Below are 56,474 nucleotides of genomic sequence, written 5' to 3' on the forward strand. Positions count from 1 at the left end.
CGGAAACGATGTTCACGAGCAACCATCAGGTGGGGCCAGATCAAACCGTCGCAACACCACCGGCGAGTCGCAAACGGGGCCAGGTCTAGCCGTCGAGCCGGGGCCTCTTCAAGCTGTCATAGCCAGGTGTGCGTGTCCTGGCAGGCTGGTCCGTATGGCCGATGAGGTGAGTGAGGATGACCTGGCGGGGATCCGCGCGCGGTTCCTTCCCGGGTGGTGCGGGTCCCTGGATGTCGGGCCGGGCTGGTACCGGCTGATCGTCGATCTCGACCGGGAGCTGGGCGCGATCGACCCCGATTACCAGCTGGTGCAGGTCAAGGAGAAGTTCGGTGGGCTGCGGTACTACGTGGAGCTCGAACCGGACCGGCCCCGGCCGGGCTTCGACGAGTTGATCCGGGCGGCTGAACGACGGTCGGAGCGGACCTGCGAGCAGTGCGGCCGCGGTGGCGGCCTCACGCGCCGCGGAAGCTGGGTCCGGACCCTATGTGCCGCGGACGCCGCGGCGAGCGGATTCGTCCCCGACGAGGCCGCAGCCGACTAGAAGATCGGTGCGGGTCTGGTGCACGGTGGTCAGTCGCGGGTGTCGCGCAGCGGATGGTCGGCGATCCGGGTCCACGGCACCGTCGCGTCGTGATCGTCGAATGTGAGCGTGATGCCGACCTCGCGGACGCCGGCGGCGGTGAGGTGACGCTGGAGTGCGGTGAGGACCTCGGCGGTCGTGCCGGCGCCGACTTCTGCGGCTGTCGTGGCCACTGCTTCGTCGAGTAGGTGTGCGGCCGTGCGGTACCGCTGATCGATCAGGTCTATCTCGGCGGTGATGGCGTCCACCCGGGCCCGCCGGTCCGGGTCGGCGAGAATCCGCGCCAGCCGCTCATTGCCGGACACGAACCGCACCTCGTCGCTACTTTCCGTCATGGTCGTCAGCATCCACGCTGGGCGCGACGTTTATCCGGGTGGACAAGTGCACCGGGCCGCGCGGATCATCGCCTTGCGTGGACGAGACGACTACCGGCACCGATGTGGGAGCGATACTCGATGAGCTGGTCGGGCCCTTCTACGACGCCGAAGGTGTCACCGGGTACCTCGGTCTGGACGGCGATGACCTGGCGCGGATGGTCGCGGCGGAGCAGGTGATCTGTGCGCCGCTGGCCGGCGGCACCCCGGTATTCCCTGCGTGGCAGTTCCCCGACGGCCGCCGGGTGGATGAGTGGCTGCTGACCATCTGGCAGACCCTGCGGCGCGCCGCCGAGCCGTGGACGGCGGCCGGCTGGATGTGCGCGCCGTCAGCGGACCTCGACGACCAGACGGCGATCACCTACCTCACCCGCGGCCCGCGTGATCCCCGCCGCCTGGATGTCGTCCTGGCACGGGCATCCGAGGACAGCGCCCACTGGATGCAGTAGGGCGCGGCATCAGAGCGGTTGGTTGATACCGGTTTCGGCGGACTCTTCGGCGAGGACCTTGGCCGTGAGACCGCGGGCGTGTGCTGCGCGCCAGGCGGCGGCGAGGTTGTCGGCGCGGCTGTGCCAGGTCATCTCGCCGAGGTACTCGGCGTGTTTCTTCGTCGCATCGGTCCACCGCAGCTCCGCGTAGAGCCGCCGGTACTGGCACCGGAGGACCACCCGCCCGAGAGCGTCGGGTGCAGTGCGGATGACGCGGTTGTGGCGGCCGCCTGCGGCGTCGTCCTGCTCTTTGGCCTGCACCGCCTTGTTCGAACCGCGTGGGACTCGCCAGTGGTGGTCTTTGACCGCGTCCTTGCGGTTCCAGCCCCATCGCGACATCCCCGGCGGCCCGCTGTGTTAGACGACGGTCAGGTGCCGGCTGCCGGCGGTAGCACCTTCGGGTGCACCGAACAGGCTGGTGCGGCGGTCGGGGCTCAGCAGTGTCAGGGCGTCGAGCTCGGTGGTGCTGTATCCGTCGGTGGCGAGTTGGGCGAGGACATCGCGGGCGAGCTCGGGGGTCTCTGCAGGGACACCGGGCCGGGCGCCGTACATCCGGCCGGTCTCGTTGAGCAGGCGGAACATCGCCCGGTACTGCCGGTCGGAGAGCACGCCACGCTCACGGGCACGGACGACGAGCGAGGACTCGCTCACCCCCCAGTCCAGGCGCAGCTCGTCGAGCTCGTGGACGGTCCGGGTCGAGACCCGGTCCAGCGCCGGGCCGATGTCATCGACCGGCGCGAGGAACTCGGCAGCGAAAACATCCGCCCGTCGTTCGGTTTCGGCTGGGCTGACCAGGGTCATCGCATCCATCACCAGGTGCCCGAGTTCGTGCGCGAGGGTCATGCGCATCCGGTCCGGCGGCAGGGCAGAGTTGACGTACACCAGGTGCGGGTGATGCGCGGTGGCGCGCAGGGTGACCGCGTCGATCTCGCGGTCGTGGAAGTCCTCGACGACGACGAAGACCCCGGCCCCTTCCAGCAGTTCGACCATTGATCGGATGGGCCCGGCGATCCGCCAGAGCCGGCGTAGAACCTGCGCGACGGTGATCTCGCCGAGCTCGGCGGCGTAGTCCCCGGGGTCGAGATCCGGCAGCGCCAGCGCCGGATCGAGGTCGGTGTGGGCCACGACCCGACCGAGCCGCATCGCGACCAGGTTGGCGCGCGCCCAGACGCGGTCGCGCTTCCACTCCGCAGTAGTGGCGTTGGCGCGGAAGTGCGTGCCCTGCGCAGGGGAGCGCTCGAACGCGACGCACAGAGCATCCACTGGGCATTGCAATGCCCGCGCGTAGTCGTCGAGCGCCTTACCCGCCAAGGGCAGCGCACCGGCCTCGACCCGGGTGACGTGCGATCCGGAGACCCCGGCCTCCTCCGCGAGCCGCTTCTTCGACCAGCCGTGCGCCAGTCGCGTCAGCGCAACCATCACCGGGTTCGCCTCGGCCTGCGAGAAGAGTGCCGTCACCCAGATCGCCTCCATATCCCTCGATCGGTCCCTGCGCTCCACGCTATCGCTGCAGCACCGCAAATCCGTGCAGAAACACCGTGTGAACTGCGATTTTCCTACCGGCCCGGTTATCTGCACCTGAGACGCAAGTGACTGGTGTGACGCCCATCTCGTGCGCGAGATCGAGCCGAGCCGGTGTGGACAATTCTGCAGGTCACGGCGTGTTGTCTACCTGAGAACTGTACCACGTTAGGCAAAATTCCACGCAAGTAATTACATCGAGAGGAGACAGATCGTGACGACACTCATGGACGACCTCAACCCGCTGCAGGGAACGGTGTCCCGGAAGGAGGCGCAGCGTATCCTGCGTCCGGTGACGATCGGCGTCGGCGCGCTGCTGCTGGCCGCAGTCGATCACTGGAACACGCTCATGGCGGAGCAGCCGGCGCACCTGCGGACGGTGCTGCAACCGCTGCTGCGGGGCAGCCACGTCGCGGCGTTCGTCTCCGCCGGCACCAACGTCTGGCTGAGCACCCAGGGGATGCATCCGCCCGGACACCTGGTCAAACGGCCCTACCAGTGGTCGGAGGTGAGCAGTCACGGCCGCACCTACCTGGCGATCCATCACAAGGAGATGGAGGGCACCAACACCCGGCGCAAGGCGTTCATCAAGCAGGATTCACAGACCCTGCAGCTGGTGGGCGATCCCACGCACTGCGAACTGACCTGGGACTACGACGCGGCCACCGATTCGCACGTGCGGCGGATCTGGGTCAGCGCCCCTGGCGTGCACTGGGAACGGTTCGAGGTGCCGATGGATCGGGTGCAGGAGCGGTACGCCTCCTGGCGCAAACGGGACGTACGGTGGCTGCCCGGGCGGCTACCCGCCGACGACCTCGTCGGCACCGAGGATCTCGTACGCGATGAGCAGGATCGGCGGCGCACCGACATCAAGACCCGCCGGCCGCGCCGCGACGACGTCATCGAGGACCAGCGATGAGGGCCGCCGCGGTCACTGTTCACGGGGTCCGGTCGTGGACGGTCGTCGACGACCAGGGCCTGCCGGTGCCCGAGATCGAGCAGTTCCTGCACTGGCAGCGGGCGATCGGACGTTCCCAGAACACCGTCCGCTCGTACGCACGGCACTTGAGTCAGTTCTACCGCTGGCTCGCTGCCCGGGGAATCTCATGGGATGAGCTGGATTTCCATCAGCTGTGCGATTTCGTCGCCGTCCTCACCGCAGGACTGCCGCCGCTGCCGTCACGGTGCGGGGGCCGTGCACCCGGCACCGTGAAAGCGGTCAGTGCCGCGGTACGTGAGTTCTACGAGTTCCACCGCGTCGAGGGCCGGGGACCGCAGAATTTGGTGCTGACCCGCAATCCGTCGAAGTTGCCGCGGCGAGCGCACAGCTTCCTCGCCCACCTCGAGCAGCGCCGTCCCCGCGAGGTCTCCCGCCTGGCCCGGCCCGACCGGCAGCCGGCCGAGACGGTACAGGTGATCGACTTCGAAACCGACTTCGCCAAGCTGCTCGCCGCGGCGTCGACCACCCGTGACCGGCTGCTGCTGTCGGCGCAGTACGACCTGGGCCTGCGGGTCGGCCAAGCGCTCGGCCTGCGTCACGGCGACCTGAACCCGATGCGCCGACAGGTGGTGATCTGCCGGCGCGACGACAACGCCAACGGCGCCCTGTCGAAGCAGAAGACCCAGTTCATCGTCGACGCGCCGCGGCGGTTCTTCGACCTGTATGCCGCGTACCTTCTCGGTGAGGTCGCCCACGTCGACAGCGATTACGTGTTCGTCAACCTCTCCCGCCCACCCGTCGGTGGTCCGATGACCTACTCCAACGCTTACCAGCTCATCGAACGGATCGGCGCCGCCGCCGGGATCGACGATCTCAACCCGCACATGCTCCGCCACACCCACGCCACCGCCCTGGCCAAGGCCGGATGGACCTCCGCCGAGATCGCCGCCCGCCTCGGCCAATCCCACTCAGCGAGCGCCGACGTGTACATCCACCTCGCCAGCGACGACCTCGCCGAAAAGCTCCGTCACACCGAGCATCTGGTCTGGCGTGAACCGCAGCAGCACCGCGTGAAGGGAGACGGCGATGGCACGCGGTAACGGCGAGCGCGCCCGGTCGGGGCGCAACGATATCTCCGCTCTGCAGGTGCCGGACGGGCCCTGGTGCGCGCCGACGTGGCCGGTCGTCGATGTCGCCGGCGACCGCCGCCGCGCCGCCACCGACCCCTGCGCCGTCATCGAGTGCAACGGCGAACGGTACTGGCTCGGCGGCCCCGGCGGACGCGCCGGCGCCACCTCGGGGCTGTGCTACGCCCACTACTTCCAGTGGTTCCGTGCCGGACAGCCCGCCGACTTCGACGCCTGGGCCGCCATCAGCGCCCTGCCTGTCGGCGCGACGCGCGGCCGGCCTGCCACCACCCAGGCGGTCGACTTCCGCCGCATCCCAGCGGCTGCTGCTGACGAAATCCGGTTCGTCGCCGCCACCAAGATCGGCCGCGGCGACTGGACCCCCAACACCGGACTGCGCCGCGTCCTGATCGTTCTCATCGACGTCGCCGACGGGCGGATCACGAGCTCCCTGACCGAACGCCCCGTCGACGACTGGCTGCTGCTGTGCCGGCAATACTGGCCCTACACCAACTTCGACTCCCTCTGCGCGCCCTACATCCGCAGGTTCTTCCGGCTCCTGCACGGGGCCACCGACCCCGACCCGTGGGCGGCGGACCACTGGCGATGGCGCGACGGATTCGAGTTCGTCCTCGACACCACCCAGGCCGGGGCGACACGAACCGCCGTCGACTGGGCCACCGTCCCGGTGCCCTGGCTCAAGGACGCCGTCAAACGCCTCGCCCGCCAACAGCTGTCCACCTCCAGCATGTCCTGGGGAACACTCACCCAGTGGCTGCGCGCCACCCGCCAACTCGCCCAGTTCCTCACCCTCGACGGAACCGTCCCCGAACCATCGGTGGTCACCAGAACGGTGTTCCTCGACTACCTCGAATGGACCCGCCGCCCCGACACCAAGGCGAACCCCCAACTCGCGAACACCGCCGCCTACCTGCTGGAAACACTGCGCGACTGCGGACTCGTCAACGACCTGGGATCAGCGGTCTTCCTGCGCCGCGGCGAGAACGTCCACCGCAAGACCCGCCGGCCGAGGCCCTTCCCACCCGACGTCATCGAACGCATCGATACCCTGATCGTCGACAACCCGGACACCGATCCCACTCTCCGGGCGATGATCGCCACCACACGATGGGCCGGGTGCCGCATCTCCGAACTCGTCAGCCTCCCGATCGACTGCCTCCAACACAGCGACCAGGGGTACTGGATCGAATACTGGATGACCAAAACCAGTGCCTGGCGCCGGTTTCCCGTCCCCGACAGTCTCGCTACGATTATCCGCGACCAGCAGACCCGCGTCCGCGACACCTACGGGCCCGACGCCGAACACCTCTTCCCCGGCGCCCGATCCCGCGCCGCCGCCGGCCGCACCCAGCCCTGGTCCACCAGCGGCCTACGGCACCGCCTCGCCGCACTCTTCCGCGAGCACGACATCACCACCTCCATCACCACCGGCGAGAAGATCTCCGGAGGCGACGTCCACCGCTTCCGCCACACCATCGGGATGAACCTGCTCAACAACGGATGGACCCAACCGGAAGTCCGCGACTTCCTCGGCCACCACAGCGACACCATGACCGCAACCTACGCCCGCATCACCGACGACACCCTCGCCCGGAAAGCCCGGCAATTCTGGGACACCAACCCCGACAACGGCGCTGACGCCACCGTCGAGCGACTGCGAGCCCGCTTCACCACCGCACTGCCGAACGGGTTCTGCACGCTCCCCGCGACGCAACGCTGCGAATTCCGCCCGAACCCCTGCATCGACTGCTCCTTCCACGACCCCGGCGGCCGCACCTTCCTCGGCGCGCACATCACCCACCGCGACCAGCTCAAACAACTCGCCGCCCAAGCACAGGAAAACGGCGACAGCCAGGCAGCGGAACTGAACAAGAGCATGCTCGACAAGGTCACCAAGCTCATCGACGAAATCAGACCAGACGCGCAGGAACCCAGGTGAGCGAAGGCGACCGCGATCACCGCACAGCCCGCCTCACCGCGGCCGCCGCCGCCCGCACAACCAGCGCGACCGCCCGCGCACGCCGAGCCATCACCCGGCTGCACAACACCGGACACCCCGTCACCTTCGTCGCCGTCGCCCGAGCCGCCGACGTCTCAACCAGCTTCCTCTACAAGCACCCCCAGCTCCGACAGGAAATCGACGCGAAACGCGGCACCGCCCCCACTGGAACCGAACGCTCCACCGCCGCCAGCGCGGAATCCCTCCGCACCAAACTCGCCACCGCGATCGACCGCAACCGTCAGTTGACCGAACTGCTCGAGCAACTACGCACCGAGAACGAGGCGCTCCGCAGCCGACTCCTCGACCTGGGAACCCGGCCACCGGCCACGCAAGAAGCCCGTCGAGGAGAACCTGCAGATAACCCGACCACCACAGGGCCACAACAGCCACGATGACCCCCGTCAGCCACGTCGCGGACAGTCAGGAGGCTCCTATAGATATCGAATCTCCTAGGCTCCACAATCACTTCGTATGCGATCACAGGCGGTTTCCGGTTCATCCGGGAGCCGCCTTCGTCGTATCCGGTGGTTGGACTGAGACGGGGAGGCTTCCTGGGCTCAACGCGTGGCGAGAACGAGGGCCGCGGTCGGATCCAGCGCGGGCAGCGCCGCGATCAGCGCGGAAGCCGGAGTCACGTCGTTCGCCGAGCGGAGCACACCGACGAGACGGCCGTCGGCGATCGCAGGTGCACCCTGATCTCCGGGCTGCGCCATCGGTGGGGACGTTCGCAGCGTTCCACCGAGCGTGCGCCCGTAGTCGAGCACCTCCCGTTCGGTCCGGCTGTTACCTCCGTCCACACGGACGACGACGCGTTCGGTCGTGGCTGCGAAGCCTGCGAGAGTCGATTCGATGACCACCTGGGGATCCAGACTGATGGCAGGCATGTGGAATGCCGGCTCGGACGGTGAGGAGGGCGCCTCGAGGAAGCGATCCACGATTCCGATCCGGCGCCCGTCGAAGGTGTACACCTGCTGCCCCGAGGCTGCGGCACACGCATCACCCGACAGTGCCCATTGCCTGCCGGACGACGTGCGCGCGAAGAAGGACACGGTACACACGCGGTCCGATGTCTCGCCCGCGAAGCGGATCGGGTCGCCGGGCCGGAGGCGGACGGCGACACCGTCGGGGACGGTGCCGACGGACACCCGCGGAGCATCGCACCAGATCGTGATGAACGGCGGCAAAATGCAGGTGGGGTTCTTCATCGCGCCCGCGGGGACGACCGGGACGGAACGCGCAGGGGTGCCGATCATCGCCGAACCCGCTCCCGGGGAGGGCTCGGCAGTGCCGTCCAGGTGCGCCGAACAGCTCCCCGACGCGACGAGAGCAGCAGCGAACGCCAGAGCATTCACGGTCCGACATCGCATAGTGCGGATCGTAGACCACGTGCCGCGAGGTGCCGGCGAAAGCACGCCGTTGAACGTCTGGACCTGGGGCGATGCCGGGACCTCAAACTTGACCTACTCTTTACTCAGTGACCCGCGACCCGTCGGGCCCGAAACAGAGAGATTCGATGAGACGCGCCTCGCGCAAACGACGAAGACCCGGAACCGCTGAACCCGAGCCCCCGAACGGGGCAGCCGCGTGATCACCCTTCTCACGGTCCTCGCCGGCATCCTGGTGGTTCTCGTGATCACCGCCTTCACCGGCTACTTCGTAGCCCAGGAATTCGCGTACATGGCGGTCGACCGATCGCGGCTCACCGCGCGCGCCGCCGCGGGTGACGAGGCCTCGGCCCGCGCCCTGCAGGTCACCAAGCGCACCTCCTTCATGCTCTCCGGCGCGCAGCTCGGCATCACCGTGACGGGCCTGCTCGTCGGCTACGTCGCGGAGCCCATGATCGGGCAGGGATTCGGCACGCTGCTCGGTGGCGTGGGCGTCCCGGCCGCCGTCGGCATCGGCATCGGCGCCGTGGTCGCCGTCGGCCTCTCGACGGTCGCGCAGATGGTCTTCGGCGAGCTCTTCCCGAAGAACCTCGCCATCGCCCGGCCCGAGCCCGTCGCCCGCAGGCTGGCGCTCTCCACCACGCTCTACCTGCGCGCCTTCGGCTGGTTGATCCGGTTCTTCGACCAGGCGTCGAACCTGCTGCTGCGTGCGGTGAAGATCGAGCCCGTGCACGACGTCGAGCACTCCGCGACCCCGCGCGACCTCGAGCACATCGTCGCGGCCTCGCGCGACGCGGGCGAGCTGCCGCGGGAGCTGTCGACCCTGCTGGACCGGATCCTGGACTTCCCGGACCACACCGCCGAGCACGCCATGATCCCGCGGTCCCGCGTCGACGTGGTGCGGGCGGACGACTCCGCGGCCGCGGTGCTCGACCGGATGGCCGACGGTCACACCCGGTATCCGGTGATCGGGGAGAGCGCCGACGACCTGATCGGCGTCATCACGCTGCACGACCTGCTGAGCAATGCCACCGGCGACGCCCGCTCGCGCTGCCGGCCCGCCGTGGTGGTGCCCGGCTCCATGCCGCTGCCCACCGTCGTCGCGCAGCTCGCCGACGCCGGCCAGGAGATGGCCCTCGTCATCGACGAGTACGGCGGCTTCGACGGCGTGGTCACCGTCGAGGACATCGCGGAGGAGCTCGTGGGCGAGATCGACGACGAGCACGACGGCGCCGACCCCGCGCCCGCCGTCCGCGAGGGCGCCGGCTGGCTGCTCCAAGGCGATGTCCACCTCGACGAGGTCGAGCGCCTGCTCGACGTGGAACTCGAGCCCGGCGATGCCGAGACCCTCGGCGGCGCCGTCACCGCGCGGCTCGGGGCGCTGCCGCGCGTCGGCGACACGACGGACCTGCCGCTGCTCCCGGACCCGGTGTGGGCCCCCGGTAAGGCGCCGGCCGCGCTCCGGGCGGAGGTACGCACCGTCGAACGGCGCGTGCCCGCGACCGTGCACCTGAGCCCGGTCACCGACGACGCGGCGGAGGCCCGCGATGAGTAGCCCCTGGGTGGTCGTGGCCGTCACGGCCCTGCTGATCGCGGCCAGCGCCTTCTTCGTGGCCGTCGAGTTCTCCCTCATCGCCGCCCGCCGGCACCGGCTCGAGGATCAAGCCGCGCACAGCGCGTCCGCGCGGGCCGCGCTGCGCAGCTCCTCGGAGCTGTCGCTGCTGCTCGCCGGCTCGCAGCTGGGCATCACGGTGTGCACGTTGGCGCTCGGCGCGATCACCAAGCCCGCGGTCGACGGCCGGCTGACACCACTCCTCGCCGCCACCGGCATGCCCGGCTGGATCGCCGACGTGGGCGGCTTCGTGCTGGCCCTCCTGATCGTCACCTTCCTGCACCTCGTGGTGGGGGAGATGGCCCCGAAGTCGTGGGCCATCGCGCATCCCGAGCGCTCGGCGATCCTGTTGGCCCTGCCGATGCGCGCCTTCATGACGGTCTTCCGGCCGCTGCTGATCGTGCTCAACGAGGCCGCCAACCGATGCCTGCGCCGGGTCGGCGTGACCCCGGTGAACGAGGTGGAGACCGGGCAGGATCCGGCGGCGCTGCGGCACCTCGTCGAGCACTCGGCGACCGTCGGCGCACTCGACGAGCAGCACTCCGGGCACCTGACCAGCGCGCTCGAGCTCGAGGCGCTCACCGTCGGCGACATCGCCCGGTGGGACGTCGCAGCCTCGACGGTGCCCGCGACCGCGACGCCGGAGCGGATCCGCGCCGTCGCGGACCGGACCGGGCACCTGCGCCTGCTCATCGACGACGGCGCCGCCCTCGTGGGCGTGGTGCACGTGCGCGACAGCCTCCGCGCCGCGCCCGCGGCGACCGCGCGGGAGCTGATGCGCCCGGTGCTGATCCTCGACGCCGCCGAACCCGCCTACGCCGCGCTCGGCACCATGCGGGACTCGCGCACGCACCTCGCCGTCGTCGAGCGCGACGGTGCGCGTGCCGTGGTCACCATGTCCGACCTGCTCGGCAGGTTGATGCCCGTCTGAGCGCGGCGTCCGGCCCGCGGGGTTACACTTCGCGGGCCGGATGCGGAATCCCGTAGGGGAGCGGTCGCGCCACTGTGAAGCCAGACCCGCCCGGCATGCCCGGGCGACCGGGCACCGTCGGAACCCCACTACCCGGGCGCGAAACCCCGGACGAAGGAGCGCCCGCTCATGGCGAACGCATCTACCACCGCCCATGCGGGCGATCTCTCGCTGCACGTCTCCCGCCGCGCGGTGTGGCTCTCCGCGACCCTGATCCTCGCGGTGCTCGCCTACTACTTCATCGGCATCGACCAGGGCGCCGTGTCGGTGTTCGGCAACGACATGCACGTGCACGAGTTCTTCCACGACGCCCGGCATTTCCTGGGCTTCCCCTGCCACTGATCGGGGAGCACCTGTGGAGAAGCACGTCATCGCCCGCGGCGCACTCGCCGGGGCGATCGGAGGCCTGCTCGCATTCGTCTTCGGGCGGATCATGGTGGAGCCGATCATCGGCCGCGCCATCGACTTCGAAGAGGCCCGCAATGCGGCGGAGCACGCCGCGCACCCCGGCATGGCGATGGACGAGCCGGAGCTGTTCACCCGCGCCGTTCAGCAGAACGTCGGGCTGGGCGCCGGCCTGATCCTGTTCGGCATCGCGATGGGCGCGCTCTTCGCAGTGGCCTACTGCGTGGCGGCGCCGAAGCTCGCGCAGTGGACGCCGCGATCGGTGGCGCTGGCCGTCGCCGGCTCGCTGTTCGCCGGGATCTACGCCCTGCCGTACCTGAAGTACCCGCCGAACCCGCCCGTCGTGGGCGATCCGGAGACCATCCGGGAGCGCACCGGCGCCTACCTGCTGATGGTCGCGATCTGCGTCGCGCTGGTCGCGGCCGCGTGGGTGATCGGCCTGGCCGCGGTGCCGCGCCTCGGCGCGTACGGTGCGGCGCTGGCCGGTGGCGCGGTGGTGATCGTCGGGCTGATCCTGGCCTGCGTGCTCCTGCCGGCGAACGCGCCCACCACCAAGGGCTTCGACCCCGACGACCTGTACTGGTTCCGGACCTACTCGTTCCTCGCACAGGCGATCCTCTGGGCCGCGATCGGCCTCGTCGGCGCCGAGTTCCTGCACCGGCTCACCGTGCGCAAGGGTGCCGCGGCGCGCGAGTCGGTTCCGGCCTGAGGTCTTCCGCACGAACGACGCAGCGGCGGCATACCCTGAGGGTATGAACCGCCGCTGCGCTCTGTGCTGGGTGGCCGCGCTGATCTCGATCATCGTCTCGGCCACCGTCCACTACCGCGGAGGGAGCGGCGGCCTCGACGGCCTGTTCTTCGTGATCGCGCTCGCCTGGGCGCTGCTCGCCATCCAGGCCCACCAGCCCGCCGGCTGGCGCGGCTAGGAGCCCGGGTTCGTCACTCGCCCTTCTTGCGGGGATCCTCCTCGGTGGGCGACTCGACGGCCGCCTCCTCGCTCTCCTCCACCTGCTCGAGCTCTTCGACGGGGGACGGCGCGCTGTCGCCGGTCGCGCCGCTGGCCGGGCGCACGCGAGGCGGCTCAGCAGCGACGGGCGGTGCCGACGGGGTGCGCAGCAGCTTGAAGGCCACGCCGCCCACCGCCAGCACCAGCGCGACCACCGCGCTGATCAGCAGCGGCCGGCGCCAGGCCGGACGGGACGGCGCACCGTCGGACAGGGTGATCGCCTGCTCGGGATCGACCTCCGCAGGGGCCAGCCACGACCGGACCAGGCGGTAGATCGCGGCCAGGGTGCGTCCCGTGAGGGAGAGGCCGAGACCGGTGAGGGCGCGGGCGATGTTCGCGGGGCCGACGACGCTCTGGCCGAGGCCGGAAACGAGTCGCTGGACGTTGGAGGGGCCCGACGGGGCCGTGAGCGCGTCCGTGGCGGGCGCGACATCGAGCGCGGGGGTGGAGGCCATCGGTGGAGGGATCCTTTCAGGCGGACGGGACTGCGTCTTTCCACCGCCGATTCTTATCCGATCTTCGCGGGTTCGCACTTGCAGAAAATGGCAGAATGGCGGTGTGACCAACTCCAACGCTACCGCCCACGTGACCCTGCACACCTCTGAAGGCGACATCCGCATCGCGCTGTTCGGCAATCACGCTCCTGTGACCGTGGCGAACTTCCTCGGCCTCGCTCAGGGGACGAAGGACTACACCACCACGAACGCCTCCGGCGGCACGTCGGGCCCGTTCTACGACGGCTCGATCTTCCACCGCGTGATCGACGGCTTCATGATCCAGGGCGGCGACCCGACCGGCACCGGCACCGGCGGACCGGGGTACGACTTCGTCGACGAGTTCCACCCGGAGCTGCGCTTCGATCACCCGTACCTCCTCGCGATGGCGAACATCGGCCGCCCGGCCACGAACGGCTCGCAGTTCTTCATCACCGTCGGCAAGACGCCGCACCTGAACAACCGCCACACGATCTTCGGTGAGGTCGAGGACGAGGCCAGCCGCAAGGTCGTGGACGCGATCGGCGGCACGCAGACCGACCGCGCCGACCGCCCGGTCAAGGACATCACGATCAACTCCATCACCGTCGAGGAGTAGTCGCTCCCTCGCACGGAGAGCCCGGCCGGTGGATCCGGCCGGGCTCGCGTGTTCCCGAGGTGTGCCCGCGTGAATTTACTTCGCCTAACTGCTCCATCAGTGTGAATCGGATTCGGTGGAGAATTGTCGATGGCTCAACCAATCGTGTGACGACCGTCTCGATCCGCGCAGGTCGGTGAGGATGTTCACGGCACAAAGCCCGCTCTGAGATGGACACCCGTCGTCCGGGCTTCGTAACGTTGCCGTGATCTTGTGGAGACCAAGGCGTGACCGACATGCCGCTCCACCGGAGTCGGGAGTTCCACGAAAGTGTCCAGCGACAGTACGAAGACCATGACCCGCCGCAGCACCCGCCGCGGCACGATGCGCGCCGCCCTCGGGTCCGCCGTCGCCGTGATCGGAATCGTCGCCGCACCCGTCGTGGCTCAGGCCGCGCCCCTCCCGCAGGCGCCCGCGCCGCAGGCCCCCGTCGCGCAGGCCGCCCAGGCAGGGCCGGACCGCTCGTCGGTCGTGCAGGCCGCGCTGACCCGCGTGGGCATGCCCTACTCCTACGGCGCCGCCGGTCCCAGCTCCTTCGACTGCTCGGGTCTGGTGACCTGGGCCATGAACCAGGCCGGCGTCAGCGTGCCGCGCAGCAGCTACTCGCTGATGAGTGCGGGCACCCCCGTCTCGCAGTCCGAGCTGCGCCCCGGCGACGTGGTGATCACCAACGGCGGCGGGCACGCCGCCCTCTACGTGGGCGATGGGCAGGTCGTCGAGGCCGTGACCTCGGGCGTGCCCGTGCGCGTGGCGGGCATCCGCGGTTTCGTGACCGCCCGCCGCTTCTGACGGAGCGATCCGTCAGGGCCGCAGGGCCTCGAGCTGCTGGGCGACGAGCGTCGGCGCCTCGCCGAGCTCCCAGCGGCCGAGGAAGAGCAGATCGTCGCCGCGGCTGAGCTCCAGCAGCACCGACTCGCGACCCCAGTGGCGCGTGGTGGTGCGCTTGATCTCCAGGCCGTCCCAGGGGAAGACCTTGCGGCCGAAGGCGCCGCGGTAGACGACCCCGGCATCGTCGGCGGACAGGCGCGGGCGCAGCACCAGCACCTGTACCCCGAGGTAGATCAGGGCGAGGACGCCGACGCCGACGAGCACCATCCCGACGGGGTCCTTGATCGCCTGGAAGCCGACGGCCGCCGCGCCGAGGACGATTCCCGAGACGAGCAGCACGATGCCCACCCCGCGCGGCGCGCTCCAGTTATCCACAGGTTTATCCACAGCTGGGGATGAATGACATCGTTGTGATTTCGCTGGTCAGGGCTACTTCCACCACATCGTCATCAACAGACCGGTGATCATGAGGCCGAAACCGATCGCGAAGTTCCACGCCTCGAGGTTGGCCATCCACTCCAGCGGCTTGCCGGGCGCGCCCATGCCGTTGGGGTCCGCGCCGACGTAGTACACGAGCAGCCAGGCCAGGCCGGCCAGCATGAGCGCCAGGAACGCGACCACGAACCACCGGCCCGACGGTGCGCTCACCTTGACCGGCGTGCGCGAATCCGTGGCGGTGTTGATCGTGTAATCGGTCTTCTTCCGGACCTTCGACTTCGGCATGGCTTCCTTCTACCAGGGTGCGTTTCACCTGCCAGGTTATCGGATGTACCTGCCCGACCCCACCCCGCTAGTCTGGACGGCGTGCGGATCCTCGTCGTCGACAACTATGACAGCTTCGTGTTCAACTTGGTCCAGTACCTCGGCCAGCTGGGCGTGGAGGCGGACGTCTGGCGCAACGACGATCCGCGACTGGACGATCCGGCCGCGGCGGCCGCGCAGTACGACGGCGTGCTGCTGAGCCCGGGCCCCGGCACCCCGCAGCGTGCGGGGCAGACGATGTCGATGGTCGAGGCCGCCCGCGACGCGGGCTCCCCGCTGCTGGGCGTGTGCCTCGGGCATCAGGCGATCGGCGCCGTCTTCGGCGCGACGGTCGACCGCGCGCCCGAACTGCTGCACGGCAAGACCTCGCTGGTGCACCACAGCGGCCGTGGCGTCTTCGCCGGCCTGCCCGATCCGTTCACGGCCACCCGCTACCACTCGCTGACGGTGCTCGAGCCCACGATCCCCGACGACCTGGAGATCACCGGCCGCACGGAGTCCGGCGTGGTGATGGGCTTCCAGCACCGTGAGCTGCCCATCCACGGCGTGCAGTTCCACCCGGAGTCCGTGCTCACCCAGGGCGGGCACCGCATGCTCGCCAACTGGCTCGCCGTGTGCGGCTACGAGGTCTCCGAGGCGCGCGTCGCCGAGCTCGAGCAGGAGGTCGCCGCGGCGCTCGCCTGAGCGTCGCGCACCGTCGGGCGACGGTGACCGCCGCCCGACGGCCGGCTACCCCCGGCGGACGTGCAGGACGATCGTCGCCGACGAATCGACCCGGGAGCCCACCGGCGGGTCGGTCTTCCAGACCTGCCCCCGGTCGAACAGGCCCGACGGGGCGTCGACCACGGTGGTGATGTTCCCGTCCGAGAAGCCCGCCTGGATCAGAGCTGCGCGGGCGGCGTTCTGATCCTGGTTGATCACGTTCGGCATGACGAGCGGCTTGGCCTTGGAGACCGTCAGGGTGATCGTGCTGCCCTTGTCGGCCTTCGCGCCCGCCTTCGGGTCCTGCCCGACGACGGTGCCGACGGCGGCCGGATTGTCCACCTCGTTGACGGTCACCTTGAAGCCGGCGCCGGTGAGGTTCGCCTCGGCCTGCGACCGCGGCGTGCCCGTCACATCCGGCACGCTGACCTGCTCCGGACCCGTAGAGACGGTGACCACGATCGGCTGGTTCTGCTGCGTGTTCGTGCCGACGGCGGGGTTGGTGGAGATCACGGCGCCCGCCTTGACCGTCGGCGAGGCCTCCTTCTTCGGATCCTTCGCCACGGTGAAGCCGGCCTTGGTGAGGATGTCGCGGGCCTCCTGCTCGGGCCGGTTCGCGACGTCGGGCACCGCGGCGATCTTCGGGCCCGTCGACACCTGGAGCACCACTGTCGAGCCCTTGGCGGCGCTCGCGTTCGGCCCGGGCAGCGTGGAGATCACGTGCTCGGCGGGCACGGCGTTGTCGGGCATCCGCTGCATCTCGACGGTGAAGCCGAGCTTCTGCAGGGCGACCTGGGCGTCCGCCGCGGGCTCGCCGATCTGTGAGGTGACCGTCGCGGTCTGCTCGCCGCCGCGGCTGCTGAGCAGGTACCAGGTGGTGCCGCCGACCAGGACGAGAGCGATCACCGCCGCGGACAGCCAGAGCAGGAGTCGCGAGCGATCGTTGCTCTTCGCGGGCGCCGAGTGCCGCCGACGCACCGGTGCGGGGACGGCCGGATCGACGATCGCCGTCGGCGGATCGTCGTCGGTGGACTCGGTGCCGGTGCCGGTGGCGGCGTCCGCAGTGGCCGCGGCAGCGACGGGGGCGGCGGCCGGCGCGCGACGCCGGGACCGCGACGGCTCGGTGAGCAGCGCGTCGCGTTCCTCGTCGGAGAGCACCATGGGCGCCTCGGGCTTGCGGCCCGCGAGCACCCGGATCAGGTCCTGGCGCATCTCGCCGGCCGTCTGGTACCGGTTCGCGGGGTTCTTCGACAGCGCCTTGAGCGTGATCGAGTCCAGCTCGGGCGGCACGGTCTCCAGGATCGACGACGGGGTCGGCGGATCCTCCCGGACGTGCTGGTAGGCCACCGAGACGGGGGAGTCGCCCGTGAACGGCGGCTGCCCCGTGAGCAGCTCGAAGATCACACAGCCGGCCGCGTAGACGTCGGAGCGGGCGTCCACCGAATCGCCGCGGGCCTGCTCCGGTGAGAGGTACTGCGCGGTGCCGATCACGGCCGCCGTCTGGGTCATGCCCGCCGACGGATCGCTCATCGCCCGCGCGATGCCGAAGTCCATCACCTTGATCTCGCCCGCGCGGGTGAGCATCACGTTGGCGGGCTTCATGTCGCGGTGGACGATGCCGTTGCGGTGGCTGAAGTCCAGGGCCGCGCAGACATCCGCCATCCAGGTCATCGCGGCCTGCGGCGCGATCGTCCCGTCGCGCCGCAGCACGTCGCGGAGGGTCTCCCCGTCGACGTACTCCATCACGATGTAGGGCAGCGGACCCGACGGGGTCTGGGCTTCACCGGTGTCGTAGACCTGCACGATCGTCGGGTGGTTCAGCGAGGCCGCATTCTGCGCCTCCCGCCGGAACCGCTCGTAGAAGCTCGGATCGCGCGCCAGATCGGCGCGCAGGATCTTGATCGCCACGTCGCGCGAGAGCCGGGTGTCCCGCGCCAGATGCACCTCGGACATGCCGCCGAACCCGAGCGTTTCGCCCAGGTCGTAGCGGTCGTTGATGCGACGCGGCGGGGTTGTCATCGGTGGTGTCCGTTATCCGTCAGTTGTTGGGGCAGGGGAGGGGGATCCCGAGGAAACCGGTGCACGGCGGCTTCGTCGTCGGCTCGCCACCGGTGATGGGCGGCTCCGTCGTCGTGGGCGGCGCAGTCGTGGTGGTGGGCGGCGGCGGGGTCGTCGTCGGCTTCGTCGGAGGCGGCGGCGGGGGCGGCGTCGTGGTCGGCTGCAGCGTCGACGTCTCCGTCACCGTCTTCGGCGGCTGCGTCGTCTGCGGGGTGGGCCGCAGCGCCGTCGAGTTGCCGGTGGGCGGCGGTGCCACCGTGCCCGTCTCGGTCACGCTGGTCGACGGCAGCGGCGTCTCCGAGCCGGTGTCGCGGGTGACGAAGTAGCCGCCGATCGCCGCTGCGAGGAGCAGCAGCACGACGGAGACCCCGAGGATCGTCTTCTGGGCCTTGGTCCAGCCGCCCCCGTCCGAGTAGGACGCGGGCGCCGCGGCCCGCGGCGTCGGGCTGGAGTTGCGCGAGACGGGCTGCGGGCCCGGTCGTGACGCGGGCGGCACGATGGCCGTGGCGGCCGTCTCCGGGGCGCGCGCCGCAGCGGCGGCCGCGGGGGCGGCACCGGTCCAGCCGCGCGGCATCGGCGGCCGCTGCCCTGCCTTGACCGCGGCGACCGCGTCGGCGAACTCGCCGCCGTTCGCGTACCGCTGCCGCGGATCCTTGCCCAGGGTGAGCGTGATCAGCTCGCGCACCGGCGCGGGCAGGTCACCGGGCAGGGGCTCCGGCTGGTCCCGGATGTGCTTCATGGCGACGGTGATCGCACCGTCGCCCGAGAAGGGACGCTTGCCGGCCAGGCATTCGTAGCCGACGACGCCGAGGGAGTAGACGTCGGAGGCGGCGGTGGCGTCTTCGCCGGAGGCCTGTTCGGGGGAGATGTATTGGGCGGTGCCCATGACCATGCCGGTTTTGGTGACGGGTGCGGCGTCGACGGCTTTGGCGATGCCGAAGTCGGTGATCTTGACCTGGCCGGTGGGGGTGATGAGGATGTTGCCGGGTTTGACGTCGCGGTGCACCAGGCCGGCGGTGTGGGCGACTTGCAGGGCCCGGCCGGTCTGTTCGAGGAGGTCGAGGGCTTGGGCTTGGCTGAGGTGGCCGAGGCGGCTCAGGACGGCGTTGAGGGGTTCGCCGTTGACGAGTTCCATGACGAGGTAGGCCAGGGGTGCGCCGCCGGCTTGGTCCTCGGTTTCGCCGTAGTCGTAGACGCCGGCGATGCCGGGGTGGTTGAGGGCGGCGGTGGTGCGGGCTTCGTTGCGGAAGCGGGCGAGGAATTCCTGGTCTTCGGAGAATTCGGCTTTGAGGACCTTGACCGCGACGCGGCGGTCGAGGCGGGTGTCCATGGCTTCCCACACCTGGCCCATGCCTCCGGTGGCGATGAGCCGGAGGAGCTCGTAGCGGTCGGCGATCACCGAGCCGGTCTGCAGACTCATCAGTTCCCCTGCCCGTTCACCGCGGCGCTGATCACCGCTCGTCCGATCGGCGCTGCGAGCGACCCACCGGTCGCCGCCTCGCCCTGGTTTCCACCGTTCTCAATGATGACCGCCACCGCTACCTTCGGATCGTTGACCGGGCCGTACCCGATGTACCACGCGTGCGGAGCCTCGCCGCCGCGCTGGCCCTGGGAGTGTTCCGCCGTACCCGTCTTCGACGCGATCTGCACGGGTCCTCCCGAGCCCTTCGTGTGCTGCTCGGAGGCGATCATCAACTCGCGCATCTGCGCCGCGACCTGCGGCGTGATCGCCTGGCCGAGACGCTTGGGCGAGGTGCCGCCGAAGTTCGTCAAGTCGGGCCCCTGGAAGGAGTCCACCAGGTACGGCTGCATCCGGACGCCGCCGTTGGCGAGCGTCGCCGCGATCACCGCGTTCTGCAGCGGAGTCAGCGCCACATCGAGCTGACCGATCGCCGACTGGCCCGTCTGGGCACCGTCGGACAGGGGACCGGTCACCGACTGCGCGACCCGCAGCGGGATGGGGTCGGGCGTCGAATTGACGCCGAAGTTGTTCGCCATCGCCTTGATCGCCTCTCCTCCGTCCTGCATCTTCGTCGTGGACAGATCCACGAACGCGGTGTTGCACGAGTACTGGAACGCCTGCAACAGGCTGACGGTACCGCCCGACGATTCGGGGCACGTCATCCCCGCGTAGTTCTGGAGCGTCGTGCCGCCACCGCCGGGCAGCGTGATCTGCTTGTCGGCCGTCAGCCGGGTGTTCAGATCGACGCCCTTGCCCTGCGACAGCGCCGCTGCGGTGGTGATGACCTTGAAGGTCGAACCGGGCGGGTACGTCCAGCCGGTCGCCCGGTTGTCCATCGGCTTGTCCGGGTCGTCCTTGAGCTGCTCCCAGGTCTTGCTGACCGCGCTCGTGTCGTGCGAGGACAGCGGGTTCGGGTCGTAGCTCGGGGTCGAGACCATCGCGAGGATCTTGCCCGTCGCGGGCTCGATGGCGACGGCCGCGCCGTGGCACGGGCCGTTCGAACCGCACGCCGTCGACAGCTTCTCGTAGGCGATGCGCTGCATCGTCGGATTGATCGTGGTGACCACGTTGCCGCCGCTCGGGTCGCGCCCGGACAGCAGGTCGACGATGCGCCGGCCGAAGAGCCGGTCGTCGCTGCCGTTGAGCACCGACTCCTCCGCGTGCTCCAGGCCGCTCGAGCTGTAGATCATCGAGTAGTAGCCGGTGAGGGGCGCGTACGCCCGCGCCATGTTCGCCGGGTAGGTGCGCAGGTACTTGTACCGGTCGTCGGTCTTGACCGACTGGGCCATGACCTGGCCGCCCGCCAGGATGGAGCCGCGCTGGCGCGCGTACTCGTCGAGGAGCACGCGCTCGTTGCGGCTGTCGGACCGGAGCTCGTCGGCACGGAAGACCTGCACCCAGGTGGCGTTGGCGAGCAGCGCCACCACGAGCAGGACCACGACGACGGAGATGCGGCGGATCGGTGCGTTCATACGCGCTTCACGATCTCAGTCGGCCGGTCGGGGACCGGCGCGCCGGGCTTGCGGGCGACCTTGGGCTCGCGGGCCGCGTTGGAGATCCGTAGCAGCAGCGCGATGAGCGCGTAGTTGGTGAGCAGCGACGATCCGCCGTAGCTCATGAACGGCGTGGTCAGACCCGTCAGCGGGATCAGCTTGGTGACGCCGCCGACGACGACGAAGAGCTGGATCGCCATCGTCGAGGCGAGGCCGGCGGCCAGCAGCTTGCCGAAGCTGTCGCGCACCGTCAGGCTCGCGCGGAAGCCACGGAAGATCAGCACCAGGAACAGCATCAGCACGGCGGCGAGGCCGATGAGGCCCAGCTCCTCGCCGATGGCGGCCATGATGAAGTCGGTCGAGGCGAAGGGCACCATCGTGGGCCGCCCCGAGCCGAGCCCGGTGCCGGCCAGACCACCCGTGGCCAGCGAGAACAGTGCCTGGGCGGGCTGGTAGCCGATGGTGTCGTACTTCGTGAACGGGTCCTGCCAGACCTCGACGCGCACCCGGAGGTGGGGGAACAGCTCGTACGCGGCGACGGCGCCGACGACGGCCAGGCTCAGGCCCACCACGATCCAGCCGATGCGTTCGGTGGCGATGTAGACCATGGCGAGCACGGTGAAGAAGATCAGCATCGGAGTGCCGAGATCGTTCTCGATGCCGAGCACCGCGATCGCGAGCAGCCAGACGAGCAGGAGCGGCGCGAGGTCGCGGGCGCGGGGCAGATCGACACCCAGGACGCGGCGGCCCGCGGAGGTGAACAGGTCGCGCTTGGACACCAGGAAGGCCGCGGTGAAGATGATCAGCAGGATCTTGCTGACCTCGTTCGGCTGGATGTTGAACAGCGGCGTCTTGATCCAGTTCTTGGAGCCGTTGATCTCCGACAGGCTGGCGGGCAGCAGCGCGGGCAGGGCGAGGAAGACCACCCCGCCGAGGCCGATCGTGTAGGCGTACTTGGACAGCGTGCGGTGATCGCGCAGCAATGCCAGCACGGCGACCATCACCGTGAGCCCCAGCAGCGTCCACAGGACCTGCTGATTGGCCTCCTGCGTGGTCGAGACGCGGCCGCTCTCGGCGTGCGCGTTCCCCAGGTCCATGCGGTGGATCAGGACGAGGCCCAGCCCGTTGAGCGTCGCGACCACCGGCAGGATGATCGGGTCCGCGTAGGGCGCGAACCGGCGCACCGCGTAGTGGGCCGCGCCGTAGAGCACGATGAACGCGACCATGTACTTGGCGAGATCCCAGGTCACGTGCTGCTGCTGCGCCCACTCGACGATCGCGAGCGACGCTCCCGTCACCACCGTCGCGGCGACGAGCAGGACCAGCTCGTAGGTCCGGGAACGGCGGTTCGGGTCGAGCGCTATGCCCGAACCGGGGGTGCTGACGGCCGACGTCACGACGGGCCCCCGCGGCACGGCCGTTCGGGCGTCGAGGTCTGGGTCACCACGCGGGTGACGGGGGCCGGGGGCGGCGCGAGCGTCTCGCCGGCGGGCGGGGCGACGGTGGTCGTCGGGGCAGGAGCGCTCGACGGTGCGTTCGGGTCCTGCGGGGCCTCGATCTCCGTGGTGATCGCGCACCGCTCCATCAGGTTGTCCCGGTCGATGAGGTTCCGGGCCTGCTCACGGGCATCGTCGAGCGAACTCGCGTAGGGCAGCCCGGCGAGGTTCGCCCGTCCGCGGGGCGTCAGGTCGTCGACGGTGAGCGGCGTGCAGCCCTGAGAGGCGTGACCATTGGTGGCAGGGGCGTCGGCGATGCAGACGACCTCCTGCTGCGTGCTGAGCTTGCGGCCGAACAGCGAGACCTTGACGCCGTGCGAGATCGCGATCGTGCCCTTGTCGGTGGACGCCACGAAGTAGCTGGAGTTGACGATGGAGCGGGTCACGATCAGGCCGACGGCGCCGCCGACGAGGAGGACCAGCAGCACGCCGAGGGCGATCCACTTGCGTCGCGAGCGGTTCCCGGGCTCGTCGTCCTCGACGTCGGTCGCGACGACGCGGCGCGGAGCCTTCTTCGGCGGGCGCAGCGCGGCCGCGCGGCCGGCGGCGGTGTTGGCCGGCGGGACGTAGTCCTCGTCGTCGTCGTTCGCCGCGCCGCCCACGATGGGCCGGCTCTGGCCGAAGCTGGTGTCCTCGACGCGGGCCACGACGACGGTGACGTTGTCCGGTCCGCCGGACTTGAGCGCGAGCTCGATCAGCCGGTCCGCGGCGGCGCTGACGTCCTCATCGGCGAGGGCCAGGGTCTCCCCGATGGTCTCGTCGCTGACCACGTCGGACAGGCCGTCGGAGCAGAGCAGGTAGACGTCGCCCGCCTTGGCCTCGCGCAGTGTGAGGGTGGGCTCGACCTCGTGCCCGGTGAGCGCCTTCATGATGAGCGAGCGCTGCGGGTGGGTGTGCGCCTGTTCGGCGGTGATGCGGCCCTCGTCGACGAGGGTCTGGACGAAGGTGTCGTCCTTGGTGATGCGGATCAGCTGATCGTCGCGCCGCAGGTAGCCGCGGGAATCGCCCACGTGGATCAGGCCCAGCTTGGAGCCGGCGAAGAGGATCGCGGTGAGCGTGGTGCCCATCCCGTCGAGCTCCGGATCCTCCGCGACCTGCTCGGCGATGGTCTCGTTGCCGGCGACCATCGCCTCCTCGAGCGTGTCGAGCAGATCGCCGCCGGGCTCGTCGTCGTCCAGGGGCGCGAGGGCGTTGATCATCAGCTGCGAGGCGACCTCGCCGGCGGCGTGGCCGCCCATGCCGTCCGCGAGTGCCAGCAGGCGTGCCCCGGCGTACACGGAGTCCTCGTTGTTGCTGCGGACGAGGCCCCGATCGGAGCGGGCGGCGTATCGAAGGACGAGGCTCACGGGCGCAACTCGATCACTGTCTTGCCCACGCGCACCGGAGTGCCCAGCGGGACGCGGGTGGGAGTGGTGACCTTGTTGCGGGCCAGGTAGGTGCCGTTGGTGGAGCCGAGGTCCTCGACGTACCAGTCGTCACCGTCGCGGGCCAGACGCGCGTGCCTGGTCGACGCGTAGTCGTCGTTGAGCACCAGCGTGGAGTCGTCGGCGCGGCCGATCAGTACGGGCTGCTGGCCCAGGGTGATGCGCGTGTTCGCGAGGGGGCCGTGGGTGACCACGAGGTACTTCGCGACCTTGCTGGTGCGGGAGAACAGGGCCCGACGGGGCGCCTTCGCCTCCTTCTGCCGAGGGCGCAGGCCCGAGGCGAGACGGGCGTCGGTGCGCAGGGCGCTGATGACCAGCCAGATGCACAGCCACAGCAACAGGAGGAACCCCGCACGGGTCAACTGCAACACGAGTCCCTGCACGGTGCCTCCCTCCTGGTCTCATCCGACGCACACTCGTCCCGCACCCGCTGCGCGGGCGCTGTCCACGGGTCTGCTTGCGCGTGCCCGAAGTGAAATCTACTGGAATCGCACCACGATGTCGGAGTGCCCGACGCGGATGCGGTCGCCGTCGGCGAGCTCCCAGTTGGAGACGGGCACGTCGTTGACCGAGGTGCCGTTGGTGGAACCGAGGTCGTTGAGGACCGCGGCGTAGCCGTCCCAGCGGATCTCCACGTGCCGGCGCGAGACGCCCGTGTCGGGGAGGCGGAACTGGGCGTCCTGGCCGCGGCCGATCACGTTGTTGCCCTCACGCAGCGCGAAGGTGCGGTTGGAACCGTCCTCCAGGTAGAGGGTGACGGACTGCGGCTGGTAGCCGCCCTGCGGCTGTGCGTAGCCCTGGTCGTAGGCGGGCTGCTGCTGGTAGCCGCCCTGGTCGTACGCGGGCTGCTGGGGCTGTGCGTAGCCCTGGTCGTAGCCGGGCTGCTGGTAGCCCTGGTCGTAGGCCGGCTGCTGGTAGTTCTGCTGGCCGTAGTTCTGGTCGTACCCGGGCTGCTGGTAACCCTGGTCGTATCCCGGCTGCTGGGGCTGTGCGTAGCCCTGGTCGTAGCCGGGCTGCTGGTAGCCCTGGTCGTACGCGGGCTGCTGGTAGTTCTGCTGGCCGTAGTTCTGGTCGTACGCCGGCTGCTGCTGGTAGCCGCCCTGGTCGTAGCCGGGCTGCTGGTAGCCCTGGTCGTATGCCGGCTGCTGGTAGTTCTGCTGGCCGTAGTTCTGGTCGTACGCGGGCTGCTGCTGGCCGTAGTTCTGGTCGTACCCCGGCTGCTGCTGCTGGTCGTAGCCCTGGTCGTACTGGCCGCCGTGCCGTCCCTGGTCGTATCCGGGATTGTTGCTCATCGAATCGGCTCCTGATTCTGCAGGTGGTCGCTGGGGTACAAGGTTCTGGGGGACTGCATCCGGATCCACGGTGCCGCGGGCCCGGAACTGGCCCGTGTGCAGGCCTGGTGACTGCTCGAAGTGCACGACCACGTCACCATAAGTCTGCCAGCCGTTGTCATGGATGTATTCGTCGAGGTGCTTCGAGAAGGCACGGATCGCGAGCTCGCGGTCCGCCTCGAACGTCTCCTGATCGGTGGGGGAGACGGCGATGACGTACTTGTTGGGTACCAGGTACGCCCCGTCTCCGAGGGTTTGCAGCTGATCCTCAGCCTCGCGTTGGAGAGCGGCCTCCACTTCCTGGGGGACCACCTTGCCGCCGAAGACGCGGGCGAAGCCGTCGCCCACCGCGCCCTCGAGCTTGCGCTCGAACCGCTGCAGGATTCCCATGGAACGACTTCCCCCTTCCTCAGCGTGTCGTGATGCATGTACTGACCAATGATGATAGCCGCGATCTGCGCACGACGACGTCAGCGTAACCCCATTGGTCCCAACTGTCCCTTTGGTAGCACGTACGACGGTGCTGCGGCAAGGTCGGAGCCCCAGGTAGCGGTCCGATTTCGCACCCCACGTCGAGTCGTGTTAATCTTCTCCGGTCGCTCGGGCGAGTGGCGGAATGGCAGACGCGCTGGCTTCAGGTGCCAGTGTCCTTCGGGACGTGGGGGTTCAAGTCCCCCTTCGCCCACCACGAGCAGTTCCACGAACTGCCAAACCCGAGATCACGAACTCGAAAGAGCTGGTGACCTCGGGTTTTCTCGTCTCTGAGACGCTAAGGCGATCGCGGCGGCGTTTTGAGAGTGACGCAGTCGTGCCAGACCTGCACCAGGTGCCGACCGCGCACGCAGCGTATCCGGCGTGACCAACGGCGCCGCTTGCTCCAGGGGGGTGCCGGTGGTCTGGTCCTGCGCTGCATCCGGTCGCCGGAATGGATGTTGAACCGCATCGCATTGCCGGGACGCCATCAGACGATGGATCTGCGCTTGGGTACCGGCGGAAGCCCGCCATGTCGTTGCGAGCTTGATTTACACGGGGGCTGTCGGTGACGTCGCGTACCGTCAGCGACATCGAGTCAGGTGAATGTCAGGAGATCGACGCCAATGGAGACGCTAGATAACGAGTTCGCCCAAGCAATCCGCAACGTCACTGTTAGCGGCGTCAAGCGCGACCGTGCAATTTCGGCACACACTGAGGTCCGTGCGCTACTCGAAGCCGATGCGGAATTGTGCTCGTGGGGCGTTGATTCGATCCTGATCGGCTCCTACGCCCGACAGACCGCCCGATACCCGGGCAAAGACGTTGACGTTTTCCTCCGTTTCAAGGACCTCTCTGTCCGCCACAACCCAGAGAAGGTCTACGACGCTGTCGAGCGCGTCCTCATCGCACAGTACGGTCTCAAAGACCGCGACATCGACGGCCGCGTCGCACGCCAGGCCCGGTCTCTCAAGATCGATTTCCCGGACGCCGACGACGACCTGAGCGACAACTCCTTCTCCATCGACGCCGTCCCCGCCGTCCCGTGGGGCGAACACTGGGGAATCCCTAACCGCGACCGTAACCAGTGGAATAGCGAGGAAAAGCGCTGGATCAAGACCAACCCGGTCAAGTTCGCCGACGACACCAATGCAGTCGCCGTCGCGACGTGGAGTCCGACCGTGGGCACCGGCAACGCCTACCGGCCAGTGGTCCGACTCCTCCGCCAGATCCGCCACGTCCACTTGGGCCGGCAGCGACCCGGCGGCCTGTTCATCGAGGTCGCTGTCTACTACGCATGGAAGGAGCGACTTGTCGCCGGTAGCACCTGGGCTGAACTGTTGATCTCCACCATGGAGCAGGTCGCCGAGCGGTTCGAGATGTGCGCTGAAGACGGCCTCCTCGACCCGGTGCTCGGTACGCCGATGGCACCCGGCCTCGACTCATGGCAGTGGACGGCCGCCGCCGACCGGTTTAGCCAACTCGCCGCACAGGCCCGTGAAGCACTCCACTCCGAGCGATGCCGCGCAGCGAAAATATGGCGCGACATACTCGGTAGCAACGATCGTGGTCAGGTACTCCCTCTCCCCGATGGATGCGACGCCAACGGGTTTCCCGTGGGGGCTGTCACCGCTGTTAGCGCAGTCGGGAGCAACGACCCGCGCGGGTTCGCTTACCTCCCCTGGCTCAGCCGACGTCACACGTATTAACCGTGGAGACCTACGACGACGCAGCGTTCGAACGGTTCTGCGCCGGCCTCGTCAACGAAGGGTTCTCGCCGGTACGTGACACCGGTCAGGCTAAGTGGACTGGCCCACTCCGCGAAAGCTTGCAACCACTCACTGACGCAACCCGCATGCAGATCCACTTCCATCAGGGCTGGCCGCTTCGCTACGCGCACATAACAGTCCCCCGGTTCAAGGCCGAGCACGCTGGACAGGGTGTGATCTGCCTTTGGGCTGACGACGACCCCGCCCAGATCGCTGGCCGGGACCTCCAAACTTTCTGGCAGCGGGTCGACGAATGGGCCCAGACCGTTCAGCTCGGCTTCCGCCTCGAAGACCGCGCCCTCGACGCCTACCTCCTCTTCGACGAGATCATCGGGTACCAGGCCGAATTGCCCTTCGGCGACCTCATCAGAGCAGGTACCAATGGCTACCGCGCGCCCCTCATCGCAACAACCCGAGGCGACCGTCTCCTAATGATCGAGCGGGCACCCAAAACCGCACCCGAGCCTAAGGAACCGGCCTCGCTCCGCGGAGCGTTCTACCTTCGGCGACACCTCGAGACACCTCCGCGTGACCTCGCCGGCTTTCGCGCGGCTCTAACCCGCAAGCAGACCCGCGACCTCAACCACGGCCTCGCCAGCAGGACAGACACAGCCCTTCTAGATCCCAGCGGCGGCTACGACTTCGCCGTCCTCGCCTGGCCCCGTTACGACAGCGATCACGACGCGGTAGTAGTTATCTTCAAGGGCGCCGGAGACATGCTTGAGGCGTCAGCAATTGCTGCCACTCCCAGCGACCTCGCTGCCCGACAACGACGCGCGGGGCCAGACGCCATCGCCCTCGCCGAGACGCGAATCCTCATCGCCGGAGCTGGATCCGTCGGAGGGCACGTGGCCCTCGGTCTCGCCACCAGCGGAGTCGGCACTATTCGCCTCCACGACCGCGACCACCTCACGACCGCCAACCTCGTCCGCCACGCCAGCGGCAGCCTAGGCGTCGGCTACAACAAGGCCATCGCAATGGCCGTAGCCATCGACCAGCACGCCCCCTGGACAACCGTCGAACCCAAGACCGACAACCTGCCCGACAACCCATCCCAGCTAGCCTCAAGGATCGAGGGGTTCGACCTGATCATCGATTGCACCGGCACCCTCCCGTTCACCGCAGCCGTTGCCGAAGTTTGCCGACGCACCAACATCCCGCTTATCACCGGAGCGCTCTTCCATCAAGGAGCCATCGCGCGCATACAACGCCAAGCCGATGGTGACACGCTCATCGCCGCCCGCCCCAGCGACCCGACCTACAACAACCTGCCACCGGAAAACTCGCGCGAACTAAACGCAGGATTCCTCGAATTGGGCTGCACCGCACCGGTCAACAACGCCCCACCGACCGCCGTTCTCGCGACTGCCGCCGACATCGCCCTCGCCGCAGTCGACTTCCTCACCGGCCGGTGCGACCGCCCAGACGAACGCATCCTTGTCTTCCAGCCCATGGCCGCCCCATTCGACGTGACTGGGAATCACGACCATCAACTGGGCGGGAGCGAATGAACCGCAAGGCCGCCCCCCCGATCCTTCTGCTCTCAGAATCGGCCCAAGCCACAATGCTGGGTGCGGCCGCCACCGCACACCCCAATGAGACAGGTGGCATCCTCATTGGAGTCCACACCGACGGCGGCGACCCCTGGGTCACATGCGCCATGGAGATTGCTACCAACGACCGCGGCCGCCGCCACTACAAAATCCCGCCCGGAATCACCCAGCCCAGTGTGCACGCTGCTCGGCGAACGGACCCGAGAGTTGGCTACCTCGGCGACTGGCACAGTCACCCCGCCGACGTCGGCCCCAGCCCGACTGACCTCGCAACTCTGGCCATGTACTCGATCAAGCACCCCCGGATACCGAACCCCACGCTCATCGTTGTCAGGAACACTCCGATCGGGCGTGCCCTTGACGTCCGCAGAATCGTTACCGTGGCACCCCGCCCTTGCGAGGTCCAACTCACCGGCGATCTGCCCAAATAGCTTTCATCACCCGTCACAACACAAGGCGAACAGCTCCGAGGAGTGAGAATGACCAGGAATCAGATGCCGAGCGCGAGCGGCGTCCGCATCGCCGGTGACGATTATCAGTGGCTACACGCCTGGCGATCCTGCCTGGAAGCCCTCCATGAGAATTTCGTCGGTAACAATGCGAACCCCATCGTGGCCGTCGGCGTCGAAGAATCGGGCGTCGGCAACGGAGATGACGTCGTTCTTCATCGAAAGCAACCACCGAATACCTACACACAGGTCAAGTACGCCGTCGACAACCGCACAGCGGTCAACCTGGAATACCTCGCGACCAGCGGTATCCTCCGCAAGATGCAGCAGACCTATACCGGGTTGATCGCTGACGGAACGCCCGCAGAAATGCGTCTCATCACGAACCGCAACGCCGACCCCAACGACAGCCTCGTCGCGGACCGCGACGGACGTGACGGACGACTGGTACCCAGAGCAACACAAGGCGGACCTAATTCCGACCGTGGCAAAGCCCGAGTCGCCTGGGCCGCAGAAGCCCAGACCGATGAGGAGCATCTACTCGACTTGCTCACGCACCTCCACTTCGACATCGCCTACGACCTCGATCGGCTCCGCCGAGACGTCAGCCTCCTCATGACCGCCAACGGCCTCCGCTCGGACCCGACCGCCGTAGAGCTCGGCGCTGATTGGGTGTCTAAACAAGTCATAGCAGGCCACCGGCGAATCTCGCTCGACGACATCAAGCGTGCCATCACAACCCTCGGCCTCCACGCCGGATCGCCGTGGACAACGATCTCCATCGCCACCATCACCCACGACTACCTCGCAGAACAGGCGGCCGTGAGTATCGACTGGGTCGACCGCATGAGTGGCGTCACGGACTGGACAAGAGTCGAGCCTGCCCAACCTGCATCCTGGAACGAGCTCGCGACTGACATTCGGTCGATCCCCAGCCGACTCGGTTCGAACAAGCGCATTCTCGTAACCGGTCACATGCGTCAAGCAACTGGATTTCTCGTCGGCACTGAGCTACGACGTGTCAAGGGATACGAAGTTGGCGTGCGCCAAGGCGATCAACTATGGACTGGCGAGGAACAAACAACCAGCGGGACTATCACCCACATGCGAGAAGACGCCGCGGCCGCACCTGGCACAGCGATCATCGTCAACATCGCGGCCGACGCGGCTGCCGATACTATTGAGTGGATTCGAGAGTCTGCCCTCCCTGTCTCCGAAATCCTTACCGCCACCCCCATTGCAGGTGTAGGGCCAAAGGCCGTCCCCAACGCGGCCGCCGCAAACAGCCTTGCCATCGACATTCGCGACCTCGCCCGTCGCCACGCACGAAACGGCGACCTGCATCTGTTTCTGATCGGCCCCCTTGGCGTAGCGGTACTCCTCGGACACCACTGGAACAGGCTAACCACCACGCACGTCTACGAACATCTCGGTGGCGTCGATTACACGCACGCGTTCACCGTCGAGGCGTGACCCCGGCTCCCTCGGTCCAGCATTGTGCCAGGATGGACCACTCATAAGGGTGCGAGTGAGCGCACAGTCGCGCGAGATCGAGTGACTCTTGGATCGGCCAGCCTGCTTACGCAAGCTGGTGTGTGGTGCGAACCGCATGTTCACCAGCCGACATGTGCAGCTGGCTTACGGCCTCGTCACTGCTGCCGGTGCAGTCCTGCACCACCCGCTACAGGGACTTCTACCGGTTCTGCTCCGGACGGGACAGGAAGATCGGCTTGCCGAAGGTGGTGAGGGTGTCGTCGGTGGCGTCGGTGCTGATGGCGACGGTTGCGTAGGTGCGGACTTGGACGCCTCCGATGCAGTTGTCGACGGCGATGCGGATGTCGCGGGACATGACCTGGGCGTTGGGGCCGACGACGGCCTTCTTCGCGTAGGGGATGTCCTTGGTGGTACCGGGCTTGAGGATGCCGGAGATGTTGCCGGTCTCGGTCACGGTGTCCGACAGGGTGCCGGAGAGGGATCCGGTTCCGGTGCCGGAGACGCTGCCACCGCCGGAGCCGCCGTTGGAGCCGCCCTGCCCCTGCCCGGTGACAGTGCCGGACGCAGTCACCGTCGGCGTGATCGACGCGGTGGTCGCGTTCGACAGCGACCCGCCAACGGTCAAGCTGTCCGCGGTCACGGCGCAGCCGACCTGGACGCCTGTAGTGAGGGTGGCCGACTTGATTCGACTGGTGGGCTTACGCTTCGGGTCGTTGGGGTGTTCGGCTTCGATCTTGGCCTCACCGCCTACGGAGCTGAAGCCTTCGAAACTCTGGGGCGATCGGTTCAGCGGCGGAACGGAATCGAGCTTCTCCCCGAACTTGGAAACGGTGACTTTCCAACCGTCGCGGGTGACCAGTTCACGGCTGGTGTCGGCGAACTCTCCGTCGCGGATCTGCCCGGGGACCGGGACGCGCATCCGCGGTGCGGGTGGAGGTGTGACTGCGTTGGCGGCGGGTTGGGCTGCCGCTGCCGCGGGGATCGGCTTGGGTGCTGGTGCTGGGGCAGCGATGGCGGGGCCGGCGGCGAGCGTGAACGCTGCTGCGGCGGCGCAGAGCGCGACGAGCGATTTCGATGCCGCGGACGTGCGGGTGCGTGTGCTGGTCATGTGTGAACGGTCTCCCCCTGGGTGAAGTCAATCAGCGATGTCACATCGTTAACAACAGCCCCAATAGCAACATGCGTAACACTGGTTTGGCAACCCCGAGCACGTCACACGTGTGTGTCCCGCGCGGATATTGATTGAGTGTCGAGGTGTTTAGCTGGTGAGGATGCCTGCGATGCCGGCGGCGATCACGCCGATGACGATGAGGCCGATGACGGTGGCCATGATCAGCCGGTGTGTGGTGAGTTGCCGCTGCGCGGCGGTGTGGGAGGCGTCCCAGAACGGCAGAGCTGGGCTGGGAATGTGCTCGGCGGTAGCGCCGTCGCCGAATCGGTAGGTCTGCGTTGTGGTGGTGACGATGGCTGAGGGGAGGGTGTGTAGGTGTCTGCCGCATGCGGTGAGCTGTTGCCAGGTGTAGAGGCTGTGCGGGTCGGGGTGGGTGTTCCAGCGCGCAGCATCGGCGAGCAGCGCGGTCCGGGCTTCGAGAGCGGGCCGATACTGCTCGATGAGCGGGGCGGCTCTGCCCCACAGGGTGGCGATCTTCGGGTCCGCCCACCGCACCATCGATCGGACCTGCTCGAGCTGGGCCGCAACTGCGGTGATGAGGCCGGTCGCGGAGAGCAGGTCCGCCGCGTCGGCAGGAAGCTCACCGTACGGAACATCGGTGGCCACAGGAATGCCGGTGATGGGGTCGATGCCGCTCAGTTGCAGGATCGCGGTCTTCAGTTCCGCGGTCAGCCGCGCAGCAGCGAAGGAATCACCCGCAGGCGCACTGTCGCTGCCCGACGGGTTGTCGCGGTTCTCGCCTGGGCGTGCGGGGTCGGGGTGGGCGAGGAGGAACTCAGCTGCGTCGATTCTGGCTTTCAGATCCAGCGCCGCGGCAGCGGTGGGACTCTGCTCGTCGGTGAACAGGCGATACCAGTCACGCATCGACCGCACAGGTGCTCGATCACCCGCTGGGCCATCGAGCGGGTGGTTGTGGTGTTCGCGGGTGCGGAGGGTGAGCCAGATCAGGACCGGTGCGATGGTGTCGAAGCGGTCGGGAAGGTGTCGGCCGGAGCGCCAGTTCGATAGCCGCTGGGCGGTCACGCCGTGGGCGCCGGACGTGTTCGCCGCGTCTGCGGTGTCGGCGAGGGTAGGGCTACCGGCGGCGGTGAACAGTTCCCGCAGCGCCGAGCCGAACCCACCCTCGCCGGATCCATGCGGCGGCGTCGATGACAGCGGAGGAGGTGGTGGCGGTACGGCGGGTGGTGTGGGCATCTACTTCGCCGCTGATGGTGGGCGGCGTAGTGCCTGCCAGAGGGCGGTGGCGCCGGCGACGGTGAAGTGGCTGGCGATCATCATCGCTAGCACGAAGGCAAGGAACACCCAGGGCATGCCGATCTTCGCCCCCCAGCTGTTGAGGTGGGAGACGGCGAACGAGCACCCGATCAACAAGGCCGCACCGAACAGCAGGCCGATCAGCTTTATCGCCATCGCCCGCTGCGCGTCCGCCGCCGCCTCCGCCGCGGGGTCACCGCCCACCGGTGGTGCTGCCGTGTCCGACACCTGCTGCGTCACACAAATCCCCCTCGTTCCGAGCCCCGAAGCAACCCGAGCACCACTCACTGCTGGCGAATCAACGGTTGCCATCACCGAACATCAACGCACGTTACACCCTGTCGCACCTATACGCCCCCACGGCGCCCGACAGTCCGGTAAGCCGGAATACAGACCCCCTTGAAAGGGTCTGTATTTTACAGACCCCGGTCTGTGTTCGGACACATTTATGGCCTCCCAGCTGCGGTGATGACATGTGGTGGCGGTTTGGGGGTTGACAAACCTTACTGGTGTGGTTGATTGCCGGGCATCACGCGACGAGTTCCGTCGCATCCCCTGGTTCATCCCCTCTTCGAGGAGCTTGTCGATGTCAGAAAGCAGCAGCCCCAACCCTGGTGGCTCAGCCGCAGGCGGGCGCCCGCCGCAGCCCACACCGCTTCCTGCGGGTGGCCCGCGGCACGCCCGCAACACCCCCGCGGGTGATACCGCCCAGTTCCCGGTGCAACGCCCCAACCCGAGCGGGGAGGCTGGGCAGCGACCCCAACTGCTACAGCAACGCCTGCAGGGCGCGTTCCTCACGATCATCGGCCTCGCCGGGCTCGTCGGCGGTGTCCTCTTCTCCATCGAGGCACCCCGGTTCACCCCGGTGCCGGTGGTGTTCTTGACCTTCTGGCTCGTCATGGTCATCGTCGGCCGGATCCTTTTCACCGGCCTGAACAAGCTCCGCGAAGCCGGCGTCGGAGCCCCGGCCCCGCAGCAGGTGCGCGCCGCCGCCGCCGTCGCCGGCATCGTCGTCGCGGTCGGGATGATGGGATTCGCCGCCACCACCACAGGCAGTGGTGTTGCTGCTGCGGCGCCGTGCCCCGGCGGCGGACCCGCCACCTGCGGACCCACCGGACCGGAACTGACCTTCGCTCCCCCGACAGGCCAGGCCACAGCCCCCGGACAGCAGCCAGGCCAGCAGGGCGGCCAGGACCAACAGGGCATCGCCACCTCCCCCGCGAAGGGCGGCGACAACGGCCCCGGCATCCAAGCCCAAACCCCCGAGTTCGGCACCCCCGGCCAGCAAGCCCCCAACATCCCCGGCAACGAACAACCCGGCCAAGGCGGCCAGCAGCAGCCGGCGCAGGGCCAACAGACCGGCCAGCAGAACCCGGTCCGCACGACCGCACCCGGACGCCCAGACCAGACCGGCCAGCAGCAGACCAGTCAGGCGACGCAGTCTGGACAGCCCTCCCAGTCAACGGTGACCGTCACGCAGACCCAATCGCAGTGCCCCGCTCCCGGCGCAGCCGGCAGTGGCGGCGCCCCCGGTGGCGGCAACGGTGGTCCCGGTGCGCCCGGCACGGAAGGTGGCAGCGGCCCCGACAACGGCGGTGAGAGCAAGGACGGCGCACCGTCATGGTCCTACCTTGTCGCCGAAGCCACCGGTGTCATGGCCGGCCGCAAGCGAGGCGGCACGACGGGTGGGGCAGGTTCTCCACTAGCGGGTCCGGCGACACCGTCACCCACAACATCGGATGTGCAGCCCTCGCAGCCGTTGTCGGGGCTGGTCTCACAGCGATCTGACGGGTACCAGGAGTGGACAACTGCTGACGGTCGGCAGACGCTGATCCTGGAGGAAGGCGCCGGGTCGCCGTCCAAGTACCGGTTTCAGCTACCGGTTCCGCAGGGCGGACGAGCATCGGTAAACCCTGATGGCAGTGTTTCGATCACCGACAGTGCGGGGCGCGTGGTTAACACGGTCAATAAGCCGTGGGCCTACGACATGGCCGGCCGCGATGTGCCGACATACTTCACTCTGGACGGTAATGAACTTATCCAGCACATCAATCGCCCGGTCGGCGACGACCTTCCTATTCTGGCTGATCCGAGCTACACCAACCCGCCCGACCCTGCCGGTGGAGTAGGAGCGTGGATCCCTGCTGGTGAGGGAATCTACGAGCCGGATGGGACATTGCGGGGATGGGCCAATTTCCAGGGATGGGCCACAAAGATCGACCCCCGCTACGGCTACGGTGTCCCGGTCTCCCCAGACCTCCGTAGCGGAGGTGTGCTGAAGTTCGACGGCCACGGTTACAGCCCCAGCCAAGGCACGGAAATCTACAGCGACGCCAAGCTCGGCTACGCGAACGCACTGCGAGCAGCACTGGACCGTATGAGCGCCAACGGCGGCGACTATCCGATCGCCCCTGGGTCGAAGTCCGGGGGTTCGATCAATAAGCTCATCAACAGTATCCTTCAGCAGCAGGAAGCGCTCTCTCAAAACGGCGTCGACACCACTCAAGACGGCCCGATCCAGCACATCATCATCACCAGCGAAGAAGACGTCCCCGACCTAATCCGCCAATTCTTCAAAGACCACAAGTACCTCGATGAGGAGCAGCTTGATCCGGTGCGGATTATGCATGCTCCGGACTTCACCGAGGAGTTCCCCGACTACACACCGAACCCGCCCAATGAGGCGGTCGAGGGCGCCGTCAGCGAGGGAGCACAAGTAGCGACAGAGGCTGCTACACAGGCGACCTCTGAGGCGGGTGAGACCGGCGCTCAAGCAGCCAGCACCGCCGCCAGCAGCGCGGCCGATACCGCCGCGAGTGGGACCGGATCCGCCGTCTCCACCGGCACGCAAGCGGCAACCGAGGCAGCGGAAACAGCGACCCAGGCAGGTACGCAGGCCACCAGTCAAGCCGCGAGCACCGGGGCCAGCGAGGCTACGGAGGCCCCCGCTGCCGCCTCGCAGGCGACTGAGGCTGCGGCGGCCACCGCGGACCCGAACACTCTCGAAGGGGTCAACGCAATCCGCGCCGCCAACGGCATGCCTGCACTGACAGCGGAAGAGTTCACCCCACCCAGCCAGGCCGGTATCAATGGCACTGGTCAGAGCCTGCAAGGCATACCCATGAGCGAGATGCCGAGCGCACCGACCTCCGCCGACGGCACACCCGACTGGGGCAAAGCCGACTGGTCCAAGGTCCCCCAGGCGCAACGTCCCTTCGACCCGGAAGAGCCTTTCAAGTACATGCCCCCGAACGAGGCCGCCGACGTAATCGGCGCGGCGAACCGAGGCCGAGCCAACCTCATGCGCCTCGGTATCGCCGAAGCAAGCGCCGAAGAAGCAGCCGAAGGCGAAGAGGCAGAATGACCACCAACACCCACCACCACACCGCCGCCGCCGGCCACGATGGGAGCCACGCAATGACAGCACCACAGCCATCAAATACCCCCTTGCAGGATCCCAACAAGCACTGGTATCCGAGCCTGCACTTCCGGTTCGCCGACCGAGCCGAAACCTTGGAGCAGGGTGCGGCGATCATCTCTGCGCTGCTCACCGGATTCTCCAAGATCCCCAGCTGGGGCACCGGAACCTGGACTCTGAGCGACGACCACGTATCCCTGGCCAGCCTTGACCCCACCGGGGTCGAGGCCGCCCTCGACCACTTCAACGGCCAGGACGAGCGCACCGGCTGGACCTTCCACAGCACCGCAAAGATCAGAGTCGAGTTCCGATTCGGCATCCCCGCCCGAGGACGACGGACCGGACCTGAACGCTTCCCGCATAGAAGAGACTGGAGCTGTGGTGTCTCCCTAGGGGAACCCAATGTCCCCAACGCAATACCGCCCGAGATGTACACGGGGGATGCACTCCTTGCGGCTACTGCCGTGTTCGGCGACGCCATCACCGAGCCCAACAGTATGGTCGCCGGCTACTACTCAGCCTCCCAATACGACTCTACAAAGTCCGATCGTATCCACGCGCTGGAACAGGCAAAGAAGATCGAAAAGGTGGACTGGTCCAAACGGCGCCGTCTGTCGTGGCTAACGGGCCTGCCTGTCTCGACACCAATTGACCGGTCGCTACTCCCCGACACCGCGACCACCTGGGAGCACGGTGGCCTCAACTACGTCCGCCTGTGTGAGGACCCGAGCCAGGTCACTGCCCGTCAGATCGGCGACCTCTCAGAGGCGATCGGCCTTCCCCGCATCGAGCGCATCGTCGACCTCACCGGCCTGACCAAGGAACAGGCACGCGCCTACACCGGACCGATCTTCCTCGACCTCCCCGACGCGCAAGGTTCGAGCTAGTGGGCTGGATGGTGTGGCTATGGAAGTATCGGGACGGAAAGGAAGTGCCCCTCGATCTCGATCTGGCACGTCGGATCAAGGGCCGATACAACGTCGAAGGGCTCCCCGGAACCCGCCTAGTGCATCGGGATCCACTCAATCCCCACGCCGTCACCGACATCCGGTGGCTAGCCAGGCCCCGGAGATGGCCGAGGCTGGACAACGTAGCGAGAGAACCGCAGCGCTCTGACCTGGTAGGGGGCGCGATCGGGTTGGGCCGCCGCACGGCTGTCATCGGACGACGTCGACGGGTGGTGCAACTGATTCAGCGTGCGCCGGCGGTGTAGGCGTTGCTGTCCGACGGTCCGGTTCCGGTGAGCATGATGTCGTCCGCCACCGCGTCGAGGTCGACGGCCGGGCCGGCGGTCGCGGAGTGGGCGATGGTGAGGACCGCGGCCAGTCGCGGGGTGTCGTCGGCGTAGGCGGTGGTGTCGATGGTGATGATGTCCGTTCCCGCCTTGACGACGTGCGACGCCAGGCGCGCTCCGATGCTGATCCGCTGACCGATGCGCAGTGCGCTCAACGCGGTGAACTGCTGTGCTGCGTGAACGATGCGGGAGAGATTGCAGTTCGGGATCGCCCGGCTGACGAGGGCGGACGCGGCGTCGAACATGGGGGCGGCGAGCAGCGTGACCGGCACGGGGCTGTCCGGGTCGAGGATGCCGCGTTCGGCATAGGCGATATGGGGGTCGCGCGTCGCCCGGGCGAACGCCCTGACGGTTTCGGAACTGATCTCGTACGCGTCGGGGAACCAGAGGTCCCAATCGCCGCCGTGGGGGGCGTCCGCAGCATCCTGCTGCCGGCTGTTCGGTGAGGGCACGAATCGTTTGTACTAGAGATTTCCGGCACCTGTCGCCGGTCGGAATTCATGTACACCGAAATCTAATTCGTGGCACTGCGGGGCGGCGTGGCCTGCATTACTTTCCCACCTGAAGGTCGTGTGAAACACGCGATCCATCGGCTGCCGAACGAAAGGCCACCATGCCTGAGCTGAACCCCCACTTCGAGGATGTGCAGGCCCACTACGACCTGTCGGACGACTTCTTCCGACTGTTCCTCGATCCGACGCAGACGTACTCGTGCGCCTACTTCGAGCGCGAGGAGATGACCCTGGAGGAGGCTCAGCTGGCGAAGGTCGACCTGTCCCTCGGCAAGCTCGGTCTCGTACCGGGGCAGACTCTGCTCGATGTCGGGTGTGGCTGGGGAACGACCCTGGTCCGTGCTGTTGAGAAGTACGACGTCAACGTCGTGGGCCTGACGCTGTCGAAGAACCAGTACGAGTCGGTCAGCCGTCGACTGGCGGGCCTGAAGTCCGATCGCTCCGCGGAGGTACGGCTGCAGGGGTGGGAGGAGTTCGACGCGCCGGTCGACGCGATCGTCAGCATCGGAGCTTTCGAGCATTTCACCCACGAGCGGCATCTCGCCTTTTTCGACCGCGCCTTCGACATTCTCCCCGACGGCGGCAGGGCGATGATCCACACGATCATGACCTTCGGAATGGACACTTTCCGGGGTGATAGCAAGGTCACCCGCGCCGATTTCGACTTCTTCCGCTTCATCCGCACCGAGATCTTCCCGGGCGGTGAGCTCCCCATCACGAAGTATTTCCCACTTCTTGCCGAAATGGGCGGATTCGACGTCGTCCAGGTGCAGAGCCTGCAACCGCACTACGCGAAGACCCTCGACATCTGGGCGGCGAACCTCGAGGCTGCGCGCGAGCAAGCGCTCAAGATTCACCCACAGGCCGTGTACGACACGTACATCAAGTACCTGACCGGTTGCGCGGACGCGTTCCGACGCGGTCTGATCGACGTCCGGCAGCACACTCTGGTGAAGCCGGAGCAGGGTGGACGACACCGTTCGCTCGAGGAGGTGCTGGCGTTGCACCCGGAGGTCGACTCCGCCGCCGGAACAACCGCCGCACGGTTCATTCCGTCGCGTTAGCGACGCCCCAGGGCCACTGTGGTGGCCGAACGACCGCAGGCACCCCCTGATTCGGTCCCATCCGCATCGCCCTCTGCGCCGAATACCTCATGTCCGGGTAGATCGACGAGGGAGTTCTGGTGATCGACAGACAGGCGGGGATGCTCGACGCGGTCCTGGACCGGTCCATCGTGTTCGGCTATTCGAACGTGGGCTACGCGCTCCGCAGGGCTCGGTGGCGGACGGCCGATCCGCGCCCCGGATCGCTGGCCGGGCGCTCGGTCGTCGTCACGGGAGCCACGTCGGGCATCGGGGCTGCGATCGCCGAACAGGTCGTGGGCCTGGGGGCGAGGGTGGTGATCACGGGGCGCGACGGTGCCCGTGCCGATGCGGTGCGTGCCAGAATCCTCCGGAGTCATCCGGAGAGCGTCGTCGCGGTCGAACTGGGCGACGTCTCGGATCTCGATGCGGTTCCCGATCTGGCGCGGCGGCTCGCCGTCCATGGTGTCGACGTGATCGTGCACAACGCCGGTGTGATGCCGCCGCAGTGGACCGCGGCCACCAACGGTCACGAACTCTCCCTCGCCACGCACGTCCTCGGACCGATCCTCCTGACGGACCTGCTGGTGCCTCAGCTGGCTGTCAGCGAGGACGCCCGCGTGATCTTCATGTCGTCGGGCGGGATGTACACGGCCGAGCTTCCGGTGGACGATCTCGGCTACCGCGCCGGCCGGTATCGGGGAGCCACCGCGTACGCGCGGAGCAAGTGCGTCCAGGTGGCGATGGTGCCGATCCTGGCGCGCCGGTGGGCGTCGGCGGACGTCACCGTGGCGGGAATGCACCCCGGCTGGGTGGCCACCCCCGGTGTCGCCGACTCCCTGCCGGGCTTCACCAAGCTGGCCGGACCCCTGCTGCGGAACGCGGACCAGGGCGCGGACACGGCCGTCTGGCTGGCGGCGACCGAACCGAAGCCCGAGAACGGACGTTTCTGGCACGACCGCGCCCCGCGGCCCGAGCGCTACCTGCGACGCACCGAGTTCACCGAGAGCGATCGCGCCGCTGTCTGGCGTCGGGTGTGCTCCTTCGCGGGGATCGCACCCTAGCCAAGAGCTGTTCTCGCACCACCTCACCAATCCGGAAGGCACACAGCGTGATCACCAAGCAGCACACCGTCCACACGTCGGCGCCCGCGCCCACCGTCTTCACCTACCTGGCCGACTTCACCCACGCGCAGGAGTGGGACCCCAACGCCATCGAGGTCCGGCGCCTCACGGGCGACGGCGGAGTGGGCTCGACCTACCGGGTCACGAGTAGGTTCGCCGGCGCCCGGACCGATCTCGATTACGAGCTGACCGATGCCGAGCCGTCGTCGCTGATCCGGCTGCGGGGGCACAAGAGCTCGCTCACCGCGGTGGACACGATCACGATCGCACCCACGGAATCCGGCAGCGCCGTCACCTACGCGGTCGAGTTCACCTTCCACGGCGTCTTCCGCTTCCTCGAGCCCGTCTTCACCCTGGCGGTGAACAAACTCTTCGCCGACGGGGCCAAGGGGCTGTCGGCGGCCCTGGAGAAGCTTGCCTGATCCGGCGCTGTCCGGCGGTCCGGTCAGCCGACGATCCACGGGTCGGTGACGGCGAGGACGCGTCGCCCGTCGCTGTCGGCCAGCGATACCTCGACAAAGGCCTTGGCGGTGTCAGAGGTCTGGATCCGGAACGGGATGTCCGGGGCGGTGGCGGCGTCCGCGATCGCTTCGCCGGCGCTGCTCGCCGACTGTGCCGCCGCGAACGATGTCGACGTGCGGGCGACGTAGGCGTCGAGGAGCGCGCTGTACGGCCCGGCATCGTCGGGCCGGTCGACGTTGGCGACGAACTCGCTCGCGACCGCTCCGGGTTCGATCACCCCGACGTGGACGCCGAAGGTCGCCGCGACCACCGCCAAGGACTGCATGAACCCCTCGACCGCGAACTTCGCGCCACAGTACGCGTCGGCGAAGGGCTGGCCGACCACACCGCCGACGCTCGTGACCGTGAGGATCCGGCCGTGTCGCCGCTCCCGCATGGCGGGCAGGACCGACTTCGTCAGATTCACCGGCGCCAGGTAGTTCACGTCCAGCTGCGCCTGGATCTGCTCCAGCGACAGCTGTTCCGCGGTGGCCACCATGCCGCGGCCGGCGTTGTTGATCAGAACGTCGATCTGCCCGTGATCGGCGGTCACATCCGACACCAGCTGCGCCGCGGCGGGGTGGTCGACCACGTCGAGTTCCCGGACGTCGAGATCGACGCCCGCGTCCGCGGCCAGTGCCCGCAGCGCGTCGGCGCGCGCGAAGTCCCGCACCGTCGCGACGACGGTGCGTCCGCGACGAGCGAGCTCGACTGCGGCGTGCATGCCCATGCCGGACGAGGTTCCGGTGATCAGAACGACTTCGGTCATCGTGTCTCTCTTTCGCGACGGCGGTGGAACTCGGCTCAACACCCGGGTCTTAGCGCAGGCTCAGCGGCCGGAACTCGGCGCGGACGGCGCGCGTGGCCGACATCGAGTACCGCACGCGCCACGTGGTGGTGTGATCGGCGTTCGCACACGAGTCGGTCACGCGCATCGAGACCGCGTCCCCGCCGGCCACCGATCCGCGATCGCGCAGTACGTGCTCGGCGTACTCGAGCACCAGCTCGTCGGGCCACCCCGTCGGCACCGTCACGTAGGCCGAGCGTTCCGTGTTGCTCACTCGCAGAACGATAGGGCCGTACTGCGTCGCGCGCGACCATGAGCACTGCTCAACGGTGCTACGGCTGTGGTATTGCACACGCCCCGCTCGCCCCCTGTCCCATCCGAGTGGGGCGCGGCTCCGAATGACTGGTGACAATGTTTCCTACCGAGGAGGCGTCGCACCGTATGAGCACCACGGGCCGCCAAGGCAGACCTGCGCGGATGAGCCGCGACAAGATCGTCGAGATGGCGATCGAGATCGTGACCCAGGAGGGCTACTCGAACCTCTCGATGCGCTATCTGGCCGATCGACTGGGCACGAGCACCATGGGCATCTACTACTACTTCGCCTCGAAGAACGAGCTGCTCGGCTTCCTGTTCAGCCTTCCCGACGGCGCCCTCGACGACCGCGTAGCCGATTCGCAGGATCCGTTCGAGCGCGTGGTGCGGACGTCGGAGGCGGTGGCACGGTTCCTCGAACTCCACTCGTGGGCGCTCGCGGGGGTGCTGGACGGTCACGTCGGGATCGAGCAGCTCACGCGTAACCACGGGCGGATCCTGACGGAGAGCGTTCGCGATCTCGGTTTCGACGACCGTGAAGCCGCGGAGACCGTGCGCGGGATCTGGCGGATCGTGCTCGGTGAATCCGTGATGCGTTCATCGCCGAGGCCCGCCGTCGTCGGCGCGCGCGACAGGAGCCGAGTGAGTGGCCGGGCCGGGGGCTCGACGATGCCCTCCGTGGCCGAGACGGTCGAGAGCTATCTGGCGGGCCGGCTCGCTCGGGTGCACCGGCGACTCCCCAGCGGGTGAGTCCTCCTCACACCGGTGATCCGACGCCCCGCCCGACCGCCCGGATGGCTGCGGTGGTGAAGGCCCGCATCGGCGTGGTGCGGGCGGCGAACAGGTCCGCCGCGTGGTACATCCCTGGTTCGACGACGAGTTCCACCGGCACTCCGGCGGCCTCCAACCGGCGCGCATAGTCCACGTCCTCGTCGTGGAAGAGATCGAGATCGCCGACCCCGATCCACGCGGGCGGCAGCCCGGCAAGATCCGTCCGCCGCGCGGGGGCGGAGTAGGCGGGCACCTCCCGGGTCGCGTGCCCGGCACCGAGATAGGCGTCCCACGCGAAGGCGTTCGAGCGGCGGGTCCACGCCAGGGCGCCGCGGTGGTCGGCGGGGCGCGCGGTGGTGCGGTCGTCGAGCATGGGGTAGACCAGCAGCTGGAACGCGACGGGGACGCCCTCGTCGACGGCGCGCTGGACGATTCCGGCGGCGAGTCCACCCCCGGCGCTCGCCCCGCCGACCGCGACGCGTGCCGGGTCCACTCCGAGTTCCGGCGCGCAGTCGTGCAGCCAGCGCAGCGCGGCGAAGCAGTCCTCGTGCGCGGCGGGGAACGGGTGCTCGGGTGCCAGCCGGTACCGCGCGTTGACCACCACGACGCCGTTGTCGCGCGCGATCCGGATGCACCGTCGGTGGTCGATCTCGGGGGAGCCGATGATCGTCCCGCCGCCGTGGATCCACAGCAGCGCACCACCGTTCGGCGTCGCCGGCGTGTAGACGTAGACGTCCTGCCCGCCGTCGACGGTCTCGCGGCGCACGGTCACGCCACCGCCGGAGGGTGCGGCGGCCGGTGGCGGCGGTACCGCGCGGATCGCCCTGAGCGTGAGCGGCCCCATCGAGGGCATCAGCGCGACGGCGGGATGTCGCAGACCGGGAGCGACCGCGCGCAGCGCGCGGACCCTCCGCGCTGCGACTCCGGCCGCCGCCAGTACGGGTAGCGCCAGCCAACGGGGTTTCATCGGCATCCGTTCCTTCGGTCGACGGGGATCGCGAGAGTACGACCCGGACATCACGGATCATCGCGCATTCCGGCACCGTCGTGGCCGTCCTGACGGGAATGAGGACGGTTGCCGGGCGGAAAAGGAACCGTCGGCGCACGGAGCGCCGGCGGCGACGCGATCGCATTCAGCGCGTAACAGCCATCGGGGAAGTCGCACTATATCGGGCGGAAAGACCGGATTTCTCGAGCCGCTGGTGCATGCATCGATCGGCTGCTCTTGGATGTGTTTATTCTTCTCGCGAAGATCACAAACATGATTGCCGTCAGTGGCTGTCGGATGTGGTCATCGTCGTTCCGTCGAGAAGCCGGCGGGGAGCACAGCGAACCGTCGGATCGGGCACCACCCGGCCGCGAGCAGCCCCTACGGAAGGCACGAATCCTATGAGCACGTCGCGCACCGACAGCACCACGGACTCCGAGACCGCCGAGACCGCTCCCGAGGTCGGGGCGACGGTCGTCGCCTTCGCCGGCACGGATCGCGAGGCCTCCGGCCGGATCGTCGACGACTTCGGGGAGTTCACCCCCGTCGCCACGGAGTACGACGGCGAGCGCATCGCCGAGCCCGCCCGACGGTGGGCCGTGCTCACCGAAGCCGGTGAGCTGGTCTTCGCCGACTCCGACGACCTCACCGTCGGCGACGCCGCCGAGTGATAGAAATCAACGCTTGACATATCACTGAGGGCGCACCAGACTTCGGAACCAGTTCCTACATCAATGTACGAATCGTTCCGACAGGTTGGAGCCGAGCAATGGTGTCCCTCAGTGACAGGTCGTCGACGCCGAGAGCCGGCGCGGAACCCGTCGGCGTGGAGATCCACGCCCGCAACGTCGAATTCGACTGGGACGACGTTCCCCTCGAATGGATCCCCGGCGAGCCCGTGGCCAGCGACATCGTCAGCTCGGTGCTCCACGCCGTGCTTCCCGAGGGGGAGCGCTGGTTCTGCGAGGTCTACACCGAGGCGCTGCCGTACGTGAAGGACGAGGACCTCGCCCGGACGATGCGCGGCTTCATCGGCCAGGAGGCGATGCACGCCGAATCGCACGACCGCGCCCTCGCGGAGTACCTGGAGCGCTGCGGGATCGACACGGCCCCCATGGCCCGGCAGGCCGAGTACATCTTCCGCAAGATCCTCGCGCCCAGGACCTATCGCTCCGACCGCGCGCAGTACAACGACATGGTGCAGCGCCTGTGGCTCATCGCGGCCGTCGAGCACTACACCGCCATCCTCGGTGTCTTCGCCCTCAACAACGCCTGGGACGAGTACAACGTCGACCCGACGATGGCCGACATCTGTCGCTGGCACGGCGCCGAGGAGGTCGAGCACCGTTCCGTCGCGCACGACGTGGCGAACTACTTCGATCCGAGCTACCTGCACCGCGTGCGCGCGATGCTCACGGTGGTCTTCTTCCTCGGGCTCACGCTGCACCGGTCGTCGGGTTTCCTGCTCCGCAAGGATCCGAACTTCAGCTACTCGTACCCGCGCCTGTGGTGGGAGTACCTCAAGGCCTCGCACAAGAACCTGCTGCCCAAGATCCGGCACGTCATCAAGTACACGCTGCTCTACTTCAAGCCGAGCTTCGATCCCGCGTCGATCGGTTCCACCGCACAGGCCGTGGCCTACCTCGCCACCTCGCCCGCCGCTCGCGCCGCGCAGGCCTGAGCCGCTCGATGCGGGCCCGACGGTGGCGCACCGTCGGGTCAGGAGGCGAGGACGACGGCGTCCCGGGTCCGCTTCGCGGTGTACATCGCCCGGTCGGCATCCTCGATCAGGGCCTCGAGCAGCGCGACGTCGACGTCCGGGTGCTCGTCGACGCCGACGCCGATGCTCGCGGTCACCGCGGTCCCACCCGACGGCGGCAGGGCCGCGACGGCGCGGCGGATCCGTTCGCCCAGGTCGAGGCATTCCTGTGTGCTCCGCCCGACGACCAGCAGCGCGAACTCGTCGCCCCCGAGGCGCGCGACGATGGCGTCGTCGGCGGCGCCCTCCACGCGCAGGATGCGGGCGACCCGCACGAGGACGTCGTCGCCGGCGGAGTGCCCCTGCCCGTCGTTGATCTCCTTGAAATGGTCCAGGTCGAGTACGAGGACTCCCACGTGGGCGGCCGACGGGGCGCGCCGCATCGCCCACGTCGTCCAGCGGGTGTTGAGACCCCGGCGGTTGGGGATGCCGGTCAGGGCATCGGTGCCGGCTTCGGCGGTGTCGAGCCAGGAGAAGGACATGCCGAACTGCATCGTCGCGGGCACGCCGATGGTGGCGCCGGCGAGGATCGCGGTGGCGAGCAGGGCCATGAACACCCCGTGCTCCGCGGCGATCGGCGGTGCCGAGGCGCCGATCGCGGCCGCGATCAGGACCATGCTCAGCACGAAGGCGCGGGTGGAGAGGATAAGTGCGCCGAAGGTGGCGATCATGGCGAGGCTGGCGATGCCGAGGGCGGCGCCGACGGGGTCGGTCTGCGCGGAGGTCGCGCCGTAGATCGCGATGATCGACGAGGCCACGAAGAGACCTGCCTCGCGCGCGCCCGGGATCGGGCCGACCTGCCAGCGCACGGCCCAGAACCACGCGACCGCCGCGCAGATGGTCAGGCGTACGGCGAGGGGGGCGGTCAGGGGCTCGATGTTCGTCATCAGACCGATCGACATCAGCCCGAGTAGGAAGGCGCAGACGGTGACCACCACGCGGACCAGGCCCAGCAGCGACCGGTTGCGCAGGTACGCGATCCGCTCGTCGTACGTGGGCCCGCCGTACCACCACTCGGAGACGAGGGTGGGCAGTGCGGCGAGGAGGTCCGGGCGGGCGTTCATGGTGCTGTCAGGTTATCGGTCGCGGGACGGGAGCGGGGTCGCGGATCCCGTTGTCGAGAACACCATTCAGGTCACCTCGAACCATCCCGCGGAGTATCCGCCGTCGTCGCCCCGCCCGGTCATCGCGAGCTGCATCGGCGGCACGGACACCGGGTGCGTACCCTGCGGCTTGCGCTCGTCCCACGCCACGATCACGCGCAGCATGTACCGACCGGGCTTGAGGGCCGGCAGGTCGACGGTGTCCGTCGTCTCCGACACCGGCGGGGCGGCATCGAGGTCGTGGTACGGCGTCGTCGAGACCATGGACCGCAGGTCGGGGGCACCGTCGAGCTGTGCGACCCGTCGGCCCGACTCGGTGAGCACCTCGTAGGAGACCTTCCACCGGTCGTAGGTGGGAGCGGATCCGCGGTTGGTCCAGCGCACGGAGGCGCGGAGCCCCGAACCGCCCGCGGCGACCTCGACGCGCTCCGCGGCGTACCGGTATCCGGCGTACACGGTCGCCCGCCGCCACAGCGCGTACTGTTCGTCGGTCATGCGCTCGGGCCGGCTCTGTGCGGGGAAGCCGGTGCTGGAGACCAGCGAGACGTGTCCGTTCACCACATCCCGCAGGCCGCGGCGGTAGTAGTCGAGCACGGTGCCGCCGGAGAGGAGCTGCGGCGGCCACTCCGTGATCACCGGCGCACCACGGAAGCGTTCGGCCAGCACGCCGATCAGCGGATCGCGGTTCTTGACGTACTCCGACCAGCGGTTCTCCGCCCACGTCGGCAGGATCGGCAGGGCGCCGAGCGAGTCCGACCGGACGCCGACGGGCCTGCGCAGCCCCTGCAGGTCCGGGCTGTCCCGCAGTAGTAGCCCGGCGATCGCCGGATTGCCCATGGTCGAGACGATCTGGGTGTTCGGGAAGGCGCGCAGCGTCGCACTGACCAATCGCTGCGCGGATCCGTAGGTGAGGTACTGGTCGCGGTACTGGCTGTAGTAGCCGAGCTGGGCACGACTGGCCTCGGGCGACGGTGCCGCCACCTTCAGGGTGTCGCGTGCGAAGGCCACGTGGTTCTCGCTGAAATCGCCGTAGCCCGACATCTCGTACATCGCCACGCGCTCGTCGCGGTCGTAGCGACGGCCCAGCGCCGTGATCAGCTCGGTGAACCGGTCGAGGTAGGCGGCGCTGTTCCATTCGGGCAGGACGTAGTGCACGCCGTCGGCGGTCCGGGTGGTGGTCGCTCCGGGCACGGACCGCAGCCAGTCGGGCACCATCGCCACGGTCTGGCCGGCGGTGGTCGTATCGCAGCAGGAGTCGAAGGCGGTGATCCGGAAGCCGAAGCGGCGTCCCTGCTTCGCGGCGGCGGCGATCGCCCGGTCCAGCTGGGTGAAGTCGTACCGCGCGGTGTCGGGCGCGGTGGGCGGCACGGTGGACGGGTCCTTGGGCTGCAGCGTGCGCCACGGGATCCGGACGCTCTCGAAGCGGGTTCCCGGCCACGACGGGCGGTCCCGGTTCGGTTCGCTGGCCTGGGGGAACAGACCCGTCCCGATGTTCTCGTACTGCCCGCGCATCGGGTTGACCAGGTCGGGCTCGTCGAAGCCGACGGGGCCGGGCTCGGGCGGGGGAGCCGTGCACCCGGTGAGGACGGCGAGCGCGAGCACCAGGGCGAGGACGCGCCGCGGCATCGCGGCGGCGCGGGCGGGGATCACCCCGAGGTGCCGACGCGGCGCGTGTCCCCGTCGTCGTCGCTGTCGCCGTCGATCGCGGGAAGCGGGAACTCCGATGCCTCCGAGACCGCCTCCACGTGGTCGCGCCACCGCGTCATCGCGCGCTGCTGGGCACTGCCGAGCGGACGTGCGGGCCGGGGAGCAGCCGGACGCGCGGACTCCTCGCCCTCCTCGCCGGACGTGCGGGCGATCTCGAGCCGCACCGCGCGCGCGGGGGCGTCCGCTGCCGCGGCGGCGTCCGCTGCCGCGGCGGGTTCGACGGGAGCCGCCGGTGCCGTGGGGGCGGCCGGCGCGGGTGTGCCGGCGGGTGCCGTGTCGGTGCGGTCCGTCGTGGCGATACCGCTGAGCGGGTTCGTGGCGGGGTCCTCGGCCTCCGCGGCCGCGCGGCGCCTGCGGCGGGTGTCGAGGCCGGCGGCGACGAGCAGACTGACGAGTAGGCCGGCCAACCCGGCGCCGAGTGCGAGGCCGCCCGCGTTGCTCATCGCGTTGCTGCCGATCTGGGTCCCGTCCTGCGGTTCCGTGGTGGTGCGCAGTTCGGCGTAGACGTTGGGGGCGACCCCGGCGTCCTTCTGGATGGTGTGCAGCTGATCGCGCATGAACGTGATCAGCGCCGCTGCGCCGGCCTTCGCGGCCTCCGGGCTGCCCGCCGGCATGGTGATCGTGATCTGCGGCGAGAGCTGCGAGTAGCTCGAATCGCCGGCGACGGAGGCGATCGTGTAGTGCGGCGACGCCCCGGTCTGTGCGACCAGGTCGCGGGCCTGGACGGACTGAGCCGAACTCGCCAGCACCCAGGCCAGCTGCGTGGTGCTGCCCGACAGGTTGGTGAACGGATTGAGCATCGCATCGGATGCGCCGGGCACGGACGGGATGGACGGCGGGATCACCAATACAGCCGCCTGCGTCTCGTACTGCACCGTGGCCGAGCGGTATCCCACGAGCCCACCGGCGAGTGCGCAGCCGAGCACGACCACGATGACCAGCGGCTTCGTGAGCACCCAGCGGAGGAACGCAGCGACATTCATCCGGTCAATCCCCGTTTCGTCTTGCGAAGGCGCGGGTCTCACGCACAACGTAGTGATCTGTGGAGTTGCATTCACAGCAATCTGTAGATTCATCTTACTATGAAGTGGTGAGCATCTTGAACCGTCTCGAATCGGGCACCCGGGACGCACGCGCCGAGTCGTCTCCCGGAGGGCAGGGCGGCCTGCGCACACGCAGCGCGATGCTGCTCGACGGTGCCCCGGTGGTCTGTGCGACCGGTGCTGACGTGCTCGCGCGGATCTCGCTGCGGATCGCGCAGGGCGGCGCGCGTCCGCTCGCGGTCTGTTCGGTGAACGTCGACCACCTGCACCATTTCGGACACGGACGCCGCGCCCTCGGTCGCGACGTCGAATGGCTCGCGGTGGCCGACGGTGCGCCGGTCGCCGGCCGGGGTGCGATGCTCGCGCGGCATCCCTGGCCCCGCGTGACCGGCGCGGACCTGTTGCCCGCGGTGATCGCCGCGGCGGCCGAGAATCGGTGGCGGATCGGCTTCGTCGGGGGCACGCCCGCGATGCACGCCCGGCTCGCGCCGGTCCTCGCCGAGCAGTACCCGGGACTGGATGTGGCCGGGTACTGGGCGCCCGAACGGTCCGAGCTCGACGATCCGGCGGCATCGCGACGGCTCGGGGCCGAGATCCGTGCCGCAGCCCCGACGGTGCTCGTCGTCGGGCTCGGAAAGCCGCGGCAGGAGCAGTGGATCGACGAGGTCGGGCCCGTCACCGGCGCCCAGGTCCTACTGCCTTTCGGCGCCGCCGCGGACTTCCTCGCCGGAACCGTCTCGCGCGCACCGGAGGCCTGGCAGAGGGTCGGCGCGGAGTGGCTCTACCGGCTCCTGCAGGAGCCGCGGCGCCTCGGCCGGCGGTACCTGGTGCAGGGGCCGCGTGCGGCGCTGCGGCTGCGCCGCGCCCGGATCGGCCAGGTCACATGGCCCGAAGCAGCTCGGCCAGGTGAGCTGCCATGACCCTCGTCGTGAACCGTTCCCGCGCGGCGGCCGCCGCACGGCGCCCCATCTCGATCCGCATGTCCTCGTCGAGGAGCAGTGCGCGGATCGCCGCCGCCATCGCGTCGGCGTCCCCCGCCGGCACCAGTAGTCCCGTCTCGCCGTGCTGAACGTAGTCGGCGACCCCGGGATTGTCGGTGACCACGAGGGGGCGGCCGCTGGCCATCGCCTCCAGCACCACCGTCAGGCCCGAACCGGTGACCGTCGGATGCAGGGCGATCGCCACCACCGCGGCCCGCGCGTACAGCTCGCGGATCCGGCCGTTGAGCCGCTCGGTGTGCACCGTGACCAGGTCGTCGGGGGCGTGCACGGGCAGGCTGGAGGCGAGCTCGAGCGTGGTCTCCGGCACCGTCCGGCGCACCTGCTCGACGGCCGCGACCAGCGTCGCGTGATCGCGGAAGCGGTCCTCTCCCGCGCTCATCACGGTGCGGCTCGTCGTCGACGGGTGCTGTTCGGCGTAGAAGTCGGTGTCGATCCCGAGGGGGACGTAATGCAGGCGCTCCGGTGCGACGTTCCACTCCCGCCCGATCACCGGCAGGACCGCGGAGCACTGCGCCCACACGGCCGCGGCGCGGGGGAGCGCGCGGGCGGCGAGGGCGCCGTGCACGCGGCCGGCCGCGGCTCGCGTGGTCAGCCAGCCGATGCCCGCCGCCACCGGTGCGCCGCCGCGCAGCAGCGCGGGTACGCCCGTCCGCTCGTCGTAGGCGAGCACGGCGTCGGCATCGGAGGTCCTGGGCGCGCCGATGAACTCGTAGCCGTCGGTGCGGTGTCGCACGGACCGCGCCACCCGCTGCACCGTCCGGGACCGGTCCTCGATGCCCGACGAGGCGAAGCGCACGTCGAAGCCGTACTCGGCCAGCTGATGGAGGCCGTACGGTGAACGATCAGGTACCTCCCCGGCGCGATGGCGCGCAGCCCAGTCGGCCGGTGACAGTCCCCCTGCCAGCGGAACCACTAGTCGCATCCGAACCTCCTCACGGCGATGAGATTAACGCCGGGGCCGAACCCTCGTTGCGCGGGCGTGCCTCGGGAGGCCGGATCGCCCGGGCGTTCAGCATGCAGTTCATCGCCCGGATCCTCGGGCTCCTGGCGTCCATCGGCACCGTCGCCGTGACCACCCGCTCGCTCGGGCTCGGCCCGTACGGGCAGCTGTCCGCGGCGATCATGTTCATCGGGCTGTGGAGCAGCCTCACCGAACTCGGCATCGGCGCGGTGATCGTGCGCCGGGTGACGGGCGGCACAGGTGATCTGTCCCGCCTGGTGCGGGTCAACGCCGGCTTCTCGCTGACCTACTGCCTGCCGCTCGGCGCCGCGGCATCGCTCACGGGGTGGCTCGTCTACCGCGACGATCCGCTGGTCGTGGCGATGATCGCGATCATCAGCGGAAGCCTCGTACTCACGACGCTCAGCAGCTGCGTGCAGCCGGTCTTCGTCACGGACGTGCGGTTCGGCGCGGTTGCACTGTCGGACCTCCTCGGTCGCCTGTTGTCCTTCGGCCTGACCTTCGTGCTCGCCCACGTGGGCGCCGACCTGTACTGGTACGCCGTGGTGCAGTTGGTGCCGCCCCTGGTGGTGCTGGTGGTCCAGGGCGGCGTCGCACGCCGGATCGTCGACATCCGGCCGATCTTCTCCGTCCGGGAGAGCTGGGAGCTGGTGCGCGAGAGCCTGCCCCAGACCGGCGTGCTGATCATCGCGGCCCTGTACTGGCGTTCGGACGGCGTGCTGCTGTCGGTGCTGAGCACGAAGGAGGAGACGGGCGCCTACAACCTGGCCTACACGGTGGCCTTCAACGCGACGGTCATCTCCACGGTCTTCCTCGCGTCCACGCTCTCCACCATGACCAATCTCTTCGCCACGGACCGCGCCCGCTTCGCGGACTTCACCGAGCGCAGTATTCAGGTGATGCTGTTCGTCGCGGCGCCCCTGGCGGTGGCGGGTGTCCTGCTCGCGCCGGAACTGGTGCGGCTGCTGGGTTCCGAGGACTTCGTCGCCGCCGGCGGTGGCACGCTGGCCCTCCTCTTCATCGCGGTCGCGATCCGGCTGGTGACCGGAACGCTCAGTCAGGGCCTGTTCGCGGCGCACGACCAGGTCTTCCTCCTCCGGCTCAACATCGTGAGCCTGCTGGTCAACATCGGCGTGAACCTGGTGCTGATCCCGCAGTTCGGCGCGCAGGGCGCGGCCGCGTCACTGGTGGTCAGTGAGCTCTTCGGGCTGGCCGTGGCGACGTGGCGGCTGACGGGCCGCACGCCGTATCGCACGCCGTGGCTGTTCCTGCTGCGCCTGGCGCCGCCCGTCGCCGTCGCCGCCGCGGTGTGCGTCGTGGGCCACTCCCTGCCCGTGCTGCTCACGGGTGCGCTGGCCGCTGTGGCGTATCTGGCCGTGAACCTGCTGCTCGGGCCGGTGCGTCTGCACGACGCCCGCGGCCTGCTCCGCTCCGAGGAAGGTGCCGAGGGATGACCGCCGAACGTGCGCAACTGCAGGGCGGCCTCCGGGCGGCGCCGCCACCGTCGGCGCCGGTTGCACGGGATCTCGCGGTGCTGATCGTGGCCTACCGCGTGCCCGAGGACGTGGGGGCATGCCTGCGCGCCGTCGCCGAGCACCTTCCCGGCGTGCCTGTCCTGGTCTGGGACAACTCGGGCCCCGCCTACCCGGGTATGGACGCCGTGCGCGAGGCGTTCCCCGCCGTCGCCTGGCACGGCGACGGCCGCAACCTGGGCTTCGCTGCCGCGGTCAACCGGCTCGCAGCGCTGGCGCCGGAGCACGATCTGCTGCTGCTCAACCCCGACGCGCTGCTCCGCGGCGACCTCGCCGGCACCCGCGCCGCGCTGGGCCGGCCGGGCGTGGCCGCCGCGGCGCCCGTCGTCGTCGACCCGCACGACGCGGACGGGCGGGGCCGGCCGTGGGACGTCGCGCACCGTCGACGGGGCCTGGTGCGCGGCCTGGTCTCCCGCGCCGGATACGCGGAGGTGCTGCGCCGCACGCCCTTCTCGGATCTCTACCCGGCGCCGCCGGCGCGGGTCGACGGCTACCTGACGGGGGCGTGCCTCGCCATCAGCCGCGACGCCTGGGAGGCGCTCGGCCCGTTCGACGAGGAGTTCTTCCTCTACGGCGAGGAGACCGACTGGCAGCGCCGCGCCCTCGACGCGGGCTGGACGCTGGAGCTGACCGACGATGCGGGCGTGGAGCATTCGGGGCACGGCACGGTGCGCGACGACGCGGTGGCGTGGCGCCGCTCGGCCGATCTGCTGCGCGCGAACATGGCGCTCAACATCGAGCACGCCGCCGGCGCCCGCGCGGCCGGCGCCTTCCTGCTCGGGGACTCGCTGCTGGACCGGGTGCAGCGCAGCAAGCGCGCGAGCCGTGCCTCCGTGCCTCGCGGCGCCCGGCCGAACGTGGTCTTCACGGTGAACCGCCTGGTCTTCGGCGGCGCCGAGCGGCACCACCTGGTGCTGGCGGGGGAGCTGCAGCGCCGCGGCTACGACGTCACCGTCGTCTGCCTGCAGCGCTTCGGTCCGCTCATCGCGGAGGCGCCGCCGGGCGTGCGGGTGGTGCGCCAGCCCTGGTGGGGCCCGCTGCTCGACCTGCCGCCCGGCCCGACAGTGCTGATCAGCGGGGACACGAACACCGAGACCGGCTTCGCGACGCTGTGGCGCGCGGGCCGCCGGGACCGGACGTGGCTGGTGGGCGCGCACATTCCGCCGGAGACCGACGGTCCGACCTACTCGGCGCCGCTCGCCACCGCGATGCGCCGTGCCGACGGTTTCGTCGCCCTCTCGCCCGCGCACCGCGACATCGTCGCGGCCCATCAGGACGTGGCGCGCCGCTTCTTCGTCGCGCCCAACGGCGTCGCGCGACGGTCCGAGCTCGACGGGGTTCCCGCGCGCCGGCCCGTCGGGGCGGTGCCGAAGCTGGTGATGCTCTCGCGGATCGTGGAACACAAGAACCCCCACCTGCTCGTCGAGGCGCTCGCCGGGCTCACCGACTTCGCCTGGGAGCTGGACATCTTCGGCGACGGGCCCGACCGGGAGCGGCTCGAGGCGCTGACCCCGCCGGAGCTCGCCGGGCGGGTGCGCTGGCGCGGCTGGTCGCCCGGGCCCGATCACGCTTTCGCGGACGCCGACCTGGTGTGCGTCCCCAGCGGGTCCGAGGCCTTCCCGATGGTGATCCTCGAGGCGATGGCACGACGGCTCCCGGTGGCCGCGTCCGCGGTCTGCGCCGTTCCGGACATGCTCGACGACGGTGCCGCCGGCGCCCTGGTGCGCGAGGTCACCGTCGAGGACTGGCGGGAGGTCCTGCGCGGCCTGCTGGCACATCCGCACGAGTGGGCGGCGGTCGGCGACAGGGGTTTCGAGCGGATGCGGGAGCACTACACCGTCGAGGCGATGGCCGATGCCTACGAGGCGGCGTTCGCCACGGTCGGGGCGGTGCGGGCGTGACGGGGCGGGTGCTGTGGCTCTCGCCGTGGATGCGGCCGTTGGCCCGCGTCTACTGCGAACAGCTGATCGCGGCGGGCTGGGAGGTGGTGCTGGTGACCTCCGACCGCCACCCCGAGTCCGACGATGCTCGCCCCTACGAATGGGTGCTGGACCCGCGCCCGAAGACGCCCGGCACCTGGCCGGAATTCGCGCGGGCGCTGCGCCGCGCGCGGGCCTTCCGCCCCGACGTGGTGGTGACCGAGATCGTGCGGGACCCGCGGTGGATCGCGCTCGCGGGTACCGCTCCCCGGGTGAATCTGGTCCACGACGACCGCCCGCACGGCGCCGACGAGGAGCTCCCCGGCTGGGAGCGCGCCCTGTTCGGGCGGTGGAACGCCGGCGCCGCTTCCACGGTCGCGTTCAGCAGGTACGTCGCGGGCGAGGTGGGCGCGTCCGCCGTTGCGCCTCTGACCAGCGATCTCGACGAGGCCCTGGTCCCGGCGTTCGTGCCGGCGGCGGACCGTCGGGACTTCCTGGCCGTCGGGCGGCTGTCCGCGTACAAGAACCTCGACGTGACGCTGCGGGCATGGGAGCGGCACGTCGCCGGACCGGGGTGGCGCGGTGACGAACTGGTGCTCATCGGCGACGGTCCGGATCGCGAGCTCGGCACGGCGGTGCGGTGGCGCCGCGGGCCCTACTCGTACGCGGACGTGACCGCGCAGCTCGCGGCGGCGAAGGGGTCGGTGGCGCACTACCGCCGCGCCTCGCAGAGCGGCGTGCAGGTGCTCGCCCTGCAGCTCGGGGTGGTGCCGATCGTCTCGGACCGCGGGGCCCTGCCCGAATTCCAGCCCCCCGGAGAGCATCCGATCGGCGTCGACGACGTGGCCGGGCTCGCGGCGGCTTTCGATGCGCTCGCCGATCCGGAGGCGGCCGCGCGCCGCGGTGCCGTGGCGCGCGAGCATTACGTGCGGACGTGTTCGGCGACGGTGTCCGCCGCCGCCCTGGGCGCCGAGCTGGACCGGGTCAGCGCGCGAGCGAGGTCCACAGCGCGCTGAGCCGCGCGTGCCACGCGGCGATGTCGAAGTCGGCGGCGCGGGCGCGCGCACCGTCGGACATGCGCTGCCGCAGCGCGGGATCCCCGACGAGGCGAGTGAGGGCGTCGGCGAGGGCGGGTACGTCGCCGGGCGGGACGAGTACCCCGTCGACGCCGTCGGTGACGGCCTCGGGGATGCCGCCGACCGGCGTGGTCACCGGCACCAGGCCCGCGGCCATCGCCTCGAGCAGCGCCATCGGCAGGCCCTCGTCGTAGCTGGGCAGGGCGAAGATCTCGGCCTTGGCCAGCAGGGCGTCGCGGTCGTCGGGGCCGAGCCAGCCGTGCACCGTGACCGCCTCCCCGAGCGGCGCCGCGGCGGCGCGC

General features: G+C 69.1%; 56 protein-coding genes and 1 tRNA gene (1 of these 57 running past the window's edge). 31 read left to right on the forward strand and 26 right to left on the reverse strand.

Annotated elements, in window-relative coordinates; genetic code table 11:
• The first annotated feature begins 154 nt into the window (after nt 1-154).
• Nucleotides 155-541 (forward strand): hypothetical protein, encoded by a 387-nt coding sequence (locus FK268_RS17300; RefSeq protein ID WP_052511026.1) that lies wholly within the window; start codon nt 155-157, stop codon nt 539-541.
• 29 nt (nt 542-570) lie between these two features.
• Here the strand turns inward: FK268_RS17300 and FK268_RS17305 are convergent, their stop codons facing one another.
• Complete coding sequence (locus FK268_RS17305; protein ID WP_131676264.1) at nt 571-915, reverse strand: hypothetical protein; 345 nt, start codon at nt 913-915, stop codon at nt 571-573.
• 77 nt (nt 916-992) lie between these two features.
• Between FK268_RS17305 and FK268_RS17310 the strand changes: the two genes are divergently transcribed.
• Nucleotides 993-1,403 (forward strand): hypothetical protein, encoded by a 411-nt coding sequence (locus tag FK268_RS17310; RefSeq protein ID WP_052511025.1) that lies wholly within the window; start codon nt 993-995, stop codon nt 1,401-1,403.
• A 9-nt stretch (nt 1,404-1,412) separates the two neighbouring features.
• Here the strand turns inward: FK268_RS17310 and FK268_RS17315 are convergent, their stop codons facing one another.
• Nucleotides 1,413-1,781 carry a hypothetical protein gene (locus FK268_RS17315; RefSeq protein WP_231707128.1) on the reverse strand — a complete coding sequence of 123 codons (369 nt, stop codon included), beginning with the start codon at nt 1,779-1,781 and terminating at the stop codon, nt 1,413-1,415.
• Nucleotides 1,782-1,799: 18 nt separating this feature from the next.
• Nucleotides 1,800-2,900 carry an ImmA/IrrE family metallo-endopeptidase gene (locus tag FK268_RS17320; RefSeq protein WP_224644794.1) on the reverse strand — a complete coding sequence of 367 codons (1,101 nt, stop codon included), beginning with the start codon at nt 2,898-2,900 and terminating at the stop codon, nt 1,800-1,802.
• Between the two features lie 277 nt (nt 2,901-3,177).
• Between FK268_RS17320 and FK268_RS17325 the strand changes: the two genes are divergently transcribed.
• From FK268_RS17325 to FK268_RS17340, 4 genes are all read left to right on the forward strand, one after another.
• Nucleotides 3,178-3,882: a hypothetical protein gene (locus tag FK268_RS17325; protein WP_224644795.1), complete on the forward strand. Its 705-nt coding sequence runs from the start codon at nt 3,178-3,180 to the stop codon at nt 3,880-3,882.
• Nucleotides 3,883-3,947: 65 nt separating this feature from the next.
• The gene (locus tag FK268_RS17330) at nt 3,948-5,003 is read left to right on the forward strand and encodes a tyrosine-type recombinase/integrase (protein ID WP_231707129.1); all 1,056 of its coding nucleotides are present in this window, start codon (nt 3,948-3,950) and stop codon (nt 5,001-5,003) included.
• Nucleotides 4,990-6,990, forward strand: coding sequence for a tyrosine-type recombinase/integrase (locus FK268_RS17335; protein WP_146436330.1), 2,001 nt, complete (start codon nt 4,990-4,992; stop codon nt 6,988-6,990). Before FK268_RS17330 ends, FK268_RS17335 begins: the two co-directional genes overlap by 14 nt.
• Nucleotides 6,987-7,448, forward strand: a complete 462-nt coding sequence (locus tag FK268_RS17340) for a DUF6262 family protein (RefSeq protein WP_065212754.1) — start codon at nt 6,987-6,989, stop codon at nt 7,446-7,448. Before FK268_RS17335 ends, FK268_RS17340 begins: the two co-directional genes overlap by 4 nt.
• A 162-nt stretch (nt 7,449-7,610) precedes the next feature.
• Here the strand turns inward: FK268_RS17340 and FK268_RS17345 are convergent, their stop codons facing one another.
• Complete coding sequence (locus FK268_RS17345) at nt 7,611-8,405, reverse strand: hypothetical protein (protein WP_146436333.1); 795 nt, start codon at nt 8,403-8,405, stop codon at nt 7,611-7,613.
• Nucleotides 8,406-8,637: 232 nt separating this feature from the next.
• Here FK268_RS17345 and FK268_RS17350 point away from each other — a divergent pair, with 232 nt between their 5' ends.
• The 5 genes from FK268_RS17350 (at nt 8,638) to FK268_RS24270 (ending at nt 12,351) form a co-directional block, all read left to right on the forward strand.
• Nucleotides 8,638-9,993: a hemolysin family protein gene (locus tag FK268_RS17350; protein ID WP_146436335.1), complete on the forward strand. Its 1,356-nt coding sequence runs from the start codon at nt 8,638-8,640 to the stop codon at nt 9,991-9,993.
• Nucleotides 9,986-10,981 carry a CNNM domain-containing protein gene (locus FK268_RS17355; RefSeq protein WP_146436337.1) on the forward strand — a complete coding sequence of 332 codons (996 nt, stop codon included), beginning with the start codon at nt 9,986-9,988 and terminating at the stop codon, nt 10,979-10,981. Before FK268_RS17350 ends, FK268_RS17355 begins: the two co-directional genes overlap by 8 nt.
• A 168-nt stretch (nt 10,982-11,149) precedes the next feature.
• Nucleotides 11,150-11,362, forward strand: coding sequence for a CbtB domain-containing protein (locus FK268_RS17360; protein WP_126195642.1), 213 nt, complete (start codon nt 11,150-11,152; stop codon nt 11,360-11,362).
• 13 nt (nt 11,363-11,375) lie between these two features.
• Nucleotides 11,376-12,134 (forward strand): CbtA family protein, encoded by a 759-nt coding sequence (locus tag FK268_RS17365; RefSeq protein ID WP_146436339.1) that lies wholly within the window; start codon nt 11,376-11,378, stop codon nt 12,132-12,134.
• Between the two features lie 43 nt (nt 12,135-12,177).
• Nucleotides 12,178-12,351, forward strand: a complete 174-nt coding sequence (locus FK268_RS24270) for a hypothetical protein (protein WP_158636137.1) — start codon at nt 12,178-12,180, stop codon at nt 12,349-12,351.
• 13 nt (nt 12,352-12,364) lie between these two features.
• On the opposite strand, the gene FK268_RS17370 is transcribed toward FK268_RS24270, so the two are convergent.
• Nucleotides 12,365-12,886, reverse strand: a complete 522-nt coding sequence (locus FK268_RS17370) for a hypothetical protein (RefSeq protein WP_146436341.1) — start codon at nt 12,884-12,886, stop codon at nt 12,365-12,367.
• Nucleotides 12,887-12,989: 103 nt separating this feature from the next.
• Between FK268_RS17370 and FK268_RS17375 the strand changes: the two genes are divergently transcribed.
• A complete protein-coding gene (locus FK268_RS17375; RefSeq protein ID WP_146436343.1) occupies nt 12,990-13,523 on the forward strand; it encodes a peptidylprolyl isomerase in 534 nt (177 codons plus the stop codon).
• 333 nt (nt 13,524-13,856) lie between these two features.
• Nucleotides 13,857-14,351 (forward strand): C40 family peptidase, encoded by a 495-nt coding sequence (locus tag FK268_RS17380; protein ID WP_146436345.1) that lies wholly within the window; start codon nt 13,857-13,859, stop codon nt 14,349-14,351.
• Between the two features lie 12 nt (nt 14,352-14,363).
• On the opposite strand, the gene FK268_RS17385 is transcribed toward FK268_RS17380, so the two are convergent.
• Nucleotides 14,364-14,765, reverse strand: coding sequence for a PH domain-containing protein (locus tag FK268_RS17385; protein WP_146436347.1), 402 nt, complete (start codon nt 14,763-14,765; stop codon nt 14,364-14,366).
• Between the two features lie 54 nt (nt 14,766-14,819).
• Nucleotides 14,820-15,113, reverse strand: coding sequence for a cell division protein CrgA (gene crgA, locus FK268_RS17390; protein ID WP_068526287.1), 294 nt, complete (start codon nt 15,111-15,113; stop codon nt 14,820-14,822).
• Nucleotides 15,114-15,194: 81 nt separating this feature from the next.
• On the opposite strand from crgA, the gene FK268_RS17395 reads away from it, so the two are divergent.
• Nucleotides 15,195-15,836, forward strand: a complete 642-nt coding sequence (locus FK268_RS17395; RefSeq protein ID WP_146436349.1) for an aminodeoxychorismate/anthranilate synthase component II — start codon at nt 15,195-15,197, stop codon at nt 15,834-15,836.
• A 45-nt stretch (nt 15,837-15,881) separates the two neighbouring features.
• Here the strand turns inward: FK268_RS17395 and pknB are convergent, their stop codons facing one another.
• The 7 genes from pknB to FK268_RS17430 all read right to left on the reverse strand — a co-directional run bounded on the left by pknB (nt 15,882) and on the right by FK268_RS17430 (nt 25,508).
• A complete protein-coding gene (gene pknB / locus FK268_RS17400) occupies nt 15,882-17,873 on the reverse strand; it encodes a Stk1 family PASTA domain-containing Ser/Thr kinase (RefSeq protein ID WP_146436351.1) in 1,992 nt (663 codons plus the stop codon).
• 19 nt (nt 17,874-17,892) lie between these two features.
• Nucleotides 17,893-19,332, reverse strand: a complete 1,440-nt coding sequence (locus FK268_RS17405) for a serine/threonine-protein kinase (RefSeq protein ID WP_146436353.1) — start codon at nt 19,330-19,332, stop codon at nt 17,893-17,895.
• Nucleotides 19,332-20,846 carry a peptidoglycan D,D-transpeptidase FtsI family protein gene (locus tag FK268_RS17410; protein ID WP_146436355.1) on the reverse strand — a complete coding sequence of 505 codons (1,515 nt, stop codon included), beginning with the start codon at nt 20,844-20,846 and terminating at the stop codon, nt 19,332-19,334. Before FK268_RS17410 ends, FK268_RS17405 begins: the two co-directional genes overlap by 1 nt.
• A complete protein-coding gene (locus FK268_RS17415; RefSeq protein WP_146436356.1) occupies nt 20,843-22,264 on the reverse strand; it encodes an FtsW/RodA/SpoVE family cell cycle protein in 1,422 nt (473 codons plus the stop codon). The genes FK268_RS17410 and FK268_RS17415 overlap by 4 nt, the downstream gene beginning before the upstream one ends.
• Nucleotides 22,261-23,709: a PP2C family protein-serine/threonine phosphatase gene (locus FK268_RS17420; protein ID WP_146436358.1), complete on the reverse strand. Its 1,449-nt coding sequence runs from the start codon at nt 23,707-23,709 to the stop codon at nt 22,261-22,263. Before FK268_RS17420 ends, FK268_RS17415 begins: the two co-directional genes overlap by 4 nt.
• On the reverse strand, nt 23,706-24,170 hold the full coding sequence (locus FK268_RS17425; protein WP_146436360.1) for an FHA domain-containing protein FhaB/FipA: 465 nt from the start codon (nt 24,168-24,170) through the stop codon (nt 23,706-23,708). The genes FK268_RS17420 and FK268_RS17425 overlap by 4 nt, the downstream gene beginning before the upstream one ends.
• Nucleotides 24,171-24,266: 96 nt before the next feature.
• Entirely contained in the window at nt 24,267-25,508 is a 1,242-nt protein-coding gene (locus FK268_RS17430) for an FHA domain-containing protein (RefSeq protein WP_146436362.1), read from the reverse strand.
• A 212-nt stretch (nt 25,509-25,720) separates the two neighbouring features.
• Between FK268_RS17430 and FK268_RS17435 the strand changes: the two genes are divergently transcribed.
• The 5 genes from FK268_RS17435 (at nt 25,721) to FK268_RS17455 (ending at nt 30,833) form a co-directional block, all read left to right on the forward strand.
• Nucleotides 25,721-25,806: transfer RNA gene (locus FK268_RS17435), tRNA-Leu, on the forward strand.
• Between the two features lie 409 nt (nt 25,807-26,215).
• Nucleotides 26,216-27,298: a nucleotidyltransferase domain-containing protein gene (locus FK268_RS17440; protein ID WP_146436364.1), complete on the forward strand. Its 1,083-nt coding sequence runs from the start codon at nt 26,216-26,218 to the stop codon at nt 27,296-27,298.
• Between the two features lie 2 nt (nt 27,299-27,300).
• Complete coding sequence (locus tag FK268_RS17445) at nt 27,301-28,869, forward strand: ThiF family adenylyltransferase (protein WP_146436366.1); 1,569 nt, start codon at nt 27,301-27,303, stop codon at nt 28,867-28,869.
• A complete protein-coding gene (locus FK268_RS25330; protein ID WP_146436368.1) occupies nt 28,866-29,342 on the forward strand; it encodes a M67 family metallopeptidase in 477 nt (158 codons plus the stop codon). Before FK268_RS17445 ends, FK268_RS25330 begins: the two co-directional genes overlap by 4 nt.
• Nucleotides 29,343-29,390: 48 nt before the next feature.
• The gene (locus FK268_RS17455; protein ID WP_146436369.1) at nt 29,391-30,833 is read left to right on the forward strand and encodes an SAVED domain-containing protein; all 1,443 of its coding nucleotides are present in this window, start codon (nt 29,391-29,393) and stop codon (nt 30,831-30,833) included.
• Between the two features lie 220 nt (nt 30,834-31,053).
• Here the strand turns inward: FK268_RS17455 and FK268_RS17460 are convergent, their stop codons facing one another.
• The 3 genes from FK268_RS17460 to FK268_RS17470 all read right to left on the reverse strand — a co-directional run bounded on the left by FK268_RS17460 (nt 31,054) and on the right by FK268_RS17470 (nt 33,519).
• Entirely contained in the window at nt 31,054-31,962 is a 909-nt protein-coding gene (locus FK268_RS17460) for an MspA family porin (RefSeq protein ID WP_146436371.1), read from the reverse strand.
• 150 nt (nt 31,963-32,112) lie between these two features.
• On the reverse strand, nt 32,113-33,048 hold the full coding sequence (locus tag FK268_RS17465) for a hypothetical protein (protein WP_146436373.1): 936 nt from the start codon (nt 33,046-33,048) through the stop codon (nt 32,113-32,115).
• A gap of 171 nt (nt 33,049-33,219) precedes the next feature.
• On the reverse strand, nt 33,220-33,519 hold the full coding sequence (locus FK268_RS17470) for a hypothetical protein (protein WP_146436375.1): 300 nt from the start codon (nt 33,517-33,519) through the stop codon (nt 33,220-33,222).
• A gap of 478 nt (nt 33,520-33,997) precedes the next feature.
• Between FK268_RS17470 and FK268_RS17475 the strand changes: the two genes are divergently transcribed.
• A complete protein-coding gene (locus tag FK268_RS17475) occupies nt 33,998-36,643 on the forward strand; it encodes a hypothetical protein (protein WP_146436377.1) in 2,646 nt (881 codons plus the stop codon).
• On the forward strand, nt 36,640-37,584 hold the full coding sequence (locus FK268_RS17480; protein WP_146436379.1) for a hypothetical protein: 945 nt from the start codon (nt 36,640-36,642) through the stop codon (nt 37,582-37,584). Before FK268_RS17475 ends, FK268_RS17480 begins: the two co-directional genes overlap by 4 nt.
• Before the next feature lie 304 nt (nt 37,585-37,888).
• On the opposite strand, the gene FK268_RS17485 is transcribed toward FK268_RS17480, so the two are convergent.
• Nucleotides 37,889-38,443: an FAS1-like dehydratase domain-containing protein gene (locus FK268_RS17485; protein ID WP_146436381.1), complete on the reverse strand. Its 555-nt coding sequence runs from the start codon at nt 38,441-38,443 to the stop codon at nt 37,889-37,891.
• Nucleotides 38,444-38,604: 161 nt separating this feature from the next.
• Here FK268_RS17485 and FK268_RS17490 point away from each other — a divergent pair, with 161 nt between their 5' ends.
• The 3 genes from FK268_RS17490 (at nt 38,605) to FK268_RS17500 (ending at nt 41,131) form a co-directional block, all read left to right on the forward strand.
• Entirely contained in the window at nt 38,605-39,567 is a 963-nt protein-coding gene (locus tag FK268_RS17490; protein WP_146436383.1) for a cyclopropane mycolic acid synthase family methyltransferase, read from the forward strand.
• Between the two features lie 140 nt (nt 39,568-39,707).
• Nucleotides 39,708-40,649 carry an SDR family NAD(P)-dependent oxidoreductase gene (locus FK268_RS17495; protein WP_146436584.1) on the forward strand — a complete coding sequence of 314 codons (942 nt, stop codon included), beginning with the start codon at nt 39,708-39,710 and terminating at the stop codon, nt 40,647-40,649.
• Between the two features lie 47 nt (nt 40,650-40,696).
• On the forward strand, nt 40,697-41,131 hold the full coding sequence (locus tag FK268_RS17500) for an SRPBCC family protein (protein ID WP_146436385.1): 435 nt from the start codon (nt 40,697-40,699) through the stop codon (nt 41,129-41,131).
• A 23-nt stretch (nt 41,132-41,154) separates the two neighbouring features.
• Here FK268_RS17500 and FK268_RS17505 read toward each other — a convergent pair whose 3' ends face one another.
• Nucleotides 41,155-41,979, reverse strand: a complete 825-nt coding sequence (locus FK268_RS17505) for an SDR family NAD(P)-dependent oxidoreductase (RefSeq protein WP_146436387.1) — start codon at nt 41,977-41,979, stop codon at nt 41,155-41,157.
• Nucleotides 41,980-42,028: 49 nt separating this feature from the next.
• The gene (locus FK268_RS17510) at nt 42,029-42,271 is read right to left on the reverse strand and encodes a hypothetical protein (protein WP_146436389.1); all 243 of its coding nucleotides are present in this window, start codon (nt 42,269-42,271) and stop codon (nt 42,029-42,031) included.
• Between the two features lie 203 nt (nt 42,272-42,474).
• On the opposite strand from FK268_RS17510, the gene FK268_RS17515 reads away from it, so the two are divergent.
• Nucleotides 42,475-43,062 carry a TetR/AcrR family transcriptional regulator gene (locus FK268_RS17515; protein WP_158636138.1) on the forward strand — a complete coding sequence of 196 codons (588 nt, stop codon included), beginning with the start codon at nt 42,475-42,477 and terminating at the stop codon, nt 43,060-43,062.
• 7 nt (nt 43,063-43,069) lie between these two features.
• On the opposite strand, the gene FK268_RS17520 is transcribed toward FK268_RS17515, so the two are convergent.
• Nucleotides 43,070-44,050, reverse strand: coding sequence for an alpha/beta hydrolase (locus tag FK268_RS17520; RefSeq protein ID WP_231707130.1), 981 nt, complete (start codon nt 44,048-44,050; stop codon nt 43,070-43,072).
• A gap of 422 nt (nt 44,051-44,472) precedes the next feature.
• Between FK268_RS17520 and FK268_RS17525 the strand changes: the two genes are divergently transcribed.
• Nucleotides 44,473-44,742, forward strand: coding sequence for a hypothetical protein (locus tag FK268_RS17525; RefSeq protein WP_146436395.1), 270 nt, complete (start codon nt 44,473-44,475; stop codon nt 44,740-44,742).
• Nucleotides 44,743-44,840: 98 nt separating this feature from the next.
• Complete coding sequence (locus FK268_RS17530; protein ID WP_146436397.1) at nt 44,841-45,752, forward strand: metal-dependent hydrolase; 912 nt, start codon at nt 44,841-44,843, stop codon at nt 45,750-45,752.
• A 38-nt stretch (nt 45,753-45,790) separates the two neighbouring features.
• Here the strand turns inward: FK268_RS17530 and FK268_RS17535 are convergent, their stop codons facing one another.
• The 3 genes from FK268_RS17535 to FK268_RS17545 all read right to left on the reverse strand — a co-directional run bounded on the left by FK268_RS17535 (nt 45,791) and on the right by FK268_RS17545 (nt 49,623).
• The gene (locus FK268_RS17535; RefSeq protein ID WP_146436399.1) at nt 45,791-46,894 is read right to left on the reverse strand and encodes a GGDEF domain-containing protein; all 1,104 of its coding nucleotides are present in this window, start codon (nt 46,892-46,894) and stop codon (nt 45,791-45,793) included.
• Nucleotides 46,895-46,960: 66 nt separating this feature from the next.
• On the reverse strand, nt 46,961-48,583 hold the full coding sequence (locus tag FK268_RS17540) for a hypothetical protein (RefSeq protein WP_193560300.1): 1,623 nt from the start codon (nt 48,581-48,583) through the stop codon (nt 46,961-46,963).
• A complete protein-coding gene (locus FK268_RS17545; protein WP_146436401.1) occupies nt 48,580-49,623 on the reverse strand; it encodes a hypothetical protein in 1,044 nt (347 codons plus the stop codon). Before FK268_RS17545 ends, FK268_RS17540 begins: the two co-directional genes overlap by 4 nt.
• Before the next feature lie 107 nt (nt 49,624-49,730).
• Here FK268_RS17545 and FK268_RS17550 point away from each other — a divergent pair, with 107 nt between their 5' ends.
• Nucleotides 49,731-50,603 carry a WecB/TagA/CpsF family glycosyltransferase gene (locus FK268_RS17550; protein WP_146436403.1) on the forward strand — a complete coding sequence of 291 codons (873 nt, stop codon included), beginning with the start codon at nt 49,731-49,733 and terminating at the stop codon, nt 50,601-50,603.
• Here the strand turns inward: FK268_RS17550 and FK268_RS17555 are convergent.
• Nucleotides 50,563-51,606 carry a glycosyltransferase family 4 protein gene (locus FK268_RS17555; RefSeq protein WP_146436405.1) on the reverse strand — a complete coding sequence of 348 codons (1,044 nt, stop codon included), beginning with the start codon at nt 51,604-51,606 and terminating at the stop codon, nt 50,563-50,565. The genes FK268_RS17550 and FK268_RS17555 overlap by 41 nt on opposite strands.
• 92 nt (nt 51,607-51,698) lie before the next feature.
• On the opposite strand from FK268_RS17555, the gene FK268_RS17560 reads away from it, so the two are divergent.
• The 3 genes from FK268_RS17560 to FK268_RS17570 are packed head-to-tail and all read left to right on the forward strand — an operon-like array spanning nt 51,699 to nt 56,112.
• Nucleotides 51,699-53,099: a flippase gene (locus FK268_RS17560; RefSeq protein ID WP_146436407.1), complete on the forward strand. Its 1,401-nt coding sequence runs from the start codon at nt 51,699-51,701 to the stop codon at nt 53,097-53,099.
• On the forward strand, nt 53,096-55,078 hold the full coding sequence (locus tag FK268_RS17565; RefSeq protein WP_146436408.1) for a glycosyltransferase: 1,983 nt from the start codon (nt 53,096-53,098) through the stop codon (nt 55,076-55,078). Before FK268_RS17560 ends, FK268_RS17565 begins: the two co-directional genes overlap by 4 nt.
• 8 nt (nt 55,079-55,086) lie before the next feature.
• Nucleotides 55,087-56,112 (forward strand): glycosyltransferase, encoded by a 1,026-nt coding sequence (locus FK268_RS17570; protein WP_146436587.1) that lies wholly within the window; start codon nt 55,087-55,089, stop codon nt 56,110-56,112.
• Here FK268_RS17570 and FK268_RS17575 read toward each other — a convergent pair.
• Nucleotides 56,081-56,474, reverse strand: the 3' portion of a protein-coding gene (locus FK268_RS17575; RefSeq protein WP_146436410.1) for a glycosyltransferase family 4 protein. It continues 674 nt past the right edge of the window; only the last 394 of its 1,068 coding nucleotides appear in the window; the start codon falls outside the window, past its right edge; the stop codon is at nt 56,081-56,083. The genes FK268_RS17570 and FK268_RS17575 overlap by 32 nt on opposite strands.

This window comes from Tsukamurella sputi (assembly GCF_007858445.1).
Taxonomy (GTDB): domain Bacteria; phylum Actinomycetota; class Actinomycetes; order Mycobacteriales; family Mycobacteriaceae; genus Tsukamurella; species Tsukamurella sputi.

What these genes read in the sequence shown, in the direction of transcription:
- FK268_RS17300 (WP_052511026.1), top strand. Translation starts at nt 155, where the DNA reads ATGGCCGATGAGGTGAGTGAGGATGACCTGGCGGGGATCCGCGCGCGG.
- FK268_RS17305 (WP_131676264.1), bottom strand. Translation starts at nt 915, where the DNA reads ATGACGGAAAGTAGCGACGAGGTGCGGTTCGTGTCCGGCAATGAGCGG.
- FK268_RS17315 (WP_231707128.1), bottom strand. Translation starts at nt 1,781, where the DNA reads ATGTCGCGATGGGGCTGGAACCGCAAGGACGCGGTCAAAGACCACCAC.
- FK268_RS17335 (WP_146436330.1), top strand. Translation starts at nt 4,990, where the DNA reads ATGGCACGCGGTAACGGCGAGCGCGCCCGGTCGGGGCGCAACGATATC.
- FK268_RS17355 (WP_146436337.1), top strand. Translation starts at nt 9,986, where the DNA reads ATGAGTAGCCCCTGGGTGGTCGTGGCCGTCACGGCCCTGCTGATCGCG.
- FK268_RS17360 (WP_126195642.1), top strand. Translation starts at nt 11,150, where the DNA reads ATGGCGAACGCATCTACCACCGCCCATGCGGGCGATCTCTCGCTGCAC.
- FK268_RS24270 (WP_158636137.1), top strand. Translation starts at nt 12,178, where the DNA reads ATGAACCGCCGCTGCGCTCTGTGCTGGGTGGCCGCGCTGATCTCGATC.
- FK268_RS17370 (WP_146436341.1), bottom strand. Translation starts at nt 12,886, where the DNA reads ATGGCCTCCACCCCCGCGCTCGATGTCGCGCCCGCCACGGACGCGCTC.
- FK268_RS17380 (WP_146436345.1), top strand. Translation starts at nt 13,857, where the DNA reads ATGACCCGCCGCAGCACCCGCCGCGGCACGATGCGCGCCGCCCTCGGG.
- crgA (WP_068526287.1), bottom strand. Translation starts at nt 15,113, where the DNA reads ATGCCGAAGTCGAAGGTCCGGAAGAAGACCGATTACACGATCAACACC.
- pknB (WP_146436351.1), bottom strand. Translation starts at nt 17,873, where the DNA reads ATGACAACCCCGCCGCGTCGCATCAACGACCGCTACGACCTGGGCGAA.
- FK268_RS17405 (WP_146436353.1), bottom strand. Translation starts at nt 19,332, where the DNA reads ATGAGTCTGCAGACCGGCTCGGTGATCGCCGACCGCTACGAGCTCCTC.
- FK268_RS17410 (WP_146436355.1), bottom strand. Translation starts at nt 20,846, where the DNA reads ATGAACGCACCGATCCGCCGCATCTCCGTCGTCGTGGTCCTGCTCGTG.
- FK268_RS17430 (WP_146436362.1), bottom strand. Translation starts at nt 25,508, where the DNA reads ATGGGAATCCTGCAGCGGTTCGAGCGCAAGCTCGAGGGCGCGGTGGGC.
- FK268_RS17440 (WP_146436364.1), top strand. Translation starts at nt 26,216, where the DNA reads ATGGAGACGCTAGATAACGAGTTCGCCCAAGCAATCCGCAACGTCACT.
- FK268_RS25330 (WP_146436368.1), top strand. Translation starts at nt 28,866, where the DNA reads ATGAACCGCAAGGCCGCCCCCCCGATCCTTCTGCTCTCAGAATCGGCC.
- FK268_RS17455 (WP_146436369.1), top strand. Translation starts at nt 29,391, where the DNA reads ATGACCAGGAATCAGATGCCGAGCGCGAGCGGCGTCCGCATCGCCGGT.
- FK268_RS17460 (WP_146436371.1), bottom strand. Translation starts at nt 31,962, where the DNA reads ATGACCAGCACACGCACCCGCACGTCCGCGGCATCGAAATCGCTCGTC.
- FK268_RS17480 (WP_146436379.1), top strand. Translation starts at nt 36,640, where the DNA reads ATGACCACCAACACCCACCACCACACCGCCGCCGCCGGCCACGATGGG.
- FK268_RS17490 (WP_146436383.1), top strand. Translation starts at nt 38,605, where the DNA reads ATGCCTGAGCTGAACCCCCACTTCGAGGATGTGCAGGCCCACTACGAC.
- FK268_RS17495 (WP_146436584.1), top strand. Translation starts at nt 39,708, where the DNA reads ATGCTCGACGCGGTCCTGGACCGGTCCATCGTGTTCGGCTATTCGAAC.
- FK268_RS17505 (WP_146436387.1), bottom strand. Translation starts at nt 41,979, where the DNA reads ATGACCGAAGTCGTTCTGATCACCGGAACCTCGTCCGGCATGGGCATG.
- FK268_RS17515 (WP_158636138.1), top strand. Translation starts at nt 42,475, where the DNA reads ATGAGCCGCGACAAGATCGTCGAGATGGCGATCGAGATCGTGACCCAG.
- FK268_RS17520 (WP_231707130.1), bottom strand. Translation starts at nt 44,050, where the DNA reads ATGAAACCCCGTTGGCTGGCGCTACCCGTACTGGCGGCGGCCGGAGTC.
- FK268_RS17525 (WP_146436395.1), top strand. Translation starts at nt 44,473, where the DNA reads ATGAGCACGTCGCGCACCGACAGCACCACGGACTCCGAGACCGCCGAG.
- FK268_RS17530 (WP_146436397.1), top strand. Translation starts at nt 44,841, where the DNA reads ATGGTGTCCCTCAGTGACAGGTCGTCGACGCCGAGAGCCGGCGCGGAA.
- FK268_RS17535 (WP_146436399.1), bottom strand. Translation starts at nt 46,894, where the DNA reads ATGAACGCCCGCCCGGACCTCCTCGCCGCACTGCCCACCCTCGTCTCC.
- FK268_RS17545 (WP_146436401.1), bottom strand. Translation starts at nt 49,623, where the DNA reads ATGAATGTCGCTGCGTTCCTCCGCTGGGTGCTCACGAAGCCGCTGGTC.
- FK268_RS17555 (WP_146436405.1), bottom strand. Translation starts at nt 51,606, where the DNA reads ATGCGACTAGTGGTTCCGCTGGCAGGGGGACTGTCACCGGCCGACTGG.
- FK268_RS17560 (WP_146436407.1), top strand. Translation starts at nt 51,699, where the DNA reads ATGCAGTTCATCGCCCGGATCCTCGGGCTCCTGGCGTCCATCGGCACC.
- FK268_RS17565 (WP_146436408.1), top strand. Translation starts at nt 53,096, where the DNA reads ATGACCGCCGAACGTGCGCAACTGCAGGGCGGCCTCCGGGCGGCGCCG.